Source organism: Actinophytocola sp., from assembly GCF_035762905.1.
GTDB lineage: Bacteria > Actinomycetota > Actinomycetes > Mycobacteriales > Pseudonocardiaceae > DASYTH01.
The window spans coordinates 1-57,671 of sequence record NZ_DASUCC010000127.1 but is presented as its reverse complement, the minus strand read 5'-3'; the positions used below and the strand labels follow the sequence as shown (position 1 = coordinate 57,671).

Sequence of the window (57,671 nt, the reverse complement as noted above, 5' to 3'; positions counted from 1 at the left end):
GATGAGCATGGTGTTGCTTGGCAGGCGCAATCTCCGCCCGGCGACGCGCCGGGTTCCGATGTAGCGCCACCAGCCGGTCGCGACCAGGAACACCGTGGCGCCGACGAGTGTGCCCAATGCGGCGGCGGGCAGCAGCATGAATCCGACCACCGTCGTGTCCATTCCGGGCAGCAGACCGGAGGACAGCGCCTTGGTCAACGCGGCGTACGGGGTGTACCAGAGGAAGTATCCGAAGGCGAGGCCGAGCATGCCGCCGGCCAGCCACCAAGGTCGGCTCGCGGGCAGTCGGCTCTTGGACACGGTCGTATGCGACATGGCGGTCTCCGATTCCCGTTTGGTCCCCAGGGAATTACCGCGGAACTACCGCGCGGCACCGCCGGACTTGGCTTGAGCGCGGGAGATACCGGCGGTCAGCAGCGTCACCCACGCGATGCTGACCGCCCGCACTGTTCGGTTCGGCGGGTCCGGTGCCGATCGACCGGATCCTCCGCCCTGATCATCGGACGTATCAACGCTAACTCCGCTACCGGTGGGTAACCGCCCCGGGCGGTGCCGCTTCGTTATGGCACCCGGTGGGGCGCTGACCCGTACCGGGACGGTGCGGGTGTCAGGTGAGCACGCCCATGCGATCGGCCAACGGGCGAAGTTCTTCGCGGGTCAGCGAGTTCTCCCGGCGCAACAGTTCCCGGGTCAGCGTCCGAACGTTGACGTTGTACCGCAGTTCCTCGGCCGATTCCCGCTCCGCACGCAGCAGCATCTGCACCGCGGCGACGTCCTCGCTGCGCAGGCTGTAGGCCCGGGCCAACTCGACGTAGAAGACGAACCGGCGCTCCACACTGGGCACCGAGCCGATCTCGACCTGCTGGGCCGCCCGGATCGCCTCACCCGGCTTGGACAACTCCACCGCCAGCCACACCCGGTGGATCCCGACGTTGCTCGGTCCGAACACCGTGCGGAAGTCGTTGCGTTCCCCCACTTTGCGGGCGACCCGGTCGGCGATCTCCAACGCCGGCACCGCCTTGGGCTCCTCGCCGAGCCGGACGAACTGCACCGCGCGCAGCAGGTGCAGCGCACCGAAGATGCTCATCCGCTCCGGCGGGGCCTCCGGCAACGTCGGCTCCAACTCGGCCGCGGCGTCCGTGGCCAGGTCCAACACCACCTGGACGTGACCCTGATCGGCCAGGGTCATTCCCACGTTCCACGCCGATGCCGCCCGGTAGTCCAGATCATCGGCCTTGATCGCCGCCGCCATCGCCCGGTCCGCGGCCAGCAGCGACACGTCCTGCGCGCCGACCCGCTTGGTGAACGCCCGGGCCAGGAAGTACAGCATCGACGCGGTGCGCAGCATGCCGTCCCGCTCCGGACCGTCCACCTGCGGAATGCACGCCCGCACCTCGGTGATCAATTCCGGCAGCATGGCGCCGATCTGGTTGAACGGTCGCCGCTCCTGCCAGATGTCCCACGCCGTCTCCACCGCCTCGTCCAGCCGCTTGATGTCCGGCTCACCGGCCAGCTTGGGGTCGAACGACACCATCGCCGCCCGGATGGCCGGCACCGTCTCGTGCTCGCTGGGCTCCTCCGGCAGTTCGCCGACCGGCAACCCGGTCAACCGGTACAGATCACGCACCCGCAGGATCCGCGCGATCTCGATCCAGTCGGAGAACGAGGCGACCTGCCGGTCCCCGGACTCCCACTTGCGCCACGCCGAAACGGTGCAGCCCTTCAACTGTGCGCACTGCTCCTGCGTCAGCCCGATCCGCCTGCGATGCAAGCGGATCCGCTCACCCGGAGGAACACCCGGCTCGATCACAACGGCACACCTCGCCCATCCCCACGATCACTGCTCATGCTATGCCGACCGAAGCCGGACACAGCATGCATACCTAGGTAGTGCGCGGCGAACCGGAGCCGCCGACCGGCGGTCGTGGTGGGGTTCGGCGTCGGATCGGTGGAGTGTCGGGACCGGTTTCAGCCGGTGCGGATCACGAAGAGCTGGTCCAATCCGGAGGCGGCGCCCCAGACCTCACCCGGGCGGCCGAGGAGCTGCCGGGCGCCCTCGGCACCTTCGGGCAGCCCGACCGTGGTGAACGCCTCGGTGGCCGGGTCGAAGCGCACGACCGTGCGGGCGCCGAAGTCACTGGCCCACACGATGTCCCGGTCGTCCACGTAGACCGCATAGGTCCGCGGTGCCGCGCCGGGCAGTCGCCACTCCCGCCACTGGCCGGTCGCGGGTTCGTAGCGACCGATCTGGCCGGCGTTGTACTCGCTGACCCAGATCTGGCCGCGGCTGTCCGCCCACACCCGGCGCGAGCCCTGCCCGGCGGTCGGCGGCTCGATCGGAGTGGCCGCGCCGGTACCGGTGTCGATGCGGGCGATGTGGCTGCCGGCCAGCGAGGCGTAGTAGACCTCGCCGGCATGGGTGGCGACGATGCCGTACGGGCCGCGCCCGCGCGGGGCGTCGTACACGGTCATCGCACCGCCGCGCGGGTCGAGCCGGCCGTAGATTCCGTTCTGCCCGGTGAACCACAGCACGCCGGCGTCGTCGAAGGCGGCGGTGTTCAAGTTGGCGTTGGGCCGATCGGCCGGCAGCGGGAACCGTTGGACCGCGCGGCTGGCGGCGTCGACCCGCACGATCGCGTTCAGACCGCCGTCGGTCACCCAGGCCGCGCCGTCCGCACCGATGATCACCCCGTGCGGCCGCGCGCCCTGCCCGAGCGGGACCTGGGTCACGGTGCGACTCGCGGGATCGAGGTGACCGAGATACCCACCACGCTGCGCGGTGAACCACACCCCGCCGTCCACCGCGGGAGCGACGTCGTGCGGACCCGCACCGGCCGGCAGCTCGAAGGCCTCCAGCCGGGGCTCGACAACCACCGGGGTGGGCGGACCGGCGGGCACCGGACTGGTCGGCAGCACCGACTCGGAGGTGGGCACCGAGCTGGGCGCGGGATCGCCGACGCATCCGGCCAGTGCGAGCACGCCCGTGCACATCGCCGCGAGCACCGGAGCAGCCACAGCCGTCCGCATGTCCCGAATATGCCTGGCCAACGGCAAAATCCGCGTGTGGTCAACCGGTCGAGTCGGTCTGGTGAGCAGGCCAAGGTCGCAGTGACTCACGGTTGCCCCGGCACTCCCCTCAGTCACCAGGGCGACCGGCCGGACGGCAGCGGGGCCTCGCCGACGTGCTCGGCCGTACCATGCACAGCGCTGCCCGGATGAGGGCTAACCTCACTGGTCGGCACCCGTGTGCGATGCCTGACGAGGAGGGTTCGATGTCCGCTCCCAATCCACGTTGGCGCAGGATCTGGCCGGTGGCCGCGATCATCGGCGCCGGGCTCGCGATCGCCACGGCGGCCGCCTTCGTGAGCGAGGCCACCGGAGCCGACGACCCCGTCGAGACCGTCCAGCCCCAGGCCACCCAAACGATCACCGAAACCGTGACCGAGAGCACCGTGGTCACCATCACCGCCGCACCGGCACCACCGGCCGGCCCGGCCAGCCAGTTCGGCGACGGCACGCACATCGTCGGCCTCAACATCACCCCGGGCGACTACCGCACCGCCGGTCCCAACGGCACCAACCCCGGGGGCTGCTACTGGTCGGTCCGAAAGGCCGACCGGTCGAGCGTCACCGACTACGGCAAGTCCGAACGTCCGACCCAGATCACCGTCAACGGCGGCGAACTCGTGGAAACCAACGGCTGCCACGCCTGGACCCACGTCTGACCGACGGGACCGGATCGACCTCCAACCGGCGGTCGACCAAACCGAACTCGGTGGACCCGGCGGCGTTCGGTCCGGACAATCCGCGCCGTGGGGTCGGGGTTGGTGCCGGTGCTGTGGTTGTCCGGGCCGCCGGGGGTCGGAAAGACCACGGTCGGTTGGGAGATCTACACCCAGCTGGTCGGGTCGGGGCTGGAGTCCGGCTACGTCGACATCGACCAGTTGGGCATGTACTACCCCGAGCCGGCCGCGGATCCGGGCCGGCACTGGTTGAAGGCGCGCAACCTTGGTGCGGTGGTCGCCGGGTTCCGGGCCGCTGGAGCCCGGTGTGTGGTGGTGTCCGGTGTGCTCGATCCCGGGCACGAGGTCCCGGCCGGGGCGGTTCCGGACGCCGTGCTGACCGTGTGCCGGTTGCGCGCCGACGGGGCTGAGCTGCGCCGTCGGCTCGCGGCCCGCCGGTTGCCGATCGGCGAGGTGGAGCGGGCGCTGCGGGAGGCCGACGAACTCGACACCGGTGCGGTCGCCGGCGGCTCCGTGGACACCACCGGGCTGCCGGTGGCCGACGTGGCCCGGTTGGTGCGCGATCGCACCGGGTGGCCGGTGCCGAGCGGCCCGAACCCGTCCCCGGCACCGGTGCGGCCGGCCGGACCCGACGCCGACGGGCGGGTGTTGTGGCTGTGCGGACCGACCGCTGCCGGCAAGTCGGCCGTCGGTTTCGCGGTGTACCAGAAGGTGTTGCGGTCCGGGCGAACGGCGGCCTACCTCGACCTGGACCAGATCGGCTTCCGCGGTCCCACCCCGGCCGGTCATCCGGTGCGGGCCGGGATCATGGCCACGATCTGGCGGACCTACCGGCAGGCCGGTGCGCGGGACCTGGTCGTGGTCGGCCCGGTCGAGGACGAGGCCGCGTTCGCGGTGTACTCGCACGCGCTGCCGGCGACGCGGATCACGCTGCTGCGCCTGCACGCCGGACGCGACCAGCTGACCAACCGGATCCTGTCGCGTGGTCAGGGTTCCAACTGGACACAACCCGGCGATCCGTTGGTGGGCAAGCCGATCCCGCATCTGCTCCGGATCGCCGACCACGCGGCCGGTGCGGCCGAAGCATTCGATCGCACCGCACTCGGCCACCGCATCGACACCGACCACCGCACGGTCGAGGAGGTCGCCGCGCACGCGTTTCGATGGTCAACGCGGTAGTGGTGCGTCGGCGTGGTGGACGGTGAAGTCGCCGCGGACGGTCGGGGCGAAGGGGGCCGGGGCGAGGCAGGGTCGAAGGTCGGTGCCGTCGGCGAGGCCCCAGGAGAAACCCATGCGGTCCTGGTCGGCGTCCAGGACGCTGAAGCCGACCCGCATGCCGGTGGGGAGTTGGCCGTGCGAGGTCGACGTGACGAGTGCGGTGACGGTCGCGGACGGGCCGCCGGTGAGCAGACATTCGACGGCGGCCTCGACGCGGAACGTCGTGTCGCCGATGCGGTGCGAGAAGTGAACCGTGCCCCGGGCGTCGGTCGGCAGGCCCGACGGTGCTTGCGGTGTCGGCCGGGTGAACGCGGCGGCATGGGCGTCGAACCGGAACCGGATGTCGTCGTTCGGCGCGTAGTGGAACCGGATCTGCGCCCAGCCGACGACGCCGGCCGGCCTGGCCGGCGTTGCGACGGCCTCGGGTACGGCGGCGGCGCCGGTGAGCAGGGTGCCGGCGGCGACGAGAACGATGAGTGCCTTCATGGCACGCACCTTCGCACCGGCCGGCTGAGGAGCCGCTGAGGAGCTGAGGAACCGCTGAGCGCGCCCATGTAGCGAACCCAACGCGGCCGATCCGCGGGATTCGACCACCGTCCACATGGTACGGTCGACGCGGGAGACGCCGTGGACCCGTCCCTCGGTTCACAGTGCCTCGGCCATGCTCCTCGAGCGAAAACTACCGGCTCTCTTCGTTCAGTCCCGGTGTTCCGGACGATATCGTTGCCGCGACCCGGCGTTCGTCGATCCGGCTGGGGGCACTGTGACCGGGAGGTAGAACGTGCGGAAGCTCCTTCTCCTGAGCTGCTTGGCGACTCTTGGCGCGCTCGTGCTTTCCGGGTGCGACTCGGCACCGTCGGCGAGCTCCGGTGGGAACGGTTCGGGTACCGGCGACGAGTTCGGCAGCATGTCCACACTGGCCGATCTCGTCAAGGACAAGCGCGGCCAGCACCAGTCGGCGCACATGACGATGGTGATCACCACGGCCGGTGAGTCGTTCACCGCCGAAGGCGACGTGCTGTTCGGCGACAACCTCAGGCTGGAGACGACCTTGCGGCTTCCGGAGACGGCGCCGGTGACCGCGCGCCTTGTGGACGGCGTGGCGTATGTCCGGTACAGGGACAAACCCTGGATGAAGGTCGACACCGAGGGCAAGCTGAGCGCGCGGACGGTGGGCGGTGCGGTCCAGCGGATCAAGGCCTACATCGACCCGGCCCAGTTGGTGCCCCGACTCGCCCGGAGCGGAAGAATCACCGGCAGGACGACCGAGACGGTGCGGGGCGAGCAGGTCACCCGCCACGTCGTGACCGTCGACGTGCGGAAGGCCGCGGCGGAGCAGACGGATCCCGAGTTCAAGAAGACGATGGACGAGGCGGGCGCGGCGGGCGCGACCACCTTCCCGGTCGAGGTGTGGCTCAACAAGGACGAGCTGCCGGTGCGCACGGTCGCCGAGATTCCGGTCAAGAACTCGCAAACCGGACAGTCGACCAAGACGAAGGTCACCGTGGACTACCAGGACTGGGGCAAGCTGGTCGACATCACCGCCCCGCCCGCGTCCGACGTCGGCTGAGCCCGGGGCGACGTGTCGTGTGGAGCCTCCACTTCGGACACCACCGGCTCGCCGGCACGATCTCGTAGGCCGCCACGCCGCCATACTGGCAACAGGTACCGACGAGATCCGGGAATGATCTCGGAGTCCCCGGTGTTCGCTCCGGATGTGACGGGTGAGCGGGGTGTAGGTCTGCGATCAGATCGCGGTCCGGTCCTGCTGTCGGTGATGCTGTCGGTGGGCCTGGTGGCGATCGATTCGACGATCCTGGCGACGGCGGTCCCGGCCGTGGTCGACGATCTGGGCGATTTCGCCCTGTTCCCATGGCTGTTCTCGATCTACATGCTGGCCCAGGCGGTCTCCGTGCCGCTGTACGGGAAGTTCGCCGACATCTTCGGGCGCAAGCCGATGATGATGATCGGGGTCTCGATCTTCCTGGTGGCCTCGATCCTGTGCGGTGCGGCGTGGAGCATGGTGTCCCTGATCGTGTTCCGGGCGCTGCAGGGGCTGGGCGCCGGCGCGATCATGCCGACCGGGCAGACCATCGTGGCCGACATCTACAGCCTGGCCGAGCGGGCCAGGGTGATCGGCTACCTGGCCAGCGTGTGGGCGACCTCGTCGGTGGTCGGACCCACGCTCGGCGGGCTGTTCGCCGACTACCTGTCCTGGCGGTGGATCTTCTTCATCAACGTCCCGATCGCCGTTGTGGCCATGGCGATGTTGCACCGCGGGTTCACCGAGGACGTCACGCGCACCACCCACAAGATCGACTACGCCGGGGCGGCCCTGCTGGCCGCTGGCGGCGGGCTGCTCATCCTCGGCCTGCTCGCCGGCGGGGTGAACTGGGCGTGGGGATCGCCGGCCAGCATCACCGTGCTCACCGCGGCCGCCCTGCTGCTGGTCGCGTTCGGCCTGGTCGAACGGCGTGCGGCCGAACCGATCCTGCCGCTGTGGATGTTCCGAAAGCGGGTGCTCATCGGGTCCAACTCGGTCGCGCTCTGCGTCGGCGTGCTGCTGATCGGCCTGACCTCCTACGTTCCGCTGTACGCCCAGAACGTGCTCGGCACCAGCGCCGTGGTCGGGGGGTTCGCCGTCGCCGCGCTCACCCTCGGCTGGCCGTTCGCCGCCACCATGTCCGGCCGGGTCTACCTGCGGGTCGGGTTCCGCGCCACGGCTCTGCTCGGCGGCGCGCTGGCGATCACCGGAAGCATCGTCCTGGTCACCGTGGACCCCACCAGTTCGGTGCTGCGACTCGCGGCCGGCTGCTGTGTCCTCGGCGCCGGACTCGGGTTCATCAGCGCGCCGTCCCTGGTCGCCGCCCAGGCGTCGGCGGACTGGCAGACCCGCGGAACCGTTACCGGCGCCAACATGTTCGCCCGTTCGGTCGGCAGCGCCGTGGGCATCGCGGTCTTCGGCGCCATCGTCAACACCACCGTCACCGGCGGCGGACCGCACCCCACCGCCAAGGACGTTCCCGGCGACCTGCTGGCCGGCGCCATTCACACCGTTTTCGCCGGCACGCTTGCCGTCGCCGTCATCGCCATCTTGGCCGTCCTGATCATGCCCGGTGGCGTGCCGGTCGACGAGCCGGATCCCGCACCGTCCGCTGTGGACTGACCGTGGTGGTCACTCGACGAAGCCGGCGTATTCCAGGCGTAGGATGTAGTCGCTGTACATGCGGACCTGGCCGACCTTGTTGTTGACCGCGACCGTGTTCTTGATCCGGTACAGGTAGATGATCGGGACGTCCTCGTGGATCTTGGTGATCACCTTTCCGTACAGCTCCCGGCGTTTGGCGACGTCCTGGCTCGACCGCGCGTCCTTGAGCCACTGGTCGACCTGCGGGTCGGAGTAGCCGGAATTGTTCTGCGAGCCCCTGGTCTGGAAGAACCGGGTGATGTTGCCGTCCGCGTCGACCTGGCCGGACCAGCCGATCCGGAACATCTGGAACCGGCCGGCGTCGGTGATGTCGAGCGCGGAGGCGAACTCGGTCGGCTCCAGCTGCAGGTCGAACCCGCCCTCGACGACCATGGACTTGATCGCCTCCCCGATCCGCACGCCGTCGGCGTTGTTGATCACGGTCAGGTTGACCCGGACCGGTGTGGCCACCCCCGCCTCGGCGAGCAACCGCTTGGCCTCCGCCGGATCGTGTTTCGGGCAGGCTTGGGCCGCATCCGAGGAAAGCGGGCTGACCGGGCTGACCGGCCCGCAGGCCGGCGTGTAGATCCCGCGGAACACGGTGCGGTTGAGCGCTTCGCGGTCGATGCTGTACATGAACGCCCGGCGCACCCTGGCGTCGGCCGCCATCGGACCGGCGAACGGCGCGGCCAGCTGGCCGGGGTCCTTGCCCATCCCGCTGGTGTTGCCGATGTTGATCGTGATGCCCTGGTAGCCGATGCTGTCCGAGGTGATCATCCGCACGTAGTCGATCCCGGTCACCTCGCTGACGTTGACCGGACTGACGTTGATCATCAGGTCGATGTCGTTGGAGCGCAGGTTGTTCAGCCGGGCGGTGGCGTCGGTGATGGTGCGGAAGATCAGCTTGTCCAGCTTGACCTTTCCGGCGTCGTAGTAGTTCGGGTCCTTGACCAGCTCGATGCGGTCCTGGGGAATCCGGACCGCGAACTTGAACGGCCCCACGCACACCGGGGCGTTGCTGAACTCCCCGCCGGTGGCGGCAAGCGCGGCCGGAGACATGATCATCCCGGCGCGCTCGGCGAGCTGTGCGGTCAGCGGGGAGAACGGCTGGGACAGGCGCAGCGTCACGGTCGCCGGATCGGTCACGACCACCTCGGCGATCGGATCCAGCTCGCTCTTTCTCGCCGAGCCCTGCAACGTGCGATGCCGGTCGAGTGAGGTCTTCACCGCCGCGGCGTCCATCGTCGTGCCGTCGGCGAACTTCAGTCCGGTGCGAATCCGGATGGTCACGGTCATCCCGTCGCTCGACACGTCCGGCATCCCGGCCGCGAGCTTGGGTACCAGCTCCAGCTTTTCGTTGACGTCGTAAAGCATCTCGCACATGTGCTGCATGACGTCGCGGCCGACCAGGGTCCGGGACAGGGTCGGGTCGAGCCGGTCCGGCTCGGCGTCCAGCGCGACGCGCAGCGTGCCACCGGCCCGGACCGGCCGGTCGTCCGGGCCGCTCGATTGCGGCGCCGCACCGTCCTGGCTGTCGATCGCGGCGCATCCGGTCAGTGCCAACATGCAGGACAGGGCCGCCATCAGGATGCGCACAGGGAAAGTCGCACGGGAACGAATCATGCCGTCCTCCCGTGATGCAGGGAACTCGACGATACTGCATGGGGATTTGCCGAAGAAAGGGTCGATCGATGGGGTCGTCGGCACGCATCCATCGGCTGGGGCGCGGAAACATCCACACCTACTGGAGCAACGCACTGCGCCCGGGGCTGACCGTCGCGCCGGGCGACACCGTGATCTTCGAAACGTTGGATTCCAGCTATGGCCGGGTGGCCCGCGACATCAGGGAACTGGCTCCGCCCGGCGTCGACCAGGGGCTGCTCGCGTTGGTCGCGGCCGACGCCTATCCCGAGCAGTCCACAATGGACCGAGAGGTGGAGCTGCCGCGCGGTCACCCGCTGACCGGCCCGGTCGCCGTGACCGGGGCCGAACCCGGTGACACGCTGGTGGTGTCGGTCGTCCGGGTCGAGCCCGCGGCCTGGGGTTTCACCATCGCGCACGCCGATCCCGACCGGCCGGGTCTGCTCAACGACTGCCTGCCCGAGCATTCCGGTTCCTACCTGCACGTGTGGGATCTGCGCGGGGACGGCGCGGCGATCTTCAAACCGGGTATCCGGATCCCGCTCGCGCCGTTCTGCGGCGTGCTCGGCGTCGCACCAGCCGAGCCGGGCCAGCATTCGACGGTCCCGCCCGGCCGGCACGGGGGCAACCTGGATCTGCGGCACCTCACCGCCGGGTCGACCCTGCACCTGCCGGTACTGGTCGCCGGCGCCCTGCTGTCCGTCGGCGATGTGCATGCGGCACAAGGAGACGGCGAGGTCAGCGGCACCGGCATCGAGACCGCCGCAACGGTGACCCTGCGCCTGGACCTGATCTCCGGCTCCGCCCCGGAACACCCCCGGATGCTGACCTCGGGGGAACCGCTTTCCCTGCCCGGGCCGTACCACGTCACCGCCGGCACCGGAACCGACCTGCGCCAGGCCGCCCGCACCGCCCTGCGCGGCACCATCGGCTACCTGACCGCCCAACACCGCCTCACCCCCGCCGAGGCCTACGTGCTGGCCAGCGCCTGCGTCGATCTGAAGATCAGTCAACTGGTGAACATGCCCAGCTACACCGTCGCCGCCTACCTGCCGCTGGGCGTCTTCGAATGACCTTCCAATGACCGGAGTCCGGTCGATCATGAGCGGAAAAACCGGCCGTACCAACGCGAAAGATCCGAGTTAGGGTGGGAGTGCCGGTCGGTGCGACACCGGCCGCCAGGCGGTTGGGGATGGACCAAGGGCGGTTCTCCACCATGAGGGATGTACATCGATTCGAGCCCATGCCGGTCAATCAGGACGGCGGCACCGTGCTCGCGGCGTGGGAACGGTTCGTCCAGGGCGCGGACCAGGCCCCGGGTGTCCGGCCCGAAGTGGCGATCTCCTGGCACCGGTGCCGTGAGCAGTACCGGGTCGACCCGCACCTCACCCAGGCGCCGGTCGCGGTCGCGGAGGTCGACCACACCCCCGAACACGACGTGGTCTTCGCCGAGCTGGGCTTTCGTGCCGCGTCGGTGGCCCATGACGTGGGCAACCTCGGCGGTGTCGTCACGGTCACCGATGCCACCGGCCGGATCCTGGCCGAGTGGGGCGACCAGGCCACCCTCGCCAGAGCCACCGACTCCAACCTGGCGCCCTGGTTCTGCTGGTCGGAGTCCGCGGCCGGCACCAACGGCATGGGCACGGCGCTCGAGGCGCACGGCCCGGTGGTGATCAGGGGCGCGGAGCACTGGTGCCAGGCGTTCCACAACTGGGTCTGCGCCGGCGTCGCGGTCCGGGACGTGGTGACCAGGGAGCCGATCGCGGTGCTGAACATCTCCTGCTGGCGCAGCCCGCTCCCGGCCGCCGCGGGCAGTTGGCTGGCCAACGCGGTCAGCAAGACCCAGTGCACGCTGACCAGGCGCGCCCGGGACAGCGGCGCGGAGTTGGTCGCGGCCTTCACCCAGGCCAGGTCCCGCTCGAGTGCGGCGCTCGCCGCGCTGGACACCGCCGGCAAGGTGGTGATCGCCGACGAGACGGCGAGCGTGCTGATGGGCGTTCCGGCCGCCACGCCTGCGGTCGATCCCACGGTGCGGTGGAAACCCGGGCTGCCGGAACTGATCGGAGCCGCCCGGTACGCCAGCCGACAGGCCGCGCGCAATCCGGACTGGGTCGGCACGACGCAGATCTTCACCCACCTCGCCGCCGAGCCGACCACGATCAGCATCCGGCCGGTCTTCCTGTCCGGCCACCTGATCGGGAACCTGGTCTCGTTCGGCGTCGCCGACGGCGTGCAGCTGCCCAAGGCGGACGGGGCCGCGCTGCCCCGACCGCGGCCGCGCCGGGTGGTTGCCACCCGCGACAACCGGATGGTGCTGCTGCGGCTGCAGGAGGTCTCGTTCGCCGAGTCGGACGGCAGCGACGTGTGGCTGTGCACCGACCAGGGGCGGCTGCGCGCCGCCGCCGCCGGCCTCGACAAGCTCGACGGCGAGCTGGCGGCCGCCGGCTTCCTTCGGGTGCACCGCCGTTATGTGGTCAACCTCAGCCGCATCCGCGAGATCGAGCGCGGCGGCAAGGGCGAGCTGTCCCTGATCATGGATGACCGGACGCACACGATGGTGCCGGTTTCCCGGCGCAACGCGCCGGCCGTGCGGCGCGCGCTGGACATCTGATGTCCGGCGCACAGGACGTGGGGAAAGCAGGCGGCCTCGGCATCTCCGTGCCGTCCGGGCAGCACGGCCGCTCGATCCTCGGCGCGCGCAACCAGGACTGGTGGCCGGACCGGCTCGACCTGAGCATCCTGCGCAAACACGGCGCCGCGTCCGATCCCATGGGGCCGGACTTCGACTACGCCGCGGAGTTCGCCACGCTCGACCTCGACGCGCTGGCCCGGGACGTCGACGAGGTGCTGACCGACTCGCAGGACTGGTGGCCGGCCGACTTCGGCCACTACGGGCCGCTGGTGATCCGGATGGTGTGGCACTGCGCCGGGACGTACCGCATCGGCGACGGCCGGGGCGGCCCGGCCGCCGGCATGCAGCGGTTCGCGCCGCTGAACAGCTGGCCGGACAATCGCAACCTGGACAAGGCGCGCCGGCTGCTCTGGCCGGTGAAGAAGAAGTACGGCAGCAGGATCTCCTGGGCCGACCTGATGATCTTCGCGGGCAACCGCGCGCTGGCGACGATGGGGTTCTCCACCTTCGGCTTCGCCGGCGGCCGAGCGGACGTCTGGGAGCCCGACGACGACGTCTACTGGGGTCCCGAGCGCGCCTGGCTCGGCGACCAACGCCACGGCGGCGTCCGGGAGCTGGCGAAACCGTTGGCCGCCGACCAGATGGGCCTGATCTACGTCAACCCGGAGGGACCGAACACCGTCCCGGACCCGCTCACCTCCGCCAGGGACATCCGCGAGACGTTCCGGCGGATGGGCATGAACGACGAGGAGACCGTCGCGCTGATCGCGGGCGGGCACACGTTCGGCAAGACCCACGGCGCGGCCGACCCGGAACGCCACCTCGGCCCCGAGCCCGAGGGCGCTCCGGTCGAGGAGCAGGGCTTCGGCTGGAAAAGCGGCTACGGCACCGGGAAGGGCGCCGACACCATCTCCAGCGGACTGCACGGGACCTGGACCCCCACGCCGACGCGCTGGGACAACAGCTTCCTCGAGACCCTGTACGGCTACGAGTGGGACCTGGAGCTCAGCCCGGCCGGCCTGTGGCAGTGGATCCCGCGCGACGGCGGTGGAGCGGGCACCGTGCCGGACGCCCACGACCCGGGCAGGACGCACGCCCCGACGATCCTGACCACCGACCTCGCGTTGCGGTTCGACCCGGCCTACGAGCCGATCTCCCGGCGCTTCCTGGAGAACCCGGACCAGCTGGCCGACGCGTTCGCCCGGGTCTGGTTCAAGCTGACCCACGTCGACATGGGCCCGATCCAGCGCTACCTCGGCCCGCTGGTCCCGCGCGAGCGGCTGCTCTGGCAGGACCCGATCCCGGCCGTGGATCACGAGCTGGTCGACGCGGACGACGTCGCCGCCCTCAAGGCCGCGGTCCTGGACTCGGGGCTGCCGGTCGCCGCGCTGGTGTGCGCCGCATGGGCGTCGGCGTCGACGTTCCGGATCAGCGACCGGCGCGGCGGAGCCAACGGGGCGCGCATCCGGCTCGAACCGCAGCGCGGCTGGCAGGTCAACGACCCGGACACGCTGGCGCGGGTGCTGCACACCCTGACGGAGCTCAAGGAGTCCTTCAACGGCGCCGCAACCGGGGACAAGCGGATCTCGCTCGCCGACCTGGTCGTGCTCGGCGGCGCTGCCGCGGTCGAGCGGGCCGCCCGGGCCGCCGGCCACGACATCGCGGTCCCGTTCAGCCCGGGACGGACGGACGCCACGCAGGAGTGGACCGACGTGGCGTCCTTCGCGGCGCTCGAGCCGGCCGCGGACGGGTTCCGCAACTACCTCGGACCCGGTGCCCGGCTGCCGGCCGAGCACCTGCTGATCGACCGGGCGAACCTGCTGAACCTGACCGCGCCCGAGATGACGGTGCTGGTGGGCGGGATGCGGGTGCTCGGCGCGAACTCCGGGCAGTCCCGGCTCGGCGTGCTCACCGCGACCCCCGGATCGCTGACCAACGACTTCTTCGTGAACCTGCTCGACATGGGCACCGAGTGGCGGCCGGCCGCCGGGAACGGCACGGAGACGTTCGAGGGCCGGGACCGCGCCACGGGTGCGATCAGGTGGACGGCCAGCCGGGTCGACCTCGTCTTCGGCTCGAACTCCGAGCTGCGGGCGCTCGCCGAGGTCTATGCCGGCGACGACGCCGGGGCGAAGTTCGTGCGGGACTTCGTGGCCGCCTGGGACAAGGTCATGAACCTCGACCGGTACGACCTCGGGCACGAGCGGTAGCTGATGGCGGACGAACGGCGTTGCCCGCCCGAATTGCCGATCGCTCCTTGTCGGTGTGATTAAGCCGGCGTAAAGTGCTGCTTAACGGTGATTTTCGGTCAATTCAGGGATCAGGCCGCACAATTAATTCGATGCACCGTTTTGGCATGCACTCACAATCGGGAGGTGAAGCCCCGATGACGACCGCGCAGGAGCGCGTCGACCTACTGAACGAGCTCGGGTTGAACGCGCAGAACAAGGCGGCATTGGGTCAGGTGCTGGGAACCGGACGAATTGCACGCGCGACGGAACGGGCTGATGGCACAATGGAAGCCACAATCCGGATCCGGCCGGATGAGATCGCCTGGGATCCGTCGATTCTCGTCCTGCCGCACGGCGGAGACGTCGAGCTCGAACTCATCAATGACGACCTGAACACACACTGCGCACTCCTGCCGAGCAATGGCGACAGGAAATTCATCTGGCTGGTGAACCATTCGAAGGGTAAGGCGACCCTCAACCTCGACGGCCCGGGCTACTACTGGTTCAGCTCCCCCACCGGAAACGACGAGGGCCGGGGCCTGACCGGGGCCATCGTCGTGCTCGGCGACGTGCCGCCGGAGGCCCGCCTCGACCGACCCGACCAGCCGCGGCCGTAGAACGGAGGAGGGACGATGACCGTCGAGTACGTGGACGCGGGCGAGGCCGTCGACCAGGGACGACTGAGCGGCAAGGTCGCGGGCGGCGAGGTCGCGCCGCCGGTGGTTCGTGACGTCGACTACGAGCGCATCCTGAACGCCCAGGCGGAGCCGCAGAACTGGCTCACCTACTACGGCGCCTACAACGGCCAGCGGTACAGCCCGCTGGACCAGATCAACACGGAGAACGTCAAGCGGATCGGGCCCGCCTGGATCTTCCAGGCCGGCTCGAGCGGCATCATCGCGGGCGCATCGACCTACTCGTTCGAGGCCGCCCCGATCATCGTCGACGGCGTCATGTTCCTGTCCGGCTGGGACGGCTGGGTCTGGGCCCTCGACGCCAAGACCGGGATCGAGATCTGGCGGTACAAGCACGCGATCCCGTTCGACGTGTCGCTGTGCTGCGGCAACGTCAACCGCGGGGTCGCGGTGGCACAGGGAAAGGTCTTCTTCGTCACGGCGAACGCCCATGTGCTCGCCCTCGACGCCACCACCGGCAAGCGTGTCTGGGACAAGACCTACGGCGACGTGCGGGCCGGGGAGAGCGCCACCGTCGCACCGCTGGTGGTGAAGAACAAGGTCATCGTCGGCAGTTCCGGCGGTGAGTTCGGGGTGCGCGGCCACCTGGACGCGTTCGACCTCGAGACCGGCGAGCACCAGTGGCGCTGCTACACCGTTCCGAAGCCCGGCGAACCCGGCTCGGAGACCTGGCCCTCCGACGGCGAGGCCTGGGCGCGCGGTGGCGCGAACTGCTGGATCACCGGCTCCTTCGACCCGGAGACCAACCTGCTGTACGTGGGCACCGGCAACCCGGCGCCCGACTTCGACGGCGGCGTGCGCGAGGGCGACAACCTCTACACCGACAGCATCATCGCCGTCGACGTCGACGCCGGGCAGATCCGCTGGCACTACCAGTGCACCCCGCACGACGTGTGGGACTACGACAGCATCGGCGAGTGCATCCTGTTCGAGTCGGACGGGCGCAAGCTGCTCGGACACTTCGACAAGAACGGCTACTTCTTCGTCCTGGACCGCACGGACGGCTCGCTGGTCCAGATCACCCCGTTCGTCGACCGGATCACCTGGGGGGCGATCACCAGGGACGGCCAGGTGACGGCGAAGGTGTACCCGGACGAGGAAGGCGTGCCGGTGCACTTCTATCCGGGCCCGGCCGGCGCCAAGGAATGGACGCACGCGGCCTACAGCCCCAGGACCGAGCTGTTCTACGTCCCGGTCCAGGATGTCGGGGCCACCGCCACCCGGCGGCGCCGGGAGTTCAAGGAGAGCATCCCGTACTGGGGCGCCGGTGTTCAGGTGGACATCGAGGAGGCGGTGGGCTGCGTCAGCGCGTTCGACGTCAACGGCGACGAGAAGTGGCGCTGGCGCAACGAGCTTCCGATGTGCGCCTCGGTCCTGGCCACCGGTGGCGACCTGGTGTTCGCCGGCGAGCCCTCCGGTGAGTTCAACGCGTTCGACGCCCGGACCGGGGAGCTGTTGTGGCAGTTCCAGTGCGGCAGCGGTCACCACAGCAGTCCGACGACCTACATGGTCGACGGCCGGCAGTACGTCGCCGTGCCGGTCGGCTGGGGCGGTTGGGCCGAGGGATTCCTCCCCGGCATGCTCGGCGCCGGCCACGGCAGCGCGCTGATCGTGTTCGCCCTCCCGGAGGAGACGTCGTAGATAGGAGGTGGATCCATGGAATCTCAGCTCGTTGTGTGGGAGACGCCTGAGTTCGACGAGATCGGAGTCGCACCGGAAGTAACCATGTACATCGATCAGTTGGACGACTGAGGCGAACGTGGGCGGCGCCGGACCCCGGGGGTCCGGCGCCCTCGCGCCGACGGACGGAGTGCCGGGGTGTTGCTGCGGGTGCTTGGCTCGGCGGCGGGCGGCGGCTCCCCGCAATGGAACTGCGGCTGCCCGATCTGCACCGGGATCCGCTCCGGGTCGGGCCCGACGCGCACCCAGTCGTCGGTCGCGGTCAGCGTCGACCGCAGGCGCTGGTTCCTGATCAACGCCTCCCCCGACGTGCGCGCCCAGATCGAGGCCTGCCCGGAACTGCACCCGCGTGCCGGCCGGGCCACGCCGCTGGAGGCGGTGCTGCTCACCGACGCCGAACTGGACCACACGCTCGGCCTGCTGCTGTTGCGCGAAGCCCGCGGCCTGCGCCTGTACACAACGCCGTCGGTGCACCAGACCCTGCGCGACGGATCCGGGCTGTTGCGGACGCTGGAGCGCTACTGCCCGGTCGAGTGGCGGGCGGTGGTCCCCGGCGCCGAGTGGTCCCTGGCCGACGGGCTGACCTGCCGGGCGTTCGATGTGCCCACCACCAAACTGAACCGGTTCGAATCCGGCGAGCAGGACGGCCGGGTGGTCGGCTACCGGCTGACCGACCAGCGCAGCGGTGCAACGCTGGTGTACCTGCCGGGGGTGCAGGCACTCACTCCCGATTTGCGCGCGGAGATCCAGGGCTGCCAATGCCTGCTGATCGACGGGACCTGCTGGCGGGACGACGAGTTGGTCCGGCTCGGCCTGGCCGGCAAGACGTCCCGGGAGATGGGCCACCTGCCCATCGACGGGCCGGACGGCAGCCTGGCACAGCTGGCCGCGCTCGGTGTGCGGCGGACGATCTTCGTACACATGAACAACACCAACCCGATCCTGCTTGCCGATACGCCCGAGCGGCGCATCGTGACGGACAGCGGCATGGAGGTGGCCGTGGACGGCCTCGAGGTGGAGGTGTAGTCGTGCCAACGACAACGATGACGACCAATGGCTTCGTCGAGACGCTGCGGGCGCACTCGCGGCGCTACCACGACCAGCATCCGTTCCACGTGCGGATGAACGCCGGCCGGCTGAGCCGCCGGCAGCTCCAGGGCTGGGTGGCGAACCGCTTCTACTACCAGGAGAACATCCCGCGCAAGGACGCGGCGATCCTGTCCAACTGCCCGGATCTGGAGGCCCGCCGCCGGTGGATCCGGCGAATCGTCGACCACGACGGCACCGCGGCCGGCGAGGGTGGCATCGAGGCGTGGCTGCGCCTCGGCGAGGCCGCCGGGCTGACCCGCGACGAGATCTCCGACCACCGGCACCTGGTTCCCGGGGTGCGGTTCGCGGTCGACGCCTACGTGAACTTCACCCGGACCCGTCCGTGGGTGGAGGCGGTGGCCTCCTCGCTCACCGAGCTGTTCGCCCCCGATCTGATGGCGCAGCGGCTGGCCGCGTTCGAGCGGTGGTACCCGTGGATCGACCCGGCCGGCCTTGCCTACTTCCGCGCCCGATTGGACCAGGCGCCCCGGGACTGCGAGCACGCCCTCGAGGTGGTCACCGCGTACTGCCGGTCGGCCGAGTCCCAGGCGCGCGCCGTCGACGCGCTGTCGTTCAAGTGCGACGTCCTGTGGAGTCTGATGGACGCCATCGATTCGGCCTACCCGGAGTGATCACCATGGACTCGACCAGAACCCGGTCCGGCGTCGGGGTTTCCGGCTCGGACCGGCCCCGGTTGGCCCGCCATGTCCGGATGTCGTTCTGCCGGCGGCGGCAGCGTCCGATCCTGCAGCTCCCCGAGACGGTGGTGGTGCTCAACAACAGCGGCGCGGCCATTCTCGAGCTGTGCGACGGGCGGCACACCGTCGCCGAGATCGTGGCCGCGCTCGGCGCGCGCTACCGGACCGTTCCGGACGACGAGGTGCGGCGGTTCCTGACCCACCTTGCCGCCCGCCGCTGCGTGGAGTTCGCCGATGGATAGTCCCTTCGGGTTGCTCGCCGAGCTCACCTACCGCTGCCCGCTGGCATGCGGGTACTGCTCCAACCCGCTGAACCTGGCCGACTACACCGACGAGCTGACCACCGACGAGTGGCGACGGGTGCTGGTCGAGGCGAGCGAGCTCGGGGTGTTGCAGTGCCACCTGTCCGGCGGGGAACCGTTGCTGCGGCGCGATCTGGTGCAGATCGTGGCACAGGCAGCCGAGATCGGCCTCTACACCAACCTGGTGACCAGCGCCATCGGGCTGTCCCGATCGACGGCCGAGCGGCTGCGCGCCGCCGGACTGGACCACGTGCAGATCAGCATCCAGGCCGAAGAACCGGCCAACTCCGACCGGCTCGCCGGGATCCCGTCCTTCCAGCGCAAGATCGAGGCGATGGAACTGGTCAAGGAGCTGGGCTGGCCGCTGACCATGAACGTGGTGCTGCACCGGCACAACATCGACCGCGTCGCCGGGGTGATCGAGCTGGCCGAGCGGGTGGGCGCCGACCGGTTGGAGCTGGCCAACACCCAGTACTACGGCTGGGCCTGGCGAAACCGGGAAGCGCTGCTGCCCAGCCGGGCGCAACTCGAGGCGGCCGAGGTCGTCGTCCGGGCGGCCAGGCAACGGTTGCGGGAGTGCATGGAGGTCATCTATGTCGTTCCCGACTACTACAGCCGCTACCCGAAGCCCTGCATGGGTGGCTGGGCCGCGCGGCAGCTGACCGTGACACCGAACGGCGACGTCCTGCCCTGTCCGGCCGCCCAGTCCCTGCCGCTGCCGCGGGCCAGCGTTCGGGTGGACCCGCTGGCCCGGATCTGGGCCGAATCCCCGGTGCTGACCGCGTTCCGGGGGACGGACTGGATGCCGGATCCGTGCCGGAGCTGCGACCGGCGGGAGCTGGACTTCGGCGGGTGTCGCTGCCAGGCGTTCCAGCTCACCGGCGACGCCGCCCGCACGGATCCGGTCTGCCACCTCTCGCCCGACCATCACCTGGTCGCCCGAGCCGTCGCGGCCGCCAACCCCGGCGCACCGACCGAGGATCTCCCCCTGATCCCCCGCCCGCACCGGGTTCGCGCTAGCCGCCGAACACCAACGGCAGCGCCACCGCGGCGATGATCAGGGTGACCCCGCTCAGCAGGTCCGCGCGGACCTTGATCAGGCGCGCCGCGAACCGGCCGAGGAGCAGTCCGCCGAACGACATCACCGCGGTCATGACGCCGAAGACGGCGGCCGAGGCCATCGGCGGGAACCCGAGGATCCCCAGGCTCGCCCCGGCGAACAGGTTGTCCAGGCTCAGCGTCAACGGAATGCCGAACAGCGCCCACGGATGGTCCAGTTCCTCCGGCTCGGGCTTGCGGAGGGAGGAGATGACGAGGTAGAGACCGTATCCGCCGAGAGCGACCGCGCCGACGATTTCGCCGATCTCACCGACGGCCGTCCCGATCTGGTTGCCGATCAGCAGCCCGATCAACGGCATGACCATGTCCCACAGGCCGAAGGTGAGCGCGACCTGCGTCGCGCGTTTCAGCCCGAATGGGACGGTACCGAGCGCGATCGAGATCCGGAAATTGTCGAGGCTGAGTACGAAACCGAGGACGAGCACCTCCCAGATCATGGTTTGGATAGTAACTCAAATGGGCCCATTGAATAACCCCGAAAATCGTCGGGACAATCGGCCGGGGCCCTTATTTCCGGTCGCCCTTTTCACCCACGGGAATGAAAGCTGGTTGCATCCGGTGTAACCCGGCCGGCACCATGATCGGGTGGCTGCTGGAAATGGTGTCGAGTGACCGCGGTGCTGGCGGCCGGGGCGTTCCTGCTCGGCGTGGTGATCGTGGTGTGGGCCACCGAGCGGCTCTTGGACGGCATGGTCGGGTTGGCCACGCTGCTGCGGGCGGCGCCGTTCGTGATCGCCGTCGTGTTCTCCGGTCTGGAGGCGGAGAACGTCGCGGTCGGGGTGGTGGCGGCCCGGTCCGGCAACGTCGAGATCGCGCTGGGCACGGTGTTCGGCGGCAGCAGCTTCCTGGTGTGCGTGGCGTTGGGGCTGGCGGCGGTGTTGTTCCCGCTGCGGGTCCGGCTGCCCCGCGGCGTGCTCGTGCTGCTCGCGGCGACACCGGTGGCGGGCGGGCTGGCGTTGATCGGCGGCAACACCGCGCGCGCGGCCGGCGTGGTGCTGCTGGCCGCCTTCGCCGCGAGCATGGTCTACCTGGTCCGGGTCTGCCGGACACACGACTTCCTCGGCGAAGGCCCGGCCGAGCCGGTGCGGACCGAGGGACGGCCGGTGCGGTGGTGGCGACCGGTCGGACTGACCGTGCTCGGGCTTGCCGTGCTCACCCTGGGCGCCGAGCTGATCAACTCCGGCACCGAGACGCTGATCGAGCGGTTCAGCTTCCCCGCCGCGCTGATGGGCATGGTGATCACCCCCGCCGCGATCGAGGCCGAGGAGGTGATCCGCCAGGCGGTACCCGCCCAGCACGGCCGGCACGATGTGGCCGCCGGGAACCTGGTCGGCACCCTGCTGTACTTCGTGTTGTTCAACCTGGGCCTGATCGCCGTGGTCGCACCGATCCCGGTGCCCGAGCGCGTCGTCGTACTCGACTGGCCGTTCCTCGTCGCCGTGACCTGGCTGGCCACCGCCTTCCTCTGGCGCGGCCGGCTCACCCGCGCACACGGCGCGATCCTGCTCGGCCTCTACGCCGGCTATGTCACCGCGCACATCCTGCTCAGCACCTGGTGATCTCCCGATGCTCATAAGGCAATTCCAAGGTTGGCTGAAAGTACCGCTGAGCCGGGGTTGATCTGCTGGGGCCAGGCACCGGACCGGCCGGTGCCCGGATCGGGTGAGGGATGCGGATGGGGATTCGGACCAGGTTGATCGCCGCGGCGCTGGCGGCATTGTTGGCCGGACTGGCCGGCGCGACGACCGCGTCGTCGGCGTCGGCGAGCCCGCCGCCGTCGAAACCGAGCGCTGACAAGCAGGAGGACAAGGACCGCGCCACCCTGGCGAAGGTGGCGGCGAGCCTGAAGGTCAGCGTGCGGCAGTTGGTCACCGCGCTGGACAACCTGAAGAAGGCGCTGGCGAAGGGCGTGGCGAAGCCGGCGGCGGTGCGCGATTTCGCCAAGGAGCTGGGGATCAGCGTCGCGGACGCGGAGAAGGCGTTGACCGTGTTGGCCGGTGAGAAGAAGCCGGGCGATGGCAAGGGAAACGGGGTGCCGGCTGAGGTGGTCAAGCTGCTGGCCACCGAGCTGCACATCTCCGCCGATGCGGCCCGGCAGGTGTTCCGGGACCTGGAGAAGGTCGACGGCAAGGGTGCGGAGATCGTCACGGACCCGGCGTTCGTCGCCATCGCCGACAAGCTCGGCATCACCCCGCAGCGGCTGCTCGACACGCTGATCAAGGTGAAGCAGGAGTACGGAAAGCAGAACGAAAAGGACAAGGTCCCGGGCGGCGCTCCGGCCAAGTGACGTTGCCCCGCGATCGGCCCGGGCCGGAGACCAACCGGCCCGGGCCGCGACCGGCGACCGGGCCGGACGGTGTGATCCATACTGGTGGCGTGCGGGTTCTGGTTGTCGATGACGATGAGGCCGTCCGTCGCGCACTGGCGCACGCGCTGCGCCGGGACGGCTATCGGGTGTCGGTCGCGGCGGACGGCGTGGCGGCCATGGACGAACTCAGCCGCGGCCGGCCCGAGGTGATCGTGCTCGATGTCCTTGTGCCGGAGCCGAACGGCCTGGAGATCTGCCGGCGGCTGCGCCGGCGCGGCGACCAGACACCGATCCTCATGCTCACGGCGCGCGATCTGGTGGAGGACCGGGTCGCCGGGCTCGATGCCGGTGCCGACGACTACCTGGTCAAGCCGTTCGCGCTGGACGAGTTGCGGGCCCGGTTGCGGGCGCTGTTGCGGCGCAGCGGGATCACGCAGGAAGTGCTGCGGTTCGCCGACGTGGAGATGGACACCACCACGTGCCGCGTCAACCGGGGCGGCCGGCCGGTCGAGCTGACCCGCACCGAGTACGCGTTGCTGGAGTTGTTCCTGCGCAACCCGGACCGGGTGCTGAGCCGGGTGCTGATCTTCGAATCCGTCTGGGGCTATGACTTCGGGCCCGCGTCCAACGCGCTGTGGGTCTACATCAGCTACCTGCGCGGGAAACTGGAGTCGGCCGGCGAACCCCGACTGATCCAGACCGTGCGCGGACTGGGATACGTGTTGCGGGACCGACCATGACGCTGCGCACCAGGGTCGGTCTCGCCGGGGGAATCGTGGTGTGGCTGGCGTTGGCCGTGGCCGCGCTGGTGATCTATCCGACGCTGCGCGCCAACCTGCACCGGCAGATCGACGAGTCGCTGGTCCAGGCCGTCGCCCAGAGTCCGACGCTGGCCGTCCAACTCAAGCAGAAGAACGAGGCCTCCGGAGGCAGAGCGCCGATCGACAGCCCGGTGAAACTCGGCAACACGCTGGTCCAGTTCCTTGGCAGGCCGGTGTTTCCGGGCTCGAACAAGACCTTCATCGACGTGACCGAACGGGATGCCCGGGTGGCCGCCGGAACCGAGCCGGCCTACTTTCAGGACACCAGCCACGGCGGCGTCGAATACCGGGTCTACACCGCACTGATGCCGGAGGGGCGGGGCACGCTGGTCCGGGTCGCCCGGCCGCTTGCCGACCAGAACGCGGTGCTGACCGGGCTGGCGGCGCTGCTGATCATCATCACGGTTGCCGGCGGTGCGTTGGCGGCGCTCGGCGCCCGGTTGGCGGCGCGCCGGGTGCTGCGCCCGGTCCACGTGCTCACCGATGCCGTGGAACACGTGACCGCCACCCAGGACCTGACCGCGCGCTTCGATCCGACCGGACCCGACGAGATCGGCCGGCTCGGCAGGTCGTTCGCCACCATGATGACGGCGTTGGACGCTTCCGTGCACGCCCAACGGCAACTGGTCGCCGACGCCTCGCACGAGTTGCGCACCCCGTTGACCAGCCTGACCACCAACCTCGAACTGCTCGCCGACGGAGCGGGCCTGCGCGATCCCGAGGCACCCGCGCTGGTGCGGGCGGCGATCGACCAGGCGGCCGAACTGCGGTCGCTGGTCAACAACCTGGTCGACCTCGCCCGGTACGGCAAGGACACCGCGCGGACCGAGGACACCCGGCTGGATCTGGTGGCCGAGACGGTGATCGCCAGAGCCACCGGCCGGGTGGCGGCACCCCGGTTCTCCTCGGCGCTGTCGCCCTGCCTTGTGCACGTCGACCCCGACGCGATCGAGCGGGCCATCGGAAACCTGGTGGACAACGCGGTGAAATGGAGCCCACCCGGCGGCCGCGTGCTGATCACCGTGGCCGGCGGCGAGTTCTCGATCACCGACGAGGGCCCGGGCATCCCCCCGGAGGACCTGCCCTACGTGTTCGACCGCTTCTACCGGGCGGCCCGGGCCCGATCGATGCCCGGCTCCGGGCTCGGCCTGGCGATCGTGCGCCAGGTCGTGGAAACCCACGGCGGCACGGTCGCCGCCGAATCCCTCCCCCGCGGCACCCGCGTGCGCCTGCGCCTACCGGTCGTGCACTGACTGTTCCGCCTCTCCGGATTTCACTGCTGTCGTTACGTCCCAGCGAAGGTGCGGATCACGGGTTGATTGTGGCTGGGTTGCGTCACGGTGCCCCTGAGGTTGCCATTGGTGGGCCCAAGACTTCACACGATGATCCACTGCTGTTATTCCATCGTCTCCAGGACGTCGAGGGCGGACAGGCGCGGCCGGGCGGCGGCCGCGGCGGCGACGGCCGGGTCGGCCGGGCGGCGCCGGTGCCAGGTGGTGCGTGCCTGGTAGGCGGCGGCGATCGACAGGAGCCGGTCCTCGCCGAACGGCAGGCCGCCCAGAATGGTGCCGATCGGCAGGCCGTCCGGAGTGAATCCGATGGGCAGCCCCAACTCCGGCAGGCCGATGATGTCGAACGGCACCGGGTTGGTCTGCACCACGACGTCACAGCGGGCGAACAGGTCGGTCAGCACCCGGTCCAGCAGCACGACCTTGGCGCGCTGACCGATCAGGTACTCGTCGGCGCCGAGCAGGGCCCCCTGCAGCCAGCCGAGCACCGACACCCCGAACCGGCGGAGATCTCCGGTCAGCTGCGGGAGAAACGGCTCCGAGCGCTCGGGCAGCCGCACGTTGTTGAACGTGCCACCGGTGAGCAGTTCCCATTCGGCCGGCAACGGCACGTCGACCAGCGTGACACCGGGAACACCGGCCAGCGTGTCCAGGAAGGCCGCCCTGGCTCGCGCGGCCGGCGAGTCGCCCGAGGTGTACCCGGGGATCACGCCGATCCGGGTCGGCCAGCGCAACCGGACCCGGCCGCCCCGGACGACCGGCGTCGCCGCGGTGACCAGGTCGGGTACCCGGGGCAGGCCCTGGGTCCGCGGATCGTGCGGGTCCGGGCCGGCCATGGCGGACAGCATGATCGCCGCGTCCAGGGCGTCGCGCGCCAGCGGGCCGGGATGGTCGCGGGTGTAGGACAGCGGGATGATCCCGTGCAGCGACACCCGCCCCATGGTCGGCTTCAGTCCGGTCAGGTTCTGCGCGTTGGCCGGTGCGGTGATCGATCCGCCGGTCTGGGTCCCGATCCCCGACGTGGCCATGCGCCCGGCGACGGCGGTCGCGGTGCCGGTGGACGAGCCGCCCGGATCGACCTCGGGCCGGTCCGGCGCCCACGCGTTGACCGTGGTGACCCGCCCGTCCGGGGTGGTCGCGCGGGTGGTGGCCAGCGGGCCCATCTGCGTCTTGCCGAGCACCACCGCACCGGCCGCCGTCAGCCGCGCCACGGCCGTGGCGTCGAAGGGAGGCACGAAACCGGCGAACAGGAACGAGTTCGCCGTGGTGGGCGTCCCGGCGGTGAAGTAGTTGTCCTTGATCGCCAAGGGAATTCCGCGCAGCGGCCCGCGGGACCCGGTCCCGGCGCGGTCCGTCCGAACGGTGTTGAACGCCTGATAGACCCCGTCGAACGCACGGATGCGGTCGAGACAGGCCTGCAGCAACTCCTCCGGCCGCAGCCGGCCCCGGCGGATCAGCGTGGCCGCCTCGGCGATGGTCAGCTCGGTGGGATCGGCCACGGCCTCGGGTCGCGGCTCCACCGCCACGGCGGCCGGCTCGCCGGGCGGGACGGGCGCCGCCTCGGCGATGGCCGGCAGGGACACGGTTCCGGCGGCGCCGAGGGCCGCGGTGCGGGCGAGGAAAGCACGCCGGTCCACGCGCCGGTCAAGTGGCTCGTTCATTCGGCGGTCCACGCGGTGCCGATGGACGGGTAGAGCTGCGGCGGAGCAACCTGTTGCGCCAGCGCGGGATCGCTGCCGAACCGGTAGCCGGCCAGCTGCACGACGCTGCTCCGCACGAACGATCGCAGACTGGCCAGCGCGGTCTCCCGGCCGGGCGCACCGGTGGCCGGATCGGCGGCGGTGCCCGCCGGGAGCTGATCGAGGTCGATGCCGAGCACGGCAAGACGGGCCCTGATCAGGATGTTGAGCTCCTCGTCGGTCGGCGGCGTCGGTGGCACGGGCAGCCTCCTAGGAATCGCAGGGACTCCAGTATGACGGCACTCCGGCGCGGTCAACGGGGCGCGAATCCCGAGGGGGTCAGCAGCAGCTCGGCCAGGGTGCGGACGCCGAATCCGGTGGCGCCGGGGACCCATTCGCCGGCGTCGCCGTCGCTCAGCGCGGTGCCCTGGATGTCCAGGTGTGCCCACGGAATCGTGCCGGGGACGAACTCGCGCAGGAACAGGCCGGCAAGCAGTGCGGTGCCGTGCCGGTTGCCGGTGGTGTAGTTGACCAGGTCGGCGATGCGGGAGTCGAGCTGGGGCCGGTAGCAGTCCGGCAGCGGCAGCGGCCAGAGCCGTTCGCCGGCCCGGGTGGCGGCGGCCCGCACCGTGTCCACCCAGTCCGGGTCGTTGCCGAGCACCGCACCGATGCGCCGGCCGAGCGCGATGGCGGCCGCGTCGGTCAGGGTGGCCACGTCGATGATCGCGTCCGGGGCGGACTCCGCGGCGAGGACCAGTGCGTCGGCCAGAATCAGCCGGCCCTCGGCGTCGGCGTTGCGCACCTCGACCGTGGTGCCGTCGCGGATCCGCAGCACGTCGCCGACCCGGATCGGATCGGTGCCAAGCATGTTCTCGGTCAACGGCAACCAGCCCCGCACCCGCACCGGGCAGCGCAGCTCCGCGAGCACCGCCATCGCGCCGAGCACGGTGGCGGCACCGGCCATGTCGGCGGCCATGTCGACGAGTTGCGCGGTGGGCTTGAGCGACAGGCCGCCGGCGTCGTAGGTGACGCCCTTGCCGACCAGCGCGACGGTGGCCGCCGGCCGCTCGGGCCGGTAGGTCAGCTCGACCAGCCGGGGCGGGCGGGGCGAGCCGCGGGCCACCCCGGCGAGCCCGCCGAGCCGTTCGGCGGCGATCCGGTGCTCGTCCCAGATCTCGCAGTCCAGCCCACCGGTGCGGGCGATGACGGCGGCGCGGTCGGCGAACCCGGCCGGGGTGAGCGCATCGCCGGTTTCGTTGACCAGATCGCGGGCCAACCGCACCCCGGCGGCCAGCGCGCGCCCGATGCGCAGCCCGTCCTCCGCGTCCACAGTGGACTCGACGATCAGGTCGACCCGGGCCGGACCGGCCGGACCGGGCTCGGACTTGTACCGGGTGAAGCGGTATCCGCCGAGCGTGAACGCCTCGACAACGGCACGCACCCAACCCGGCGCCGGCACCCGGATCGCCAGCCGCCGGTAGCCGCGGACCGATCTGGCCAGCATCGCCGCCGCCGTCCGGACCGCGTCCTGGTCGAGCCCGTCCCGCGGGCCGAGACCGACCAGCACGGTTGGCGGATCGCCGGGCAGCTGCAGGATCTGGCCGGCCGCCGCGTGAAAGCCGCAGCCGGCGAGGAAGGCGGGTGCGGCGAGATCCGGTGGCTCCCCGGCGTACGCGGGCAGCGCGACCGCGTCGGCGTCCCGCGGCGGCGCGACCGCCAGGCGCCACTCGATGGTCATGCGGTGCTCATGCCGTCCGGGCGGCCCGGCGGGCGGCGCCCCAGGCTTCCAGTTCGGCGGCGTACTCCATGGCCGGCTCGGCCATCCCGGTGGCGACCCGGCGCCAGCCGCGGGCGGCCGACACCGCGTACGGGTCGACCCGCAGGGCCTGCACGTAGCAGTCCTCGGCCAGCAGCGGCCGGCCCGCGCGTTCGAACCGCTCACCGGCCAGCGCGTACCCGCGGGCCGTGCCGATCGGGCCGAGCCGGGCCACCCGCAGGTAGCTGTTCCCCGACTCCAGCTCATTGCCTTGGCGCATCAGGGTTTCCGCCAGCTCCAGGTGGGTCTTCGGTTCGTACGGGTCGATGGCGAGCACCTCGAGGACCAGCCGGTGCCCGCGGTCGGCCTCGCCGAAGCCGAACGCCTCCTTGGAGCGGCTTTCCAGGCAGGCACGCAGGTTCTCCGCGGACAGGAACCGTTCGTAGGGCGTGGTTCCGGTCGCGGCCCTGGCCAGCTCCTCGGCCCGGTCCATCTCGCGCGCCAGCTGTTCCTTGTTCCGCAACAGGAACGGCGCGAACGTCACGGCCCGGTAGAACCGGCTCTCCATCATCGCCCGCTCGAACGGCGAGTACCCGTCGGTGGCCAGCAGCTCGTCCAAGGCCTGCTGCGCGGTCTGTCGCCAGGCCAGCACCTGCTCGACCGACTTGGTCTCCCTGGCGTGGAACACCACGGCGAACACCGCGATCACGAACCGGAGCTGGGTCGGGCAGTGCGGGTTTCCGGCCGCCTGGAACGACGCCGTCGGCTCGACCACCTCCCCGGCCACCGATCCGACGTAGCGCACGACGTCGCGCCAGTGCTGGATGCGCAGCTCGAGCGGGTCGGTGAACTCGGCAACCGGCCGGGCCGGCAGCAACTCGAGCACCAGATCGCCGAAGCCGAGCCGGAACAGCACCTGCGCGGTGAGGAACTGCCGCATCCGGTCGGCACCGCCGAACCCGGCCACCCACTCGCACAGCCGGTCCCACGCCGGGGTGCGCAGCGCGGCCGGCAGCTCGGCCGGATGGGACACCGCGAACTCGCGCAACCCGGACTCGCGCACCAGGTTGGCCCGGAACCTCGGCGGCATCAGCCGCTGCCAGTTGACCTCCGGCGGCGCACCGCGCACGGCGAACTCGTAGGCCAGCGTGGGCAGCCGGGCATACAGGCAGGGCGAACGCGACTCGCCGAGATTGAAGTACGACCCGTACATCTGGTAGTGCCAGTTGTGCTCATACGACCGGGTGGCACCGCGACCGGCGGCCCGGCGGACCACCTCGGCCAGCGGCTCGTCCCCGGCGCAGAGCTCGAGCAGCGTGTCCCGGGTGCGCGCCGAGCGCGGGGCGGCCCGGAACGCGCGCTCGGCCAGCACCCGGGCGAACTCGTCGTGGCCGAGAACCCGCGCGCACCGCACCGCGCCCAGCAGCGCGAACCCGGTGCCGTACGGCCCGAGCCGGGCGGCCTGGAGAAACCCGGCCAGCGCGCGCTCGTGCTCGCCGCGGCGCTCGTCGGCCTGGGCTGCCTGCATGTGGATCTTCACGTCGAACGGGTCCAGCGCGCGACCCTCGGCGATGGCGCGGTCCTCGGCCGCCGGGTCCGCGCGCCGCACCGCGATGTCCACCCGCCGGTCGATCAGCCGGCGGCGCAGCTCGGCGGCCAGCGCCCGGTCGTCGTCGGTGGCCGGGGACAGCGTGGCCAGCAGTCCGGTCGCGGCGGCAAGCAGGTCGGTGGCGTGCTGGAGGTCCCGCTGCCGTTCGGCGTGCATGACCTCGCGCAGCATCAGCCGGGCGAGCAGGATCGTGTGGTCGAACTCGCCGAGGTCGGCGGTCAGGCTCTTGAGCAACTCGCCGGCCACGGCGAAGTGCCGCGGCGCGGCGGAGTCGTCGCCGGCGTGCCGGGCGAGCAGGTATCCCCAGCCGGCGACCGCCTGCACGTGCACCACGGTCGGCGCCGGGTCGTCGGTCAGCCGCCGGTAGGCCGCCATGGTGCGCGCCGACAGCCCCTCCACCGCGAACAGCGCGGTCGCCCTCGCCCATTGCGCACTGGCCGGAACCAGGCGCGCACAATCGGTTTCCGGGATATCGGCGGGCACCACCGCCAGCGCCGATTCATGCAGGCACAGTGCCACCAGCCAATGGGCGAGACCGGCCCGGTCGATATCGTCGAGATCGGCTTTTCGGGCGAAAGCGTCGGCCAGTACCCGCCAGCCGGCGGAGGCCAGTTCCGGTGGAAGTCGGGTGGGATCGCGAATGTCGTACCGGTGCAGCCGGGACTCCTCCATGAGTAACTGCCGGTAACTGGCCGGCATGGTCATACCGAATCGGAGGGCGGCCGGCCGGCGCTGCTCGAACCGGCGGGCGGCGAGCAGCGGGCCGCGCGCGTGCAGTGTCGCCCGCGGTGAATCGGCACCGTCGAAATAGGGGCGGTGGACCTCGAATGTCAACCAGGACGGCGCATTCACGCCGATATGCCCGTGTGCCAGGTCCCAGCGGTCCACTCCGCGCTCCCTTCGCCGAGCCGCCGCCCCGCGAGGCGTTGGTTGCCCATGCCTCGCGGGGGAACCACAATCAGTTGTCGACCAGGCACGCCCAGCAGTCGGCCGCACCCGTGGTGATCTCCACCTGGTCAGCTAATGTTTCCCAGGTCTCGTAGTCCATTCAGAACTCCTTTCCGTGACCGAAAAGATCAGCTGAAACGGTAGCAGCGGAGGACGACCCCGAACAAGCGCCGATTCACGTGGAATTGTTTCCATCAGGAAACCCGACTGGTGACCTCTTCCAAAAAGTGGGCGACCTCGGCGTCGTCGGTCCAGTAATGCGGAGCAACCCTTACCTGACCGTCCGGCAGGGACACCTGCACTCCATTTGCGGCCAACTCTTGAACCAAATGGACACTGTCCACGGCCGGATGGACGAAACTCACAATGCCGGACCAGTTGTCCACACCGGCCGGCACTGAAATGGTGCAACCGATATCCACCAGACCGGCGCGCAGCCATTGCGTCAAACGGTGGACCCGGTCGGCCACTGCGGCGACCCCGACCGTTTCCAGCTCGGCAAGCGCGGCGGCCAGACCGACCATCCCGAGCACGTCGAACATGCCGCCCTCGACCCGGGCCGCGGTCGGCACCGGCGCCAGGTCGTAGCTGAAGTGCCCGGCCCCCTTGGACAGCATGTCGTTCGCGCCCTGGAAGCCGAACCAACCGTTCGGCGTGCGCAGCTCGGCCAGCCGCGCGGCCCGGCAGAAGAACACGCCGGTGCCCATCGGACCGTTCAGCCACTTGTGCGCCCCGGCGGCGAGGAAGTCGACCGGCGCGGCGCGCACCGACAGCGGCAGCACACCAAGGCTCTGCACGGCGTCGACACAGACCAGCGCGCCGGCCCGGTGGGCGAGCTCGCACACGGCGGCCAGGTCGATCCGGAACCCGGTGGCGAAGTTGACGTGGCTCACCGCGACCAGCCGGGTGGCCGGCCCGATCGCCGCCTCGAGGTCCTCCAGCCGGTACCCGCCGGCCCGCATCGGCACCCAGACCAGCCGCACGCCGCGGTCGGCCAGCGCCCGCCACGGATGCACGTTGGCCGGGAAGTCCCGGTCGAACACCACCACCTCGTCACCGGGCCGCCAGGCCAGGCCGTCGGCCACCAGGTGAATGCCGGTTGAGGTGTTCGGGGTGAACGCCACCTCGTCCGGCGAGCACTCGAGCAGCCCCGCGACCAGGGCCCGGGCCTGGCGGCGGGCCGGGAAGACCCGGCCGATGGCCACGCTGCCGTGCGGCAGGACCTCGTCCAGCGCCGCCCGCATGGCCGCCCGGGCCGGCGCACGCAGCCGGCCGAGACCCGCGTGGTCGAGGTAGACGGTCACCGCTGACCCCCTCGGGCGATCCGGACGGCCGCCGCGCCGGCCACGACCAGCGGGACCCCGTGCAGCAGCAGCACCCACCCGGGCAGCAGCTCCGGGCTGAGCACAACGCTGGTGACCAGCAGACCGGCCATGAATCCTCCGTTCACCACGACCTGGGACAGCCCGAACACCGGGCCGCGGTCGTCGTCGGGCAGCCGCTGGACCGCCTGTTTGAAGGCGATCTCGCTGACCGCGTCGCCGATCCCGGCCAGCGCGGCCGCGGCCAGCCGCAACCACCAGACGTCCAGCCAGAAGATGCCGATGAAGCCGACCGACATGACCATCGTGGCCACGCAGAACACCACGCCGGGCGCTCGGCCGATGATCCGGGTGACCAGCGGGCGGAGCACGAAGCTGCCCAGCAGCAGGCCGGCCGCCCAGACGCTCCACAGCAGACCGGCCGGCACGGTCGGGGCGTCCGGGCGCAGCTCGCTGCCCAGGATGGGGATGCCGACGTGTTGCGACGAACTGCCGAACGCGTCCAGGCACCGCACCACCAGCAGCGGCACCAGCCCGGCGGCGACCACCACCGGCCAGACCACCGGGCGCCGGCCGGCCGGCCGGCGCTCGCCCGGTTCCCGGAACCGCAGCCGCACCACCAGCAGCACCGCCGCCGACAGCGCGTAGCTGGCCGCGTCGAGCAGGAACACGCCGCGGAACCCGAACAGCGGGACCACGATCGCGGACAGACCCATGCCGGCCATGAACGCGATGCCCTTCAGGCCGGCGAGCACGCTGTTCATCAGCTGGCTGCGCCCGCCGGCCAGCACCGGGGTGGCCGCGGACAGCGTGGCCTCGAACACCGACCGGCCGGTGCCGATCAGGAAGACCGCGACGTAGAGCCACCAACTCTGGGCCGGCGCGGGCAGTCCGGCCAGGGTCAGCAGCACGGCCATCCGCAGCAGGTCCGCGAAGATCATCATCGACCGGCGGTTCCACCGGTCGCCGTACCGGTGGCCGAGCCGCCCGCCGGCGATCGCGCCCGCGTAGAGCGCCACGCTCACCATTCCGGTGGCCAGCGTGGACCGGGTGCGCTCCCATACGAAGATCGACAGGCAGACGAAGTCCAGCGCGTAGCCGATGTCGGAGATGCCCTTGGCGCACAGCAGCAGCACGAGCGCCCGGTCCCGTCCGGGTGCCCGTCGCTCCCCCGCGGGTAACCCACGCACGCCGGTCACACCAAGATCTAAGCCGGGCCGGCCGGCGCGTTCAATCGGCCGGTTTGCCGCATCACCCGTGTACCGGCCGCCCGCTCACCGTCCCCCAGATGCTCCACCTCGCCGAAACCCTCGCCGCGCTGAACTGACCGGGGTGCACCAGGATGGAATGCTGACGTGGCGAGGATGGGTACGGGTGGTGAACGCTGTGCGGTTGTGGTTGCGGCATGAGGTTCGGGGGAGTGAGCGGCGGGCGGTGTTGGTGCCTGAGGATGCCGCGCGGTTGGTTCGGGGTGGGGTCGAGGTGGTGGTGGAGGACTCGGCGCAGCGGGTGTTCGGGATCGAGGAGTATGTGGCGGCTGGGTGTGCGGTGGCCGAGCCCGGGAGCTGGGTGGACGCACCGGGGGATTTCGTTGTGGTGGGGGTGAAGGAGCTGCCGGAGGAACCGGCGGCGTTGCGGCATCGGCACGTGTTCTTCGGGCACGCGTACAAGGGGCAGGCGGGGGCGGGGGCGCTGTTGCGGAGGTTCGCCAAGGGGGGTGGGGCGCTGCTGGATCTGGAGTATCTGACCGATGAGGCGGGGCGGCGGCTGGTGGCTTTCGGGTACTGGGCCGGGTATGTCGGGGCGGCGCTGGCTGTGCTGTGCAAGACCGGTGACCTGCCGGTTCCGTTGGTGCCGTCGACCAAGGAGGAGCTGGACCGGGCGTTGGGCGACACGGGTGGCTCGGCGGGCACGGCGCTGGTGATCGGGGCGCTCGGCCGGTGTGGGCGGGGTGCGGTGGCGGCGTTGACCGAGGCCGGGATCGAGCCGACCCGATGGGACCTGGCCGAGACGCGGGAACTGGACCGGGCGGCCCTGCTTGATCACGACCTGCTGGTCAACGCGGTGCTCACCGAGCACCCGGCCCCGCCGTTCCTCACCCCGGCCGATCTGACCGGTCCGCGCCGGCTGTCCGTGCTCGCCGACGTCACCTGCGACGTCGGCTCGCCGAACCACCTGCTGCCGGTATACGACCGGAACACCACCTGGACCGAACCGGTGCTGGCGCTGGATGTCGCGCCACCATTGGAGATCATCTCCATCGACAACCTGCCCGCCCTGCTCCCCCGGGAAGCCAGCGTGGGGTTCTCCGCCGACCTGCACCCACTGCTGGCGGCGCTGCCGGACGGTCACCCGGCCTGGCGGCGCTGCCTGGACCGGTTCCACGCCGCACTGGCCGAGCTCGACCGTGACGACAAGGAGCGCACCCATGCCTGAGACCACCGTGCACTGGCTGGGCACCGGCCTGTCCACCGGCAGCGGCCTGCGCGCCGTGGCCGACGCTGCCGCCCGCACCGTGCTGTGGGCCCGCTCCCCGGACAAGGCCGACGCACTGCTGCACCGCCTGGACCTGACCGGCCGGGTGGAGTCGCGCGCGCTGCCCCCGTCGCTCGACCCCCGGCCGCGGCCGGGCGACGTGGTCGTGTCGATGCTGCCGGCTTCCGAACATCCGGCCGTGCTTCGCCGCTGCCTGGACGCCGGGGCGCACTTCGCCTGTTCCAGCTACGACACCGAGCAGCTCGGCGAACTCGCGGACACCGCAGGCCGGGACGGCCTGGTGGTGCTCACCGAGTCCGGCGTGGACCCCGGCCTGGACCACGCCTTCGCCCACGACCTGATCGACCGCGCCCGTACCGCCCTCGGCGACGCCCCGGCCGCGATCACGTTCACCTCGTACTGCGGCGGCATTCCGGCCGTGGCCAACGACTTCCGCTACCGGTTCAGCTGGTCCCCGCTCGGTGTGCTCAACGCCCTGCGCCAACCCGCCCGCTACCTCGCCGACGGCGCCGAGCGGCTCGCCACCGAACCATGGGAGCACACCACCGAGTATTCGGTCGGAGGCGAGAAGTTCGAGGTCTACCCGAACCGGGACAGCGTGCCCTTCCTTGCCCAGTACGGCATTCCGGACGCCTGGCGACCGCACACGTTCGTCCGCGGCACGCTGCGGCTGCCCGGCTGGCACGCCGCTTGGCAGGACGTGTTCGCCGAGGTGCGCACCGGCGATCCGGGCCGGATCGCCGCCCTCGCCGAGGATCTGGCCGCCCGCTACCCGATGACCCCGACCGATCACGACCGGGTGGTGCTCACCGTCGCCCTCGACGTGCACACCGACGACGGCCGCACCTGGACCGGTGCGCACCACCTCGACCTCGCCGGCACCGCCACCGAGTCCGCCATGGCCCGCGCGGTGTCCCTACCGTTGGCCCACGGTGTCAACGAGATCCTCAGTGGACACACCGCACCCGGCCGCCACCACCTCGCCGACACCGGCCCGGAAGCCCGCCGCTGCCTGGAATTCCTGCACCAGCACGGCGTCCGCACCGAAGCCCGAACCCCCACCGGGGACCCCGCGCCCCAGCCGTGACCTCACCCGTGGCCATTCCCCCGCGTCGTACGGCGTTCGTGGGCACGCCAGGCGGACCGAAGCGTTTCCAGCTCAGCACCGGGAAACTCGTCGCCCCACGTGCCCCGGTATCCGCTCGTCCCGTATGTGTGCACCACGTCGTCGAAACAACGGATCACCGCCCGCGCCACCGTCCCGATGTCCTGCCGGGTGGACCAGATCACCTGCCCGGCACGATCCGGACCGTCCTGATCGGACAGTTGGAGCAGGCGCACCGACACCTGGTCGTCCTCGCGGTGGAAGTCCCACCGGACCACGGTCGGCTCGGCATGGAACTCGACCCGGATCTCGGTTTCGGTCAGCAGCAGCCGGGTGATCCCGACCAGCAACTCCTCCGGCGCCGTGGTGACGTAGGAGACGGTCAGCTCGACCTCCGACCGGTCGTCGCCGACGAAGCACTGCGCCCATCCCGGGCCGGTGAGCAGCCAGCGCAGCCGCAGGCCGGTCATGACCGGCTCCGGGACGTTTCGGGCCGGCGCCGGCCGAAGCCGGTGGCTACTTCGACGGCGTGGCCGACGCGCAGGGCGAGGCGGTCGGCCCGGGGAGCGGTGACGATCTGCAGGCCGACCGGGAGACCGGCGGGGGTGAAGCCGGCCGGGACGGACAGGGCCGGGCAGCCGGTGACGCTGATCAGGTACGCCGATCGCATCCACTCGAGGTAGTCGCTCATCGGCTGGCCGGCGATCTCGGTGGGATACTCCAGCTCGACCGGGAACGGGGCCACCTGGCTGACCGGGAGCACGAGCACGTCGTACCGGGTGAAGAACTCGCACACCCGCTCGTGCAGCGCGGCGTGCAGCACATGGGCCCGGCCCACCTCGGGGCCGGTCAGTCGACGACCAGCGGCGATGTTGTCGCGCAGGGTCGGCTTGAGCAGGTGTGGATGCCGGTCGAGCAGCTCGCCATGGGTCAGCTCGAACTGCCACGCGCGCAGGGTGCGGAACACCTCGTCGGCGCCGGAAAGATCGGGGCTGTCCGGCTCGACGCGGCAGCCGAGTCCGGTCAGGACGGTGGGCGTTGCGGCCAGCACCGCGGCGACCTCCGGATCGACCGGGATCATTCCGCCGAGGTCCGGCGTCCACGCCACGCGCAGCCCGGACAGGTCCGGATCCAGCGGCTCGGCGAACGGGGCACCGGGCGCCTCCAGCGCGATCGGGCTGCGCGGATCCGGCCCGGCGAGGACGGACAGCAGCAACGCCGCGTCGGCGACGGTGCGGGCCAGCGGGCCCTGCACGGTCATGGTCGACCACGGTGCGCGGCTCGGCCAGGACGGCACCCGGCCGGGCGAGGGCCGAAACCCGACCACGTTGCAGAACGACGCCGGGTTGCGCAGCGAGCCGCCCATGTCGCTGCCCTCGGCCAGCGCGCACATCCCCGCGGCCAGCGCCGCCGCCGCGCCGCCGCTGCTGCCGCCGGCCGACCGGTCCGGCGCGTACGGGTTGCGGGTCGCCCCGAACACCGGGTTGAACGTGTGCGACCCGGCACCGAACTCGGGCACGTTCGACTTGCCGATGCTGATCGCCCCGGCGGCCCGGAGCCGGGCCACCACCAGCTCGTCGCGGTCCGGCACATGGTCGGCGAACACCGGCGAGCCGTAGGTGGTGCGGACCCCTTCGGTGTCGTGCGTGTCCTTGTGCACCACGACGATCCCGTGCAACGGCCCGACCTCCGCACCGCCGGCCAGCCGCTCGTCGGCCGCCCGGGCCTGCGCGAGGGCCCGCTCCGCGGTGAGCGTCACGATCGCGTTCACCGGCGGGTTGGCCCGCTCCACCTGATCCAGATGAGCCGCAACGACCTCCCGCGCCGACAGCGCACGGCTGCGCACCAGGTGGGCCAGTTCGCCCGCGGTCCGGTAGACGACCTCCACCGGACAAACATTAGAGGGCACGGGCAACCGCCGACGAGATCGCGACAGGGGCGCCTGATCGCGGCCCTACCGGCCGGGCAGGGCTTCCTGCAGCTTCGTCCTGGCGCCCTGGGCGAGCAGGTGCCAGGCGTTGGGGTCGCCCTTGAGCACGGCCTCGGCGGCGGCCTTGATCTGGTCGAAGGTGGCGTGCGGTGGGATCGGCGGCACCTCGGGATCGCAGTGCACGTCCAGCAGTGCCGGGCGATCCGCGTGCAGCGCCCGGTCCCAGGCCCCGGCGAGCTGGTCCGGGTCGTCCACGGTGATCGCCTCGAACCCGACCGCGCGGGCGATCTCGGCGTAGGAGATGTCCGGCAGGTTCTGGGACTGCTCGAACTTCGGGGCGCCGCCGAGCGCGCGCAGCTCCCAGGTGACCTGGTTGAGATCGTTGTTGTGCAGCACGCAGATCGCGATCCGCGGGTCGGCCCACAGGTGGTGGTACTTGGCGATGGTGATCAGCTCGGTCAGGCCGTTCATCTGCATGGCGCCGTCGCCGACCAGCGCGACCACCGGTCGGTCCGGGTGGGCGAACTTCGCGCCGATGGCGTAGGGCACCCCGGATCCCATGGTGGCCAGGGTGCCGGACAGCGAGCCGCGCATGGTGCCGCGCATCTTCAGGTCGCGGGCGTACCAGTTGGCCGCCGAGCCGGCGTCCGCGGTGACGATCGCGTCGTCCGGAACGCGTTCGGACAGCTCCCACACGATCCGCATCGGGTTGACCGGTTTCGCCGACAGCATGGCTTGCCGCTCCACGGTTTCCCACCACCGGGCGACGTTGCGCTCCACCTTCTCGCGCCAACCGCGGTCGGTTGCCGGGCGAAGCTTGGGCAGCAACGCGGCCAGCGTTGCCTTCGCATCGCCGACCAGGGCGACCTCCACGGGGTAGCGCAGGCCGATCAGGCTGGCGTCGAGGTCGATCTGCACGGCCCGGGCCTGGCCGAACTCGGGCAGGAACTGCGAGTAGGGGAAGTTGGATCCGACGATCAGCAGCGTGTCGCAGTCGCGCATCAGCTCGTAGCTGGGCCGGGTGCCGAGCAGACCGATCGATCCGGTCACCCATGGCAGCTCGTCGGACAGCACATCCTTGCCCAGCAACGCTTTCGCCGCACCGGCACCGGTGATCTCGGCTACCCGCGGTAGTTCGGCCGCGGCGCCGCGCGCGCCCTGCCCGACCAGCATGGCCACCCGGCTGCCGGCGTTGAGCACCTCGGCGGCCCGCTCGATCTCGGCCGCCGCGGGCAGCACGGTGCTGGCCGGGACGCTCGGCGGGCTGGACGGCACGTTCTTGAACTCGTGTCGCGGCGGGGTGTACTTCTCCTCCTGCAGATCCGCCGGAATGATCACGGCGGTCGGCGCGCGCCGGGCCAGCGCGGTGCGGATCGCCCGGTCGATCGCGTTCGGCAGCTGCTCGGCCACGTTGACCTCGACCAGGTAGTCGCTGGCCACGTCCTTGAACAGGGTCTGCAGATCCACCTCCTGCTGGTAGGCCCCGCCCATCGCGCTGCGCGCGGTCTGGCCCACGATCGCCACCACCGGCACGTGGTCCAGCTTGGCGTCGTAGAGGCCGTTGAGCAGATGGATCGCGCCCGGGCCGGACGTGGCCAGGCACACCCCGACCCGGCCGCTGAACTTGGCGTACCCCACCGCGGCGAGGGCGGCCATCTCCTCGTGCCGGGCCTGCACGAACTTGGGCCGGTCGTCCGCCCGGCCGAACGCGGTGAGGATCCCGTTGATCCCATCACCCGGATAGGCGAACACCTGCTCCACATCCCAGTCCCGCAGGCGCCGCACCACGTGGTCGCCAACCGTCTCAGCCACAGCGGTTCATCCCCTTTCCCGGTGTCCGGTCGGACTACCCGCGCCGCCACGACCCGCACATAACGATTAGGTAACGGCGCTCGGTGCTACCCTGCCGCGCGAGGTGATGTTGCGATGGGCGATCAGGCCGAACCGACCCTGCGCCCGATCGCCGGACCCGCCGAGCTCGACCTGTTCTGCCGGTTTCCCTATGCCCTCAACGAAGAACTCGCCGACGATCTCGCCGCCGGCCGGCGCCGGCCGGAATGGCTGTGGGTCGCCCTGCGCGGCGATCACCTGCTGGCCAGAGCGGCCTGGTGGGGCCGGGCCGGCGCGGACGTTCCGTCCCGTCTGGACATCTTCGACATCGACGACACCGCCGCCGCCCGGCTGCGCGTCGGTGAACGACTTCTGCGCACCGCGCTGGCGGCCATCCTCCCCGGCACGGCGCCGCGACCCGAGTACGGCCGGTACGTCCCACCCGACTGGCGGGCGAATCCGGCCGGCAAACGCGCGGTCGAGGACCGGATGAGGGTTCTTGAGCGGACCGGCGCCCGGTTGTTCGTGGAACGACTGCGACTGGAATGGCGCCCGGACGCACCACTTCCGCGGCCGAGCGGCCGGCTGGAGTTCCGGTCCATTCGCGACTCCGACGAACTGCTGGCGTTGCTGGCGCAGGCGCTGGACGCAACGCTGGACGCCCACAGCCGACACGACCTGGCCGTGCTGTCCGTCCGGGAAGCGGCGATCCGGCACTACGACGACGAACTCGCGCGCTACACCAGCCCGCGGGACTGGTGGCGGGTCGCCACCCTGCTCGACGGAGCGCCGGTCGGCTTCGTGATCCCCGCGCGCAACGACTACAACCCGATCATCGCCTACCTCGCGGTACTCCCGGCCCACCGCGGCAACGGCTACGTCGACGACATCCTCGCCGAGGGCACCCGAATCCTTGCCGCACAACACGTTCCACGGATCCGCGCCGCGACCGACCTCGGCAACATCCCCATGGCCGAAGCCTTCCAGCGCGCCGGCTACGTCAACTTCGAACGCGAGATCATCATGACCTGGAGCTGTCAGAGATAGTCGAACACCGGGGGGAAGATCAGGACCACGATCCAGGCCCACCCGGCGAACACCGGAAGATAGGTGGTTTGCCAGCGTTCCAGGGTGGCGAACGGGGTGGTGCGGCGGAGCAGACCGAGCAGCAGCCAGGCCGACCAGGCGAGGTTCGCCAGCAGGATCACGTTCTCGCCCAGGGCGGCCGCCTTGTTCGGCGTGGTGCCGAACTCGGTGATCCGCCCGACGATCTCCAGCAGCACCAGCACGTCGATGGCCAGGGCGCTGACCACGAGGGCGAGCTGAAGCTTGTCGAAGAGTGCGGGCGGGGCCAACGGGTCGCGGGCCGAGATGGTGTAGAGCAACAATCCCAGCACCACGACCAGCAGCAGGTCGAACAGGATCAACGCGTCCCGCTCGACGTCGATACCGTCGCTGGTGACCCCCACGGCGACCAGGAAAGCCAGCAGGGCCGCAGCGAACAGCGGGGTGAACAGTCGGGTCAGCACCGGGGCGATGTTCTCCACCACGCTCTGTTTCGCCTCGACCAGCCACCCGGCCACCACCACCGCGGCCGCCGCTCCGCACGGAATGAGCCACTGCACGACGAAGTCTTCCGGCGAGACCCCGATCGCCTCGAACGTCCCCAGCGTGAAGGCGACCAGTACCCCGCCGCCGAGCGCGATGAGGACGTAGTAGACGAACCATTCCCCGGTGAACCGGATGAAGTCCATCCGCCGGCGCGGCGCGCGCAACTCATCGGCCACATAGGCCAGACCGACCACGAACCACAACGCGATTGGCAGATGGATACTGGTCAACACCAACGACTGCGACTCATCGCCGAGCGAGTAGACGTTGGCTCCCACGGCACCCAGCACGAACAACGCCACCAGCACGCCGATCAGCGCCTTGCTGGCCTGCCGGCGCCAGGCCAGAAACCCGGCCAGCCAGGGCAGCGCGAACAGGCTGAAGTTGGTCGCATAGAACGCGCCGTCCTCGTCGAAGCCGAGACCGAACAGGGCCGGCACCTTGACCGACACCGCCGCCCCCGCCGCGGCGCCGACCATGACGAGCAGATCCCGCCGCGACCGCCGCTCCGCGACCGGACCGTCCTCAGGTTGGCCGGTCAGCACCAGCTGTTTCCACAGCCGCTCCGAATGCTCCCTGGCGAACTCACGGGACAGCTCGTCCAGGCTGCCCATGCGCTTGACCGCGACCAGAAACGCCTCATCGGCGTGCAGCCCGGCGGCGAGCAGCTCCGCGACCGAACCCCGCAGATGATCCTCGAGTTCCTCGGCATCGGAGCCGTGCAGCTGCGGGCGGCGCTGCACGTACTGCCGCCACTGCGCGAACTGCGCCTCCAGCTCGTCCTGACGGTCGGTCATGCGAAGCTCCCCACCGGAATCGTGATCATCGGGCGGGCGTCGCCACGCCAGATCTGCTTGAGTGCGCCAACAACCGTGTCCCACTGCCGGCGTTGCTCGGCCAGCTCGGCCACGCCGCTGCGAGTGATCCGGTAGTACTTGCGGCGCCGCTCCCCCGCCACCGCCTGCCAACTCGACTCCACATAGCCCAACCGCTCCAACCGGTGCAGCAACGGATAGAGCAACCCCTCGGTCCAGTCCAACTCGCCCCCGGACAGCTCGTTGATCCGCCGCAGGATGGCGTAGCCGTAGCTGTCCCCTCCGGCCAGGATGCCTAACACCATCGGCGTCGCCGATGCGGCCACGAGATCCTTGGTGACCTTCACCCGACCTCCACGTATGTCCGATACCCCTAGCAGCACGATGCATAGTAGAGCTAGGTAATATTGGACGCAACGCCGGGGTCGGTCAGCGCGGTGACCAGGTCACTTCCGCCATGCCGGCCACCGTGTCCGCCGGCGGGCGGCGGACAGGCGGGGCGGCGCCCCAGTCGGCGAACACCGTCGTGGTGTGGTGCTGCTGGCGGTCCTCGCCGACCGACGACTGCTCGGCCCGGGTCACCCGGTCCGCGTCGTCGGTCCACACGGTCAGCGTCACCTCGCTGCTGGCCGAGGTGGCCGGGTTGGACTCCTCCGCCCGGCCGGCGGCGAGCACATAACGGTCGCCGGTGGCCGCCACCAGCCGCAGCGTGTCCCGGTCCAGGTCGCCGAACAGCGCGCTGGGGTGAAAGTCGTTGCTGTCCATGCTGATCTGGCGGGTCAGGTCCCAGACCCAGGGCACCTGGGTGTCCCGGTCGAGCCGGACGAACGACTTGCCCACCGGCAGCCGCAACCGGGTGTGCTCGACGTAGGTCTCCCGGGTGTCGTCGAAGTCCACCACGTGGTAGCCGGACCGGCCGTACTTCGACTCATGCCGCATCGTGACGTCGGAATCCTTGGTGGTGCCGAGGAATCCGCTCGTGGCCAGGTGCAACACACCCGACCAGGTGGTGTGCCACGGGTCACGTCCCTCGGCCCGGGTGTCCACCTCGAACCGCACCGATCCCTGGTGCGCCATCGCGTCCCGCCACCGGTCCAGCAGTTCGACCGGATCGGCGGCCGCGGCCGGCGCACCACCGCCGCATCCGGTCAGCAGCAGCAACAACACGGGAAGCAGTCGGCGAAGCACCGCGCCAGTGTTGCCCATCGCCGGATCGCGCGGCGTGCTTTCGGCGAAGATCGACGGGTGGCTTGTGGCCGGGTTCCGTCCATTCGACGGCATTCTGTCCAGTGTGGAACCTCGATGCCGGTGGTGTAATGGCCGGCATCGACGTCAGCTGCCGATGCGAGGGGGCTGTCTGATGGAGTTCCGTACCAGACCGGATGGGACGAAGTATCCGTTGGCCGGCGGTGGCGGCAAGGGCGGTGGCAAGGGTGGCGGCGGAGCCGTCCTCGCGGTGCTGGCCGCGGTGGCCCTGGCCGGTGGGGGTGGGGCGGTGGGGGCGGGCGGGCTGGGTGCGAGCGGCGGCGGTGGCACGGCGGCCGGGAGTGTTCCGGGCAACCTTTCTCGGGACGTGGTCGACTCGCTGCCGGGCCGCGACCTCAGCACCCGCCGCGCCGAGGGGCGGAAGTCGGCCCGGCAGGGGCGGGCGAACGAGGCGTGGAGCCGGGTGAAGTTCAAGGAGCTGAACCGAAAGATCGAGACCGGGGTGGCGTGTGTGGCCTCCGCCACGGGTCGGGTTCGGCAGTTCCTGACCCGGACTCCGTGCACCTCCCTGGCCGGCATGATGCTCCTCGTCGGTGACGGGCAGGGAAACGCGGCCGTCGTCTCCGTCGTGCGGATCGGGTTTCGGACCGCCGCGCAGGCCAGTGCGTTCCAGGAGGTGGAGGACGTCGGTGGCAGCGGGGATGTTCGTCCGCTGCCCGTTTCCGCGGTACTGGATCTGGCCGGCGTCGAGATCACCGGGCAGCACTACCACATTCGCCGGGACGGGGCCGCCGCCCGGGTGATCGGTGAGGCCGACGTGGCGACCGGGACCATCGATCGCGAGGTGCTCCTTGCCTTGGCGGACATCGGTTCCTATCTGCCGATCAGGTAGGTCACCCAGCGGAGGTCGGCGGGGGCGAGGGTGCGCGGCGGGGTTGCGCGTCGCGGTTCGGGTATGTGGATCCAGGCCTTCGCGCGGACCTCCTTGACGCCGACGTGAACGCGGGTGAAGCGGGCGGGGTCGATGTTGCGGTGGTTGTGCCGGACCATGGCCTGGTAGATCGCTTCGGAGGCGATCAGGATCAGGTCGGCGTCCGGGTGGTGGGTGAACACCCGGCACACCGGCCGGCTGTTGACCAGGCGGCAGGTCAGGTTCAGATCGGTGCCGACACAGCCGAGCGGGCCGTGCAGCACCTCACCGGCGTGCACGGCGACCCGCAGCCTGAGCCGCGGCCCTTGTCCGCGCCTGCGGTTGCAATCCCGCAGTCCGGCACTCAGGTAAGGGATCACGGCGTCGAGCACCTGGGTCTTCGGCACGGTCGCGGGGATGAACAGGATCATGCCGTCACCCCGGTCCTCCGTACGGAGCTTGTGCCACGGGATGCCGGCGGCCCGGAACGCGGCCTGAACCAGCTCGTCGAGCAACGTCCGGGCCCGCAGCTGGGTGAGATCGTCCCAACTGCCCGATCCGGCCGTGTCGATGGCGACGATCAGTTCGTACCGGGGGTCCACCGGATCGGGGGCGCGCCGGCGCCTGGTGTCGAGGCCGGTCGCCAGCGTTTGGCAGAACAGCGTGGCAAGTTGCAGGAATCCAAGTTCCAAGGCGAACCTCCGCACTTTCGTGGGTGAGCGGACAAGTGGCCACTGGCCGGACAGTTCCCACCGATGGCCGGGTCCGGGTATTTATCCGGCCTGCTGCCGTCCCTGGAGAGGTATCCGAGGCGTGGGGAGTGCGGTATGGCCGTCGTCGTCGAGCAGGGCCGCGATCGAAGGGATGCGGCGTGCCCTGGCCAGACAACGCTGGCGGGTCGGACCGATCGCGCCGAGCGGGATGCCGAGGCTCGAGCTGATCTCCGCGTAGGTGGCCGGCGGGTCGGCGAACAGCATCGCCAGCAGGTCCCGGTCTCGCTGCGGGAGCTGCGCGAACGCGCCGCGCACGACGCCACGGCGCTCCTCGGCGAGCAGGTGCACGTCGGTGCCCGGCTCGGTTCCGATGGAGAACTCCCGGCCATCCGGAATCTGGCGCCGTTTGTCCCGCAACATGCGCAGGCACTCGCGCCGGGTCGCGGTCATCAGCCAGCCGGGCAACGCTTCCGGCCGGCGGATCGTGACCATGCCGGTCAGCAGGCCGAGCCAGACGTTTCCGCTGACGTCGTCGGCGTCCGTGCCGAAGATTCCATGATCACGACACACGGCGAACACCAGCGGGGAATATCGGCGCAGGATTTCGCGCCAGGCCGTCTCCGTACCCTGCCGGGCGCTTTCGAGCAGGGCTGTTACCGACTTGTCCGGCATTTTTCCACTCCCTTTATCGGATCTGCCGATACCTCTCCCTCAACACCGGGGTGGCCCAGTGGGCTCACGATGTCGCGACGCCCTGGTTGTGAACCTTGCGACAACCTTGAGAAGCAGGCAGCATCGACGAGATCGCGAATCATGAGTGGGCGACCGAGGGTCAGCTGCATGGAGTTCCGGCTGTTCGGCGAGATTCAACTCAACGCGGCGGGTCGGTTGCTGGATGTCGGCGCCCCGCGGCAACAACGAGTGCTGGCCGCACTTGCGGTCGACGTCGGCCGGCCGGTGCCGGTCGAGACACTGATCGATCGGGTATGGGACGATTCCCCGCCGGCAATGGCCCGGGATGTGCTTTATCCGTACCTAAGTAAGCTCCGCCGCCTGCTTAAGCAGGCGACCGAGATCACCGGGACGGAGGCGCGAATCGACAAGCGGAGCGCCGGATACGTCCTGGAAATCGATCCGGATCTGGTGGACCTGCACCGCTTCGCGCTGCTCGTCGAGCGCGGCACCGGCAGCACCACCGCCGACGCGGACCGGGCGACCGTGCTGGCCGAGGCACTGGACCTGTGGCGGGGGCCGCCGCTCGCCGGGATCGCCGGCGAGTGGGTGACCAAGACTCGGGAAAGCTGGTACCGGCTACGCCTGGACGCGGTCGTGCATCTGGGCGCGGTCCTGCTGTCGCTCGGGCGGGCCACCGACGCGATCCGCACGCTGCCCGACCTGATCGACGAGTACCCGCTTGCCGAACCGCTCGAAGCGCTGCTCATCCGGGCATATCACGCGGACGGACGCGACGCCGAGGCGATCGACCGCTTCGGCCGCATCAAGCGCCGGCTCGCCGACGAACTGGGCACCGATCCCGGCCCGGAGCTCATCGAGCTGCACTCGGCGATCCTGCGCGGCGAACTTCCCGCGGCCGAGCGGACGAACCCGCTGGCGACTCCCGCACAGCTGCCGCCGGACCTGTACGGCTTCGCCGGCCGCGAGGACGAGCTGCGGCTGCTGGACAGTTTGATCGACGTCGACTCGGCCACGCGCATCGTCGCGGTATCCGGCACCGCCGGGGTCGGAAAGACCGCGCTGGCCGTGCACTGGGCGCACCGGGTTCGGGACCGGTTTCCGGACGGCCAGCTCTACGCGAATCTGCGCGGGTTCGACCCGACCGGCTCGCCGGTCACCCCGGCCGAGACCGTCCGGGGTTTCCTGGACGCCTTCGAGGTGCCCGGCAAGCGCATTCCGGCGAGCTTCGAGGCCCAGGTCGGGCTGTACCGCAGCCTGCTCGCCGACCGGCGGGTACTGGTGATCCTGGACAACGCGCGGTCCGCCGAGCAGGTGCGGCCGCTGCTCGCCGGCTCGCCGGGCAGCCTGGCCCTGATCACCAGCCGGGCGTTGCTCACCAGCCTGGTCGTCGCCGAGGGAGCGCACGCGCTGGACATCGATCTGCTCGACGTCAGCGAGTCACACGAGCTGCTCGCCGGCCGGCTGGGCGCCAACCGCGTCGCGGCGGAACCCGTGGCGGTGCAGGAGATCATCGAACTCTGCGCCCGGCTGCCGCTGGCGCTCGCGGTGGTCGCCGCACGCGCGGCCACGCATCCCCGGTTCCGGCTGGCGGCGCTGGCCGACGAACTTCGCGCCGCCCGCGGCGGCCTCGACGAGTTCGCCAACGCCGATCCGACGACCGATCCGCGGGCGGTCTTCTCCTGGTCGTACCTGCAGTTGACCGAGCCGGCCGCGCGGTTGTTCCGGCTGATCGGCCTGCACTCGGGACCCGACATCGGCGTTCGCGCCGCGGCGAGTCTCACCGGGGTGCCCACCAGCAACGCGCGTCACCTGCTCGCCGAGCTGGCCCGCACCAACCTGCTCACCGAGCACCGGCCCGGCCGCTACGCGTGCCACGACCTGTTGCGTGCCTACGCCTCCGAGCAGGCCACCGCGCTCGACCCGGAAGACGACCGCCGCGCCGCGCACCGGCGGCTGCTGGTCCACTACATCCACAGCGCCAACCACGCCGACGCCCGGCTCGATCCACATCGCAAGGAACTGCCGGCGCTGACCGGGCTCCTGCCGGGAGTCTCGGCCGAGACCATGGCCGACAACGACCAGGCACTGGCCTGGTTCAACGCCGAGCACCGCGTGCTGCTCGGCGCCATCCGCCAGTCCGCCGAGCTCGACGCCGAGGTCTGGGAGCTGGCCTGGGCGATGCAACGATTCCTCAGCTTCCAAGGACATTGGCACGACATGCTGGTGGCCTGCTCGGTGGCGGTCGCCGCCGCCGAGCGACTCGACGATCCGTTCCGGCAGGCCTTCGCGCACCACCAGATGGGCTGTGCGCACGTCTGGTTCGACGAGCACGAAGAGGCCAGCCGCCGGTTCGACATCGCGCTCGAGCTGTATCGGGCGGCGGGCGACCTGGCCGGTCAGGCCCGAGTCGAGTACGACCACGCCTGGAACCTCGAGCGGCAACAGCGCAACGTCGAGGCGTTCGACCACGCCGAGAAGGCACTGGACCTGTTCCGCGCGGCCGGACATCAGGCCGGACAGGCCAAGCTGCTGAACGCGATCGGCTGGTTCCACGCCCAGCACGGCGACTACCACGCCGCCCTCGGCTTCTGCCGGGAAGCTCTCGAACTGCAGACCACGATCGGCGACGACCGCGGTGCCGCCCAGACCTGGCACAGCATCGGCTACGCCCATCACCACCTCGGCGACCACCCACGCGCGATCGAATGTTACGAGTCGGCGATCGGACTGTGCCGTATGTACGGCTATCCATACCTCGAAGCGGTCGCGCTGTCGTCGCTCGGTGACACCCACGACGATGCCGGCGATCACGAGTCGGCCCGCATCGCCTGGCAGCGATCGGTCGAAATTCTCGATCGCCTTGGCCATACCGACGCCCAGGAAACCCGCGCCAAACTGGCAAACTCCCCGCAAGTATGATTCTCGACAATTTCTGAAAGGTGGGGGCAATGAGTGATTTCAACCCAGACAGTAGTGCCCTGTCCGCGAAACTCAAGGGCTGGTTGCCGAACAGTGGACTCAGCGGCGACCAGCAGACATTGCTGCGAGCAATGCTGGGTGTCGCCCGCGGTATCACCGATGCCGGCAACGGTAGCGATGCGCCGAATCTCACCAGAGACTTCGACCACGCATTCGATCCCCTGACGACGGACAAGGTCAACCTGCTCCTGAAGTACCGGAACGGTTCGCCCGCCGCGATCGTGTACGAGGAACCACCGACGGCCACGGACAACGGTTACCGCGCCGCCACTCCCAGGATCGTGCGGAGCCAGCCGAAATGACCGACGGTGCACCGGCGGCCTTGCCGACCGTCCTCGTGTCCATGCCGTTCATGCAGGTCGACCGGCCGTCGATACAGCTCGGCCTGCTGAAGGCGATCGGGGCGGCACACGGCTTTCCGGTGCACACACTGCACGCCAATCTCGACTTCGCGGCCGCGATCGGCGTGGATCGCTACCGGCTGCTCGCCGACCAGCACACGAGGATGGTCGGCGAGTGGCTGTTCGCGCTCGAGGCGTTCGGGGACGCCGCACCCGACCGGGAGGCCGGGCTGCTGGCGGAGTTCGGCGAGGAGTTCGCCCGGTTGGCCGGGTCCGCGGCAGCCGCGCGGGAGCAGTTGCTTGCCATTCGGGACCACGACGTACCCGCTTTTCTCGATGCCCTCGTCGACGGCTACCCGTGGTCCGAGGTTCGGGTCGTCGGGTTCAGCTGCACGTTCCAGCAGAACACCGCCTCGTTCGCCCTTGCCCGCCGGTTGAAGCGGCGCTACCCGGAGATCGTCACCGTGTTCGGCGGTGCGAACTTCGACGGCGAGATGGGCGTCGAGTTGGTGCGGTCGGTCGACTGCGTCGACTTCGCCGTTGTCGGCGAGGCGGACAGCGCGTTTCCCGCGCTGCTTTCCGCCCTCGCCGCGGGCACGGATCCCACCGCCGTGCCCGGGGTCGCCACCCGAGATGTCGCGACCGCGCCGGCACCGCCGCACGAGCAGCTCGACGACCTGCCGGCGCCGGACTACGGCGAGTACTTCGAGCGGGCCGGCCGGCTCGGGCTGCCGACCGAAGCGGTCTGGATCCCGTTCGAGTCGGCCCGCGGTTGCTGGTGGGGCGCCAAACACCACTGCACCTTCTGCGGCCTCAACCAGACCACGATGCGATTCCGGGCCAAGTCCCCCCGGCGGGTGCTCGACGAGCTCGCCGTCCAGAGCCGGCGCTACCGGCGCTTCCGGTTCGAAGCGGTCGACAACATCCTCGATCCGCGTTACCTGCGCGAACTCTTCCCGGCGATCACCGAAAGTGCCAGCGACTACCAGTTCTTCTACGAGGTCAAGGCGAACCTCAGCAGAGCGCAGCTGAAGACCCTTGCGCTCGGCGGCGTCACGCACCTGCAACCCGGCCTCGAGTCGCTGAGCTCCGCGGTGCTGCGGTTGATGGACAAGGGAGTCCGCGCCGCGCAGAACGTGAACCTGCTCCGCTGGGCCCGGTACTACGGCATCGAGGTGACCTGGAACATCCTGTGGGGCTTCCCCGGCGAGACCGAGACGGACTACACGGAACAGGCCGGGGTGGTCCCGCATCTGGTGCACCTGCAGCCGCCGGCGTGCGCCGGACGGGTCGCGTTGGAGCGGTTCAGCCCGATGCACAGCCAACCCGGCCGGTTCCCGACCCGCTACCGGAAACCCGAGGCGAGCCACCGGTACGTGTACCCGGACACCGTGGACCTCGACCGGGTCGCCTACTTCTTCGACTACGAACTGACCGACGCGCTGCCGCCGGCGGCATACTCCGCGCTGCGCAAAGCGATCGCCGAATGGACCACCGCGTGGCAGCCGGACGACCGGCCGGCACTCGTCTACCACTCGTCCCCGGGCTATCTCCGCATCGTCGACGCCCGGCATCGCGGACAAGAAGGGTCGTACACCTTCCACGACGTCCTGGCCGCCATCTACCTCGACTGCAGCGACCAGCCGCGGACCGCAAGGGCCGTCCATCGCCGGCTCGAACTGGACTGTTCGGTCGGCGTTGTCGAGGACGCCTTCCAGCGGTTCCAGGAGCGCGGGCTCATGTTCCGCGACGGTGATCTCGCGCTGTCCCTGGCGATACCGGCAGTGCCGGGACGGTGAGCCGGATGAGCTGGAGTGCCTGGATACCGTTGGGCAGCCCGCCGGGCGGGGTGGTCGGCCGGCCGGCGATCTCGTCCCGGGAGACCGGCACGAACGTCTACGTGCGCGGCAGCGACAACGCCCTGTGGCAGTTGGGTTCCGCGAACGGGCAGTGGCACGGCTGGGACCGGCACGACGACGGTCTGGTGCTCGCGTCGTCACCGGCGGTCGGTTCGATGGGGCCCGATCACGAGATCGTGTTCGCGGCCGGGACCGACGGCACCTTGTGGGGCAAGGGATGGACCTCCGGTGCCGGGTGGAGTCCTTGGGGCTCGCTGGGCACCACCGCGACCGGATTCGTCGGCGACCCGGTCGCGATCTGCCGCAACCCCAAGGTGTGCCACGTCTATCTGCGGGGTGGCGACAACTTTCTCTGGCAGCTGGTCTGGTTTCACGGTGCCTGGTACTGGGGCCGGCACGAGGACGGGGCGCTGCTCGCCGCCGACCCGGCGGCGGCATCGAGCGGCCCGGACCACGAGATCGTGTTCGTGGTCGGCCTCGGCGGTCACGTGTGGTCGAAGGAGTTCAGCTCGGGTACCGGCTGGAGCGACTGGAACTCCCTCGGCTCGCCGAACGGGGACGCCGTCGACGGTCTTTGCGCGGTCTCCCGCCACCCAACGGTCGTCGACCTCTACGCCCGCGGTGCGGACAAAGCCCTGTGGCAGCGGGAATATCGCAACGGCAGTTGGCACGGCTGGTACCGGCACGAGGACGGCGCGGCGCTCGGCTCCGGACCCGCCGCGGCAACCCGCGGGCCCGAGCACGAACTGGTGGTGCATCGCGGCCCGGCCGCCCAACTGTTCCTGAAGTGGTGGGAGCCGAACCTGCGCACGGTGGACGTCAACCTGATCCGGGTCGGGCTCGACTGTCTCTTCCCGCCCATCGGGCCGGAGAGCACGCTGGCGTTGGCCCGCTGGATCTGCTTCCAGGCCGGACTCGACGTTCGTGCGGTCCGGCAGTTCCGCATCGGGCCCGGGGCGGCCGCCGCCTGGGAGATCATCGACGGTCCGGCCGAAGCCGAGGAGTTGGCCGACCGGTGGTCGATGCGCGGCAGCGCCCTGGATGTGTTCGTCGTTCGGGCGGTGAACGTGCCGGACGGCGCCGCGACCGTCTGGAGTGACCGGGACGTCGACCCACCCGGCGGCGGTGTGTTCTCCCTGAACGGAACCACCGGCGTGGAGCACACCTGCGGACCCAACCCGATCGTCTGCGGCTGGCAGGCCGGAACCGGGCGCGGTACCGCCCTGGCGACCCGGTTCGGCGCCAGCGCCCCCGGTGCGATCCGGCATCCGGTGGCCGCGCTGCTGACCGGCCGGGCGGAGTCCGCGGCGATCGACTCGCTGGACCGCGCAGCCCTCGACGAGCTGCGTGCGATCGCCGGTGGCGCCGCCCATCCGCACTACCGGCTGCGGGCGATGTCCCTACTCGCCGCGGCCAAACCGGACGACGGCCGGCAACTGTTCCGCGCGGCGCTGCGGGACGAGTGCGCCGACGTCACCGTGCGCGCCGCCGCGGCGACCTGGCTGTCCCGGTTCGCCGGCCCGCAGGCGCAGGCCGCGCTGCTCGCCGCGCTGGCGTCCGAGCGGTCCGTCCCGGTCCTGCACAAGATCATCGCCGGGCTGGCCCGGGTCGGCGAGGAGGACGTCATCCCGGTGCTGTCCGAACTGGCGGACACCGATCCGAACCTGGCCGGGCCCGCGGCATTCGCCCGGTCGGTCATCGCCCACCGGGTCGGCCTCGGCGGCTGCGCGCCGCCGGCCGCAGGCGAGTCCCGGCTGGCCCCGGCCCCGGCCGGCGCGCCGCGGTCACCGGTTCTCGAGAGCTACGAACAGATTCCGAACGCCGCCCGGCTGCCCCAGGACACCTACGGCATGATCGTCGGCCCGGGCATCGCGGGCCTGCGCTGCGGCGGGCGCCGGCTGGCGGTCGCGATCGACCTCACCGCGCTGGCCAGACTGCTCACCACACCGACCATCCCGGCCCTGGTGGCCAGCCGGGCCGAGTTCGACGGCTCACTGCACACCAGCATGCTCGTGCTTTCCTGGCCGGCCAACGACAACACCGCACACCTCGCCGTGCACCGCCTGGCCGGCACGCCCGCCTACGTCGGCTCGGCGAAGGTGGCGGGCAGCTCGGTATCGTTCGAACTGACCGCCGTCCACACCCCGGGCGCCCGCCACACCAGCATCACCGGCGCGATCGTCTCCGGTGTCCTCCAAGACCTCGACGTCCGCTCCGGCCCGCGCCTGCCGGCGCAGATACCGGAGCCGATCTAGGTTGCGGTGGCCGCGAGGCCGCTGTGGGTGGCCGGATCGGGGGGCGGCGGGAAGAGGCTGTCGAACACGCGGGCCCGGTCGAAGGTGAGGGCGTGGTCGCGGGCACGGGTGGCCATGGCGCAGCGGTTCTCGGGGGAAAGGTGCAGGGTGGCGGCGTCTATCGCCTCGGCGATCGACGCGACGTCGCCGGGCTGGACGAGGATTGCGGTGTCACCGACGGCTTCGAGGACGCCCCCCGTGTCCGTGGTGATCACCGGTCCGCCACCGGCGAGCATCTTCTCGGTCAGCGCGATGCCGAAGGTCTCGACGAAGTCCGGTTCGGGTCTGGTCGGCAGGACGTAGGCGGCGCAGCCGTTCATCAGCAACGGCTTCTCCTCGTCGTCGACGTCGGTGAGCAGGACGATCCGGTCGTCGTCCCGGGCGACCGCGCGGACCTGCTCCAGGTCGGGGCCGGTGCCGGCGATCACGAGCCGCAGCCGGGACCTGGCCCGGCACCGGGCGAATGCGCTCACCAGGTCGTAGACGCCCTTGGCGCGGGCCACCCTGGACAGGAACAGGACGTAGCCGTCGCGGTGCAGGCCGCGGCGCCGCAGGGCGGTGTCCACCAGTTCCGGGTCGAGGTGCAGGTAGGCCGCGGTGTCGATCGGCGGGTAGCTGACCGAGACCCGGCGCCGGCACTGCTCGGCGAACCGGGTGCCGCAGTGCGTGTCGACCGCCCCGGCGGCGGCGATGATCTCCCGCCGGGTGTAGTCGGACACGGCGATCACCTGGTCGTTTGCCAGAAACCGGGCGAAAAGCGCGACCGCCGCGCCGAACCGCCGCTCGCGCAGGCAGGAGCGGATCACGTTGGTGACGTCCGAGCCCACCGCCTTGGCCATGGTGCGGACATCGGGAGCGAACCCGGCCGCGCGCACCGCGTCCACGGCGTCGCGAATCACGGCGTCGTGCGGCGCGAGGTACATCGACAGGCAGACCGTGGGGATCGGCTCGATCAGCAGTTCGACCAGGCGGCCGGTGAGCCCGGCCAGATACCGGCCGTCGGGCACCCGGTAGTCGCCGACCGGCTCCGGGCGTTCCACCGTGATCCCCTTGCTGTACGGCAGGATCCGGTCCAGCGGCTTGAGCGGCAGGCCCACCGCCTTGAGCACGGGGACCGGCCAGGTCAGCAGCCGCACGTCGGTGAAGCCACGGGTGAGCGCGACCTCGGCCAGGTTGCGGGCCTCGCCGGAGTGACCGCAGATCACCGGGTCGGCCCGGACCACGATGACGAGCCGGCGGCTCAGCAGGTAGCTCATCAGCGGGCTCCCGGGCCGGACGGTTCGGACAGCGACGGCGGCACGATCTTGCGGCCCCACTCGGACGGTTCCGGGCCGAGCTCGAGGTGCAGCCGGCCGCCCGCGTGCACCTCGGACGCGGACAGGTGCGCGGCGTCCAGCGGTTTTCCGTTGAGCCGGGCGGATTGCACGTACTGCGGCGGCGGAATCCGTTCCAGGCCATCGGAACTGATCGAGTTCTCCCGGTGCCCGCTGGTCTCGATGACGAACTCCCGGTCCCGTACCCGCAGCGTGCTGTGCCGGAACGCCGGGGCGTTGATCAGGAACAGGCTCTGGCCGGCGATCGGGAACAGGCCGATGGAAGCCCACACGTACCACGAGCTCAGCCCGCCGGAGTCGTCGTTGCCGGGCAGCCCGCCGCGGCCGGTGCCGAACTGCCAGGTCAACGCCGCGTGCACGATCTCGGCGGTGCGGTCCGGCCGGCCCGCGTAGTGGTAGGACCACGGCGCTTCCATGTCCGGCTCGTTGTTCAGGCCCTCGAACCGGTTCAACGCGTAGCCGGCCGCCATCTCCGCCGGGCTCGGTCGCTTGCCGGGCTGGCTCACCCGCGGCGCGCCGTAGCCGAAGAACGCGTCCAGCATCGTGACGAACGCGTCGTCACCGCCGGCCAACGCGATCCTCGCGGCCATGTCGTGCAGCAGCCGGAACGAGTAGTTCCACTTGCCGCCCTCGTAGTAAGAGGAATCAAGCAGCAGGCCGGTGTCCGGGTCGAATGCGTTGCACCACAGGCGGCTTCGGGTGTCGAGCTCGTCGGCGAGCGGGCGGTCGCCGAGCGCCCGGGCCACGCCCGCGGTGCAGTGGTAGGCGTAGGCGAGGTCGAGGGTGTGCGCGATCGGGTGCACGACGCCGTGTTCGTAGAAGTCCTCGCCGTACATCCGGCGCAGGTCGTCGTGCATGTGCACCAGCGCCCAGGCCCAGTCCAGGTCCCCGAGGCCGAGGGCGTGCGCGTCGGCAAGCGCGGTGTGCACCAACGCGCTGCCCTGCCGGAAGAACCGGTCCGCACCGCGCGCCATCCGGTACCCGATCGGGAAGTTGCCCTCCTCCTCGCAGACCCGGACCAGCGACTCGAGCAGGTCGACCGCCCGGTCCGGACAGATGGCCGCCAGCAACGGCAGCTGGGTCTTGTAGATGTCCCACATCGTGCAGATGTCGAACGCGAACGGCCCAGGGCTAGGCCAGAACGGGCTCTCGTCGTCGGCGAAGCACGGCTTGATCAGCGAGTGGTACAGCGCGGTGGCGAACACCTGCCGCCGGGCCGGCGAACCGCCCTCGACCCGGACCCGGTCCACCTGGTCGTGCCACCGGGCCCTGGTTTCGGCCCGGACCGCGTCGAACGCCGCCGGACCCCGGCCGCACTCCCGGTGCAGGTTCTCCCGCGCCTGCGCGCAACCGCGCAGCGAGAACCCGATCCGCAGCTCGACGCTCTGGCCGGGGGTGGCCGGTCCGCGGAACAGCAGACCGAACGGGCGCAGGGTGGTCAGCCGGATCCGGTCGAAGTCCAGCCGCGTCCCGCCCTCGATCAGCCGGCGGTCGTGCCAGAGCATCTGCCGCCAGCCCGGGCTGTCGATCTCCAGATACACCGACAGCGGCACGCCCTCGACGACCACGGTGCCCTGGGCGCAGTCGGTGCCGACGCTCTCCACGCAGGCCCGCAGCGGCACCGTGCTGCCGAGGTCGATGGCCAGCCCGCCGCAGGACAGGTCGACGACGACCCGGGCGCTGCGGTGTTCGGGGAAGGCGAACCGGTGCACGGCCACCTTGGCGCCGACGGTGATCTCGCACCGGATGCCGCTGTCCAGCGTGGCCGCGTAGTACCCGGGCTCGGCGGTCTCGTCGTGCAGCGACCAGGCCTGCCCGAGGACGTCCAGCGACTGCACCATCGGGGTCACCCGCACGTAGTTGTAGTACTTGCGGATCGCGCCGGTGCCGGACTGCTGGAAGTGGGTGAACCCGGAGGCCCGCAGCCGGTCGAACATCTCCTCCGGCACGCCCTCGGTGCTCTTGGCGTAGCGGCCGTATCCCGTCGGGTAGGCGCCGGAGTAGGCGCAGGCGGACACCATGCCGAGCGGCGAGGTCGCTCCCGGATGGGTGTTTCCGACCTGCGGTTTGGGCCACCACCAGGCAGCCGCCAGCCCCTGCGCCGCGGGCAGTGCGGTGGCAGCCGTTCCGATGAAGGGGTCAATCTCGTCGATGATGGCGAAACAGTAAGTCAGGAGCGGCGCCACGTTGGTTTCAATCGTGTGAACGTGCCTCGGCGGGTCGTCCGGAGTCGAACGGCGGGCGGGTCGGGTCGACGCCGGCCAGGAAACCGGTGGCGAGGGCCTCGGTTCGGCGGGCTCCGATCGCCCCGGTCCACCGGGCGACCTCGCCGGCAAGGAACACCGCGCCGGGCTCGTCGCCGCGGTCCCTGGCGAGGACGGCGAGCAGCAGTTGCTGGGAGAGGGCTCCGGCGACGTAGCCGGCGCGGGCGGCGTGCCGGGCGGAGCGTTCCCACTGCTCCCGGGCCAGCATCTGGTCGCCGTCGTCGTGCGCATGGTCGCCGAGATGACGCAGGGTCTCGAAGACCAGCAGGTCGTCCCCGTGCCGCGCGGCCGCCGCGAGCGCGTGCCGGTAGTGCGCCGGGGCGGTGTCGCGCCGGCCGGTGAAGTTGTCGGCGATCACGCCGAGGTAGAACTCGGCCCAGCCACGGCACCGGGGATCCGGGGCGGTGTCACGCAGCGTGCCCGCCAGCCCGACCAACTCCTCCTGCGTGCGATCGTCCGATGGGGACAGCAACCGCTCGTTGTAGTCGCGCTTGAGCGACAAGAAGTCGAGCATCCAAGCCGCCTCGGCGTCGCCCGCCCGCTCGATGACCGCCCGGGCCGCATGCAGCGGTTCGGCCGCGCTCACCTCGCCGTGATGCCAGTCGCGCGCCAGGGTCACCTCGATGCGGGCCAGGACGAGCGCCGGATGTTCCGCGGCGCCGGCCGCGTCGAGCAGCGCGGTCGCCTCGGCGAACCGGGCAGCCGCGAGCAGAGCGCGCACGGCGGAGGCGATGACATCACCAGGAATCGTGTTCATGCCGGCAAGGTAATCATGCACATGACTATCCACCAGCAAACCATTCGCTGTCTAAGATAGTTGCCATGCGCGACTCGGTGGACGCCAACGTGGACCGATGGCTGCGGGAGATCCCGACGCTGAACCCGCTGCGCGAACAGGTCATCGCCCGGCTCAGCAAGATCGCCCGGCACATCTCGGCCGACCGGTCCACCGCGCTGACCGCAGGCGACCTGGCCATCTGGCAGTTCAAGACCCTGCTGATGCTGCGCCGGGCCGGAACCCCGCACGAGCTGAGCCCGTCCCAACTCGCCGACCAGCTCGGCCTCACCCGCGGCGCCCTGTCCGCCCGGCTTACGGGTCTCGAAGAGCGCGGCCTGATCGTCCGCGAGCACGACGCCGGCGACCGCCGCCGAGTCCGCGTCCGGCTCACCCCGGCCGGCACCCAAGCCCTGGAAGCCCAGCGCGACGCCGAGGAACGCAACGAGGATCACCTGCTCTCCGCGCTCACCGAACCCGAGCTGCACACCCTCGCCGACCTGCTCCGCAAGATCATGCTCACCGTCGAACGCTGACCCACCAACC

The 57,671-nt window shown here is 70.6% G+C and carries 50 protein-coding genes (1 of these 50 running past the window's edge); 27 read left to right on the top strand and 23 right to left on the bottom strand.

Annotated elements, in window-relative coordinates:
• The 3 genes from VFV67_RS26965 to VFV67_RS26955 form a co-directional block, all read right to left on the bottom strand.
• Positions 1-315 carry the 5' portion of a hypothetical protein gene (locus tag VFV67_RS26965; RefSeq protein WP_326473459.1) on the bottom strand. It extends 1,194 nt beyond the left edge of the window, so only the first 315 of its 1,509 coding nucleotides appear in the window; its start codon is at positions 313-315; its stop codon lies off the left edge, out of view.
• A gap of 292 nt (positions 316-607) precedes the next feature.
• Positions 608-1,810: a helix-turn-helix transcriptional regulator gene (locus tag VFV67_RS26960; RefSeq protein ID WP_326473458.1), complete on the bottom strand. Its 1,203-nt coding sequence runs from the start codon at positions 1,808-1,810 to the stop codon at positions 608-610.
• Positions 1,811-1,968: 158 nt separating this feature from the next.
• Complete coding sequence (locus VFV67_RS26955; RefSeq protein ID WP_326473457.1) at positions 1,969-3,027, bottom strand: virginiamycin B lyase family protein; 1,059 nt, start codon at positions 3,025-3,027, stop codon at positions 1,969-1,971.
• A gap of 245 nt (positions 3,028-3,272) precedes the next feature.
• Here VFV67_RS26955 and VFV67_RS26950 point away from each other — a divergent pair, with 245 nt between their 5' ends.
• Together VFV67_RS26950 and VFV67_RS26945 are read left to right on the top strand one after the other, a co-directional pair.
• Positions 3,273-3,725, top strand: a complete 453-nt coding sequence (locus VFV67_RS26950) for a hypothetical protein (protein WP_326473456.1) — start codon at positions 3,273-3,275, stop codon at positions 3,723-3,725.
• Positions 3,726-3,812: 87 nt separating this feature from the next.
• Entirely contained in the window at positions 3,813-4,922 is a 1,110-nt protein-coding gene (locus tag VFV67_RS26945; RefSeq protein WP_326473455.1) for a hypothetical protein, read from the top strand.
• Here the strand turns inward: VFV67_RS26945 and VFV67_RS26940 are convergent.
• Entirely contained in the window at positions 4,911-5,447 is a 537-nt protein-coding gene (locus VFV67_RS26940; RefSeq protein ID WP_326473454.1) for a hypothetical protein, read from the bottom strand. The two genes, VFV67_RS26945 and VFV67_RS26940, sit on opposite strands and share 12 nt — an antisense overlap.
• Before the next feature lie 322 nt (positions 5,448-5,769).
• Between VFV67_RS26940 and VFV67_RS26935 the strand changes: the two genes are divergently transcribed.
• Together VFV67_RS26935 and VFV67_RS26930 are read left to right on the top strand one after the other, a co-directional pair.
• Positions 5,770-6,531, top strand: coding sequence for a hypothetical protein (locus tag VFV67_RS26935; RefSeq protein WP_326473453.1), 762 nt, complete (start codon positions 5,770-5,772; stop codon positions 6,529-6,531).
• Positions 6,532-6,645: 114 nt separating this feature from the next.
• The gene (locus tag VFV67_RS26930; protein ID WP_326473452.1) at positions 6,646-8,127 is read left to right on the top strand and encodes an MDR family MFS transporter; all 1,482 of its coding nucleotides are present in this window, start codon (positions 6,646-6,648) and stop codon (positions 8,125-8,127) included.
• A 9-nt stretch (positions 8,128-8,136) separates the two neighbouring features.
• On the opposite strand, the gene VFV67_RS26925 is transcribed toward VFV67_RS26930, so the two are convergent.
• Complete coding sequence (locus VFV67_RS26925; protein ID WP_326473451.1) at positions 8,137-9,744, bottom strand: ABC transporter substrate-binding protein; 1,608 nt, start codon at positions 9,742-9,744, stop codon at positions 8,137-8,139.
• Positions 9,745-9,839: 95 nt separating this feature from the next.
• Here VFV67_RS26925 and VFV67_RS26920 point away from each other — a divergent pair, with 95 nt between their 5' ends.
• The 10 genes from VFV67_RS26920 (at position 9,840) to pqqE (ending at position 20,173) form a co-directional block, all read left to right on the top strand.
• On the top strand, positions 9,840-10,862 hold the full coding sequence (locus VFV67_RS26920; protein WP_326473450.1) for an acetamidase/formamidase family protein: 1,023 nt from the start codon (positions 9,840-9,842) through the stop codon (positions 10,860-10,862).
• A gap of 170 nt (positions 10,863-11,032) precedes the next feature.
• Positions 11,033-12,400: a DNA-binding protein gene (locus tag VFV67_RS26915; RefSeq protein WP_326473449.1), complete on the top strand. Its 1,368-nt coding sequence runs from the start codon at positions 11,033-11,035 to the stop codon at positions 12,398-12,400.
• A complete protein-coding gene (gene katG / locus VFV67_RS26910) occupies positions 12,400-14,631 on the top strand; it encodes a catalase/peroxidase HPI (RefSeq protein ID WP_326473448.1) in 2,232 nt (743 codons plus the stop codon). Before VFV67_RS26915 ends, katG begins: the two co-directional genes overlap by 1 nt.
• A gap of 176 nt (positions 14,632-14,807) precedes the next feature.
• The gene (locus VFV67_RS26905; protein WP_326473447.1) at positions 14,808-15,269 is read left to right on the top strand and encodes an MSMEG_3727 family PQQ-associated protein; all 462 of its coding nucleotides are present in this window, start codon (positions 14,808-14,810) and stop codon (positions 15,267-15,269) included.
• Positions 15,270-15,284: 15 nt separating this feature from the next.
• Positions 15,285-16,988 (top strand): PQQ-dependent dehydrogenase, methanol/ethanol family, encoded by a 1,704-nt coding sequence (locus tag VFV67_RS26900; RefSeq protein WP_326473446.1) that lies wholly within the window; start codon positions 15,285-15,287, stop codon positions 16,986-16,988.
• Positions 16,989-17,003: 15 nt separating this feature from the next.
• Positions 17,004-17,099 carry a pyrroloquinoline quinone precursor peptide PqqA gene (pqqA, locus tag VFV67_RS26895; protein WP_326473445.1) on the top strand — a complete coding sequence of 32 codons (96 nt, stop codon included), beginning with the start codon at positions 17,004-17,006 and terminating at the stop codon, positions 17,097-17,099.
• A gap of 66 nt (positions 17,100-17,165) precedes the next feature.
• The gene (pqqB, locus tag VFV67_RS26890) at positions 17,166-18,053 is read left to right on the top strand and encodes a pyrroloquinoline quinone biosynthesis protein PqqB (protein ID WP_326473444.1); all 888 of its coding nucleotides are present in this window, start codon (positions 17,166-17,168) and stop codon (positions 18,051-18,053) included.
• Between the two features lie 17 nt (positions 18,054-18,070).
• A complete protein-coding gene (pqqC, locus tag VFV67_RS26885) occupies positions 18,071-18,748 on the top strand; it encodes a pyrroloquinoline-quinone synthase PqqC (protein ID WP_326473460.1) in 678 nt (225 codons plus the stop codon).
• A 5-nt stretch (positions 18,749-18,753) separates the two neighbouring features.
• Complete coding sequence (pqqD, locus tag VFV67_RS26880; RefSeq protein ID WP_326473443.1) at positions 18,754-19,056, top strand: pyrroloquinoline quinone biosynthesis peptide chaperone PqqD; 303 nt, start codon at positions 18,754-18,756, stop codon at positions 19,054-19,056.
• The gene (gene pqqE, locus VFV67_RS26875; RefSeq protein ID WP_326473442.1) at positions 19,049-20,173 is read left to right on the top strand and encodes a pyrroloquinoline quinone biosynthesis protein PqqE; all 1,125 of its coding nucleotides are present in this window, start codon (positions 19,049-19,051) and stop codon (positions 20,171-20,173) included. The genes pqqD and pqqE overlap by 8 nt, the downstream gene beginning before the upstream one ends.
• On the opposite strand, the gene VFV67_RS26870 is transcribed toward pqqE, so the two are convergent.
• Positions 20,133-20,672 (bottom strand): manganese efflux pump MntP family protein, encoded by a 540-nt coding sequence (locus VFV67_RS26870; RefSeq protein WP_326473441.1) that lies wholly within the window; start codon positions 20,670-20,672, stop codon positions 20,133-20,135. The genes pqqE and VFV67_RS26870 overlap by 41 nt on opposite strands.
• A 171-nt stretch (positions 20,673-20,843) precedes the next feature.
• Between VFV67_RS26870 and VFV67_RS26865 the strand changes: the two genes are divergently transcribed.
• The 4 genes from VFV67_RS26865 (at position 20,844) to VFV67_RS26850 (ending at position 24,617) form a co-directional block, all read left to right on the top strand.
• Positions 20,844-21,794 carry a hypothetical protein gene (locus VFV67_RS26865; protein ID WP_326473440.1) on the top strand — a complete coding sequence of 317 codons (951 nt, stop codon included), beginning with the start codon at positions 20,844-20,846 and terminating at the stop codon, positions 21,792-21,794.
• Between the two features lie 116 nt (positions 21,795-21,910).
• A complete protein-coding gene (locus VFV67_RS26860) occupies positions 21,911-22,522 on the top strand; it encodes a hypothetical protein (protein WP_326473439.1) in 612 nt (203 codons plus the stop codon).
• Between the two features lie 89 nt (positions 22,523-22,611).
• The gene (locus VFV67_RS26855; protein ID WP_326473438.1) at positions 22,612-23,283 is read left to right on the top strand and encodes a response regulator transcription factor; all 672 of its coding nucleotides are present in this window, start codon (positions 22,612-22,614) and stop codon (positions 23,281-23,283) included.
• On the top strand, positions 23,280-24,617 hold the full coding sequence (locus VFV67_RS26850; RefSeq protein ID WP_326473437.1) for a HAMP domain-containing sensor histidine kinase: 1,338 nt from the start codon (positions 23,280-23,282) through the stop codon (positions 24,615-24,617). The genes VFV67_RS26855 and VFV67_RS26850 overlap by 4 nt, the downstream gene beginning before the upstream one ends.
• 143 nt (positions 24,618-24,760) lie before the next feature.
• Here VFV67_RS26850 and VFV67_RS26845 read toward each other — a convergent pair whose 3' ends face one another.
• From VFV67_RS26845 to VFV67_RS26820, 6 genes are all read right to left on the bottom strand, one after another.
• Positions 24,761-26,314, bottom strand: a complete 1,554-nt coding sequence (locus VFV67_RS26845) for an amidase (RefSeq protein WP_326473436.1) — start codon at positions 26,312-26,314, stop codon at positions 24,761-24,763.
• Positions 26,311-26,592 carry a hypothetical protein gene (locus tag VFV67_RS26840; RefSeq protein WP_326473435.1) on the bottom strand — a complete coding sequence of 94 codons (282 nt, stop codon included), beginning with the start codon at positions 26,590-26,592 and terminating at the stop codon, positions 26,311-26,313. Before VFV67_RS26840 ends, VFV67_RS26845 begins: the two co-directional genes overlap by 4 nt.
• A gap of 53 nt (positions 26,593-26,645) precedes the next feature.
• On the bottom strand, positions 26,646-28,070 hold the full coding sequence (locus tag VFV67_RS26835; RefSeq protein ID WP_326473434.1) for a leucyl aminopeptidase: 1,425 nt from the start codon (positions 28,068-28,070) through the stop codon (positions 26,646-26,648).
• 7 nt (positions 28,071-28,077) lie between these two features.
• A complete protein-coding gene (locus VFV67_RS26830; RefSeq protein WP_326473433.1) occupies positions 28,078-30,585 on the bottom strand; it encodes a hypothetical protein in 2,508 nt (835 codons plus the stop codon).
• Between the two features lie 254 nt (positions 30,586-30,839).
• On the bottom strand, positions 30,840-31,949 hold the full coding sequence (locus tag VFV67_RS26825) for an aminotransferase class V-fold PLP-dependent enzyme (protein WP_326473432.1): 1,110 nt from the start codon (positions 31,947-31,949) through the stop codon (positions 30,840-30,842).
• The gene (locus VFV67_RS26820) at positions 31,946-33,166 is read right to left on the bottom strand and encodes an MFS transporter (protein ID WP_326473431.1); all 1,221 of its coding nucleotides are present in this window, start codon (positions 33,164-33,166) and stop codon (positions 31,946-31,948) included. The genes VFV67_RS26825 and VFV67_RS26820 overlap by 4 nt, the downstream gene beginning before the upstream one ends.
• Positions 33,167-33,314: 148 nt before the next feature.
• Between VFV67_RS26820 and VFV67_RS26815 the strand changes: the two genes are divergently transcribed.
• Positions 33,315-34,403 (top strand): saccharopine dehydrogenase, encoded by a 1,089-nt coding sequence (locus VFV67_RS26815; protein WP_326473430.1) that lies wholly within the window; start codon positions 33,315-33,317, stop codon positions 34,401-34,403.
• Positions 34,396-35,550, top strand: a complete 1,155-nt coding sequence (locus tag VFV67_RS26810) for a saccharopine dehydrogenase family protein (RefSeq protein ID WP_326473429.1) — start codon at positions 34,396-34,398, stop codon at positions 35,548-35,550. Before VFV67_RS26815 ends, VFV67_RS26810 begins: the two co-directional genes overlap by 8 nt.
• 2 nt (positions 35,551-35,552) lie before the next feature.
• Here the strand turns inward: VFV67_RS26810 and VFV67_RS26805 are convergent, their stop codons facing one another.
• The 3 genes from VFV67_RS26805 to VFV67_RS26795 all read right to left on the bottom strand — a co-directional run bounded on the left by VFV67_RS26805 (position 35,553) and on the right by VFV67_RS26795 (position 39,310).
• Positions 35,553-36,038 (bottom strand): hypothetical protein, encoded by a 486-nt coding sequence (locus VFV67_RS26805; protein ID WP_326473428.1) that lies wholly within the window; start codon positions 36,036-36,038, stop codon positions 35,553-35,555.
• Positions 36,035-37,456, bottom strand: coding sequence for an amidase (locus tag VFV67_RS26800; RefSeq protein WP_326473427.1), 1,422 nt, complete (start codon positions 37,454-37,456; stop codon positions 36,035-36,037). Before VFV67_RS26800 ends, VFV67_RS26805 begins: the two co-directional genes overlap by 4 nt.
• 66 nt (positions 37,457-37,522) lie before the next feature.
• The gene (locus VFV67_RS26795; RefSeq protein ID WP_326473426.1) at positions 37,523-39,310 is read right to left on the bottom strand and encodes a thiamine pyrophosphate-requiring protein; all 1,788 of its coding nucleotides are present in this window, start codon (positions 39,308-39,310) and stop codon (positions 37,523-37,525) included.
• Positions 39,311-39,424: 114 nt separating this feature from the next.
• Between VFV67_RS26795 and VFV67_RS26790 the strand changes: the two genes are divergently transcribed.
• Positions 39,425-40,375, top strand: coding sequence for a GNAT family N-acetyltransferase (locus tag VFV67_RS26790; protein ID WP_326473425.1), 951 nt, complete (start codon positions 39,425-39,427; stop codon positions 40,373-40,375).
• On the opposite strand, the gene VFV67_RS26785 is transcribed toward VFV67_RS26790, so the two are convergent.
• From VFV67_RS26785 to VFV67_RS26775, 3 genes are all read right to left on the bottom strand, one after another.
• Positions 40,366-41,736: a permease prefix domain 1-containing protein gene (locus VFV67_RS26785; RefSeq protein ID WP_326473424.1), complete on the bottom strand. Its 1,371-nt coding sequence runs from the start codon at positions 41,734-41,736 to the stop codon at positions 40,366-40,368. The genes VFV67_RS26790 and VFV67_RS26785 overlap by 10 nt on opposite strands.
• Complete coding sequence (locus tag VFV67_RS26780; RefSeq protein WP_326473423.1) at positions 41,733-42,101, bottom strand: PadR family transcriptional regulator; 369 nt, start codon at positions 42,099-42,101, stop codon at positions 41,733-41,735. The genes VFV67_RS26785 and VFV67_RS26780 overlap by 4 nt, the downstream gene beginning before the upstream one ends.
• Before the next feature lie 82 nt (positions 42,102-42,183).
• Positions 42,184-43,035 carry a hypothetical protein gene (locus VFV67_RS26775; protein WP_326473422.1) on the bottom strand — a complete coding sequence of 284 codons (852 nt, stop codon included), beginning with the start codon at positions 43,033-43,035 and terminating at the stop codon, positions 42,184-42,186.
• A 79-nt stretch (positions 43,036-43,114) separates the two neighbouring features.
• Here VFV67_RS26775 and VFV67_RS26770 point away from each other — a divergent pair, with 79 nt between their 5' ends.
• Complete coding sequence (locus VFV67_RS26770) at positions 43,115-43,852, top strand: hypothetical protein (RefSeq protein ID WP_326473421.1); 738 nt, start codon at positions 43,115-43,117, stop codon at positions 43,850-43,852.
• Here the strand turns inward: VFV67_RS26770 and VFV67_RS26765 are convergent.
• Both VFV67_RS26765 and VFV67_RS26760 read right to left on the bottom strand, forming a co-directional pair.
• A complete protein-coding gene (locus tag VFV67_RS26765; RefSeq protein ID WP_326473420.1) occupies positions 43,834-44,562 on the bottom strand; it encodes a hypothetical protein in 729 nt (242 codons plus the stop codon). The two genes, VFV67_RS26770 and VFV67_RS26765, sit on opposite strands and share 19 nt — an antisense overlap.
• Positions 44,563-44,643: 81 nt before the next feature.
• Positions 44,644-45,255, bottom strand: coding sequence for a sigma-70 family RNA polymerase sigma factor (locus VFV67_RS26760; RefSeq protein ID WP_326473419.1), 612 nt, complete (start codon positions 45,253-45,255; stop codon positions 44,644-44,646).
• Between the two features lie 168 nt (positions 45,256-45,423).
• Between VFV67_RS26760 and VFV67_RS26755 the strand changes: the two genes are divergently transcribed.
• From VFV67_RS26755 to VFV67_RS26740, 4 genes are read left to right on the top strand one after another with little or no spacing between them, the layout of a single operon-like run.
• Positions 45,424-48,198, top strand: a complete 2,775-nt coding sequence (locus VFV67_RS26755; RefSeq protein WP_326473418.1) for an AfsR/SARP family transcriptional regulator — start codon at positions 45,424-45,426, stop codon at positions 48,196-48,198.
• Positions 48,199-48,227: 29 nt separating this feature from the next.
• Positions 48,228-48,560: a hypothetical protein gene (locus tag VFV67_RS26750; RefSeq protein WP_326473417.1), complete on the top strand. Its 333-nt coding sequence runs from the start codon at positions 48,228-48,230 to the stop codon at positions 48,558-48,560.
• A complete protein-coding gene (locus VFV67_RS26745; protein WP_326473416.1) occupies positions 48,557-50,398 on the top strand; it encodes a RiPP maturation radical SAM C-methyltransferase in 1,842 nt (613 codons plus the stop codon). The genes VFV67_RS26750 and VFV67_RS26745 overlap by 4 nt, the downstream gene beginning before the upstream one ends.
• Before the next feature lie 5 nt (positions 50,399-50,403).
• Positions 50,404-52,713, top strand: coding sequence for a HEAT repeat domain-containing protein (locus VFV67_RS26740; RefSeq protein ID WP_326473415.1), 2,310 nt, complete (start codon positions 50,404-50,406; stop codon positions 52,711-52,713).
• On the opposite strand, the gene VFV67_RS26735 is transcribed toward VFV67_RS26740, so the two are convergent.
• From VFV67_RS26735 to VFV67_RS26725, 3 genes are read right to left on the bottom strand one after another with little or no spacing between them, the layout of a single operon-like run.
• Positions 52,710-54,008, bottom strand: a complete 1,299-nt coding sequence (locus tag VFV67_RS26735) for a glycosyltransferase (RefSeq protein ID WP_326473414.1) — start codon at positions 54,006-54,008, stop codon at positions 52,710-52,712. The genes VFV67_RS26740 and VFV67_RS26735 overlap by 4 nt on opposite strands.
• On the bottom strand, positions 54,008-56,272 hold the full coding sequence (locus tag VFV67_RS26730; protein WP_326473413.1) for a GH92 family glycosyl hydrolase: 2,265 nt from the start codon (positions 56,270-56,272) through the stop codon (positions 54,008-54,010). The genes VFV67_RS26735 and VFV67_RS26730 overlap by 1 nt, the downstream gene beginning before the upstream one ends.
• A gap of 7 nt (positions 56,273-56,279) precedes the next feature.
• Positions 56,280-57,107, bottom strand: coding sequence for a hypothetical protein (locus VFV67_RS26725; protein ID WP_326473412.1), 828 nt, complete (start codon positions 57,105-57,107; stop codon positions 56,280-56,282).
• A gap of 65 nt (positions 57,108-57,172) precedes the next feature.
• Between VFV67_RS26725 and VFV67_RS26720 the strand changes: the two genes are divergently transcribed.
• Positions 57,173-57,661 (top strand): MarR family transcriptional regulator, encoded by a 489-nt coding sequence (locus tag VFV67_RS26720; protein ID WP_326473411.1) that lies wholly within the window; start codon positions 57,173-57,175, stop codon positions 57,659-57,661.
• Positions 57,662-57,671: the final 10 nt, after the last annotated feature.

Coding starts and splice junctions, on each gene's coding strand:
- VFV67_RS26955 (WP_326473457.1), bottom strand. CDS start 3,027: ATGCGGACGGCTGTGGCTGCTCCGGTGCTCGCGGCGATGTGCACGGGC.
- VFV67_RS26950 (WP_326473456.1), top strand. CDS start 3,273: ATGTCCGCTCCCAATCCACGTTGGCGCAGGATCTGGCCGGTGGCCGCG.
- VFV67_RS26940 (WP_326473454.1), bottom strand. CDS start 5,447: ATGAAGGCACTCATCGTTCTCGTCGCCGCCGGCACCCTGCTCACCGGC.
- VFV67_RS26930 (WP_326473452.1), top strand. CDS start 6,646: ATGATCTCGGAGTCCCCGGTGTTCGCTCCGGATGTGACGGGTGAGCGG.
- VFV67_RS26920 (WP_326473450.1), top strand. CDS start 9,840: ATGGGGTCGTCGGCACGCATCCATCGGCTGGGGCGCGGAAACATCCAC.
- VFV67_RS26915 (WP_326473449.1), top strand. CDS start 11,033: ATGCCGGTCAATCAGGACGGCGGCACCGTGCTCGCGGCGTGGGAACGG.
- katG (WP_326473448.1), top strand. CDS start 12,400: ATGTCCGGCGCACAGGACGTGGGGAAAGCAGGCGGCCTCGGCATCTCC.
- VFV67_RS26905 (WP_326473447.1), top strand. CDS start 14,808: ATGACGACCGCGCAGGAGCGCGTCGACCTACTGAACGAGCTCGGGTTG.
- VFV67_RS26900 (WP_326473446.1), top strand. CDS start 15,285: ATGACCGTCGAGTACGTGGACGCGGGCGAGGCCGTCGACCAGGGACGA.
- pqqA (WP_326473445.1), top strand. CDS start 17,004: ATGGAATCTCAGCTCGTTGTGTGGGAGACGCCTGAGTTCGACGAGATC.
- pqqC (WP_326473460.1), top strand. CDS start 18,071: ATGACGACCAATGGCTTCGTCGAGACGCTGCGGGCGCACTCGCGGCGC.
- pqqD (WP_326473443.1), top strand. CDS start 18,754: ATGGACTCGACCAGAACCCGGTCCGGCGTCGGGGTTTCCGGCTCGGAC.
- pqqE (WP_326473442.1), top strand. CDS start 19,049: ATGGATAGTCCCTTCGGGTTGCTCGCCGAGCTCACCTACCGCTGCCCG.
- VFV67_RS26870 (WP_326473441.1), bottom strand. CDS start 20,672: ATGATCTGGGAGGTGCTCGTCCTCGGTTTCGTACTCAGCCTCGACAAT.
- VFV67_RS26860 (WP_326473439.1), top strand. CDS start 21,911: ATGGGGATTCGGACCAGGTTGATCGCCGCGGCGCTGGCGGCATTGTTG.
- VFV67_RS26850 (WP_326473437.1), top strand. CDS start 23,280: ATGACGCTGCGCACCAGGGTCGGTCTCGCCGGGGGAATCGTGGTGTGG.
- VFV67_RS26845 (WP_326473436.1), bottom strand. CDS start 26,314: ATGAACGAGCCACTTGACCGGCGCGTGGACCGGCGTGCTTTCCTCGCC.
- VFV67_RS26835 (WP_326473434.1), bottom strand. CDS start 28,070: ATGACCATCGAGTGGCGCCTGGCGGTCGCGCCGCCGCGGGACGCCGAC.
- VFV67_RS26815 (WP_326473430.1), top strand. CDS start 33,315: ATGCTGACGTGGCGAGGATGGGTACGGGTGGTGAACGCTGTGCGGTTG.
- VFV67_RS26810 (WP_326473429.1), top strand. CDS start 34,396: ATGCCTGAGACCACCGTGCACTGGCTGGGCACCGGCCTGTCCACCGGC.
- VFV67_RS26805 (WP_326473428.1), bottom strand. CDS start 36,038: ATGACCGGCCTGCGGCTGCGCTGGCTGCTCACCGGCCCGGGATGGGCG.
- VFV67_RS26790 (WP_326473425.1), top strand. CDS start 39,425: ATGGGCGATCAGGCCGAACCGACCCTGCGCCCGATCGCCGGACCCGCC.
- VFV67_RS26785 (WP_326473424.1), bottom strand. CDS start 41,736: ATGACCGACCGTCAGGACGAGCTGGAGGCGCAGTTCGCGCAGTGGCGG.
- VFV67_RS26775 (WP_326473422.1), bottom strand. CDS start 43,035: ATGCCGTCGAATGGACGGAACCCGGCCACAAGCCACCCGTCGATCTTC.
- VFV67_RS26770 (WP_326473421.1), top strand. CDS start 43,115: ATGGAGTTCCGTACCAGACCGGATGGGACGAAGTATCCGTTGGCCGGC.
- VFV67_RS26760 (WP_326473419.1), bottom strand. CDS start 45,255: ATGCCGGACAAGTCGGTAACAGCCCTGCTCGAAAGCGCCCGGCAGGGT.
- VFV67_RS26755 (WP_326473418.1), top strand. CDS start 45,424: ATGGAGTTCCGGCTGTTCGGCGAGATTCAACTCAACGCGGCGGGTCGG.
- VFV67_RS26750 (WP_326473417.1), top strand. CDS start 48,228: ATGAGTGATTTCAACCCAGACAGTAGTGCCCTGTCCGCGAAACTCAAG.
- VFV67_RS26745 (WP_326473416.1), top strand. CDS start 48,557: ATGACCGACGGTGCACCGGCGGCCTTGCCGACCGTCCTCGTGTCCATG.
- VFV67_RS26740 (WP_326473415.1), top strand. CDS start 50,404: ATGAGCTGGAGTGCCTGGATACCGTTGGGCAGCCCGCCGGGCGGGGTG.
- VFV67_RS26735 (WP_326473414.1), bottom strand. CDS start 54,008: ATGAGCTACCTGCTGAGCCGCCGGCTCGTCATCGTGGTCCGGGCCGAC.
- VFV67_RS26725 (WP_326473412.1), bottom strand. CDS start 57,107: ATGAACACGATTCCTGGTGATGTCATCGCCTCCGCCGTGCGCGCTCTG.
- VFV67_RS26720 (WP_326473411.1), top strand. CDS start 57,173: ATGCGCGACTCGGTGGACGCCAACGTGGACCGATGGCTGCGGGAGATC.